The 57,671-nt window shown below is 40.7% G+C and carries 52 protein-coding genes and 1 tRNA gene (2 of these 53 cut by a window edge); 18 read left to right on the top strand and 35 right to left on the bottom strand.

What is annotated here, in order from left to right; all coding sequences use genetic code 11:
- Window positions 1-719, bottom strand: partial view of a RelA/SpoT family protein gene (locus tag LV85_RS17115; protein WP_111321677.1) — the 5' end (the start) only. It extends 1,498 nt beyond the left edge of the window; only the first 719 of its 2,217 coding nucleotides appear in the window; its start codon is at window positions 717-719; the stop codon falls past the left edge of the window.
- A gap of 157 nt (window positions 720-876) precedes the next feature.
- On the opposite strand from LV85_RS17115, the gene LV85_RS17110 reads away from it, so the two are divergent.
- The 4 genes from LV85_RS17110 to clpX all read left to right on the top strand — a co-directional run bounded on the left by LV85_RS17110 (window position 877) and on the right by clpX (window position 4,352).
- Window positions 877-958: transfer RNA gene (locus LV85_RS17110), tRNA-Leu, on the top strand.
- 92 nt (window positions 959-1,050) lie between these two features.
- Window positions 1,051-2,376, top strand: coding sequence for a trigger factor (gene tig / locus LV85_RS17105; protein WP_111321675.1), 1,326 nt, complete (start codon window positions 1,051-1,053; stop codon window positions 2,374-2,376).
- A gap of 75 nt (window positions 2,377-2,451) precedes the next feature.
- Window positions 2,452-3,126 carry a ClpP family protease gene (locus LV85_RS17100; protein ID WP_111321673.1) on the top strand — a complete coding sequence of 225 codons (675 nt, stop codon included), beginning with the start codon at window positions 2,452-2,454 and terminating at the stop codon, window positions 3,124-3,126.
- Window positions 3,126-4,352, top strand: a complete 1,227-nt coding sequence (gene clpX / locus LV85_RS17095; protein WP_111321671.1) for an ATP-dependent Clp protease ATP-binding subunit ClpX — start codon at window positions 3,126-3,128, stop codon at window positions 4,350-4,352. The genes LV85_RS17100 and clpX overlap by 1 nt, the downstream gene beginning before the upstream one ends.
- 727 nt (window positions 4,353-5,079) lie before the next feature.
- Here the strand turns inward: clpX and LV85_RS17090 are convergent.
- The 22 genes from LV85_RS17090 to LV85_RS16980 all read right to left on the bottom strand — a co-directional run bounded on the left by LV85_RS17090 (window position 5,080) and on the right by LV85_RS16980 (window position 34,889).
- Window positions 5,080-5,568: a hypothetical protein gene (locus LV85_RS17090; protein ID WP_146260497.1), complete on the bottom strand. Its 489-nt coding sequence runs from the start codon at window positions 5,566-5,568 to the stop codon at window positions 5,080-5,082.
- A gap of 26 nt (window positions 5,569-5,594) precedes the next feature.
- Window positions 5,595-6,716 carry a lipid-A-disaccharide synthase gene (gene lpxB / locus LV85_RS17085; protein ID WP_111321667.1) on the bottom strand — a complete coding sequence of 374 codons (1,122 nt, stop codon included), beginning with the start codon at window positions 6,714-6,716 and terminating at the stop codon, window positions 5,595-5,597.
- A gap of 124 nt (window positions 6,717-6,840) precedes the next feature.
- The gene (locus LV85_RS17080) at window positions 6,841-7,224 is read right to left on the bottom strand and encodes a four helix bundle protein (RefSeq protein WP_111321665.1); all 384 of its coding nucleotides are present in this window, start codon (window positions 7,222-7,224) and stop codon (window positions 6,841-6,843) included.
- Between the two features lie 95 nt (window positions 7,225-7,319).
- Window positions 7,320-7,739 carry a 6-pyruvoyl trahydropterin synthase family protein gene (locus LV85_RS17075; RefSeq protein ID WP_111321663.1) on the bottom strand — a complete coding sequence of 140 codons (420 nt, stop codon included), beginning with the start codon at window positions 7,737-7,739 and terminating at the stop codon, window positions 7,320-7,322.
- An 877-nt stretch (window positions 7,740-8,616) separates the two neighbouring features.
- Window positions 8,617-9,303, bottom strand: coding sequence for a hypothetical protein (locus tag LV85_RS17065; RefSeq protein WP_146260496.1), 687 nt, complete (start codon window positions 9,301-9,303; stop codon window positions 8,617-8,619).
- A gap of 6 nt (window positions 9,304-9,309) precedes the next feature.
- Window positions 9,310-10,293 (bottom strand): RHS repeat domain-containing protein, encoded by a 984-nt coding sequence (locus LV85_RS17060; protein ID WP_158531201.1) that lies wholly within the window; start codon window positions 10,291-10,293, stop codon window positions 9,310-9,312.
- A 68-nt stretch (window positions 10,294-10,361) separates the two neighbouring features.
- The gene (locus tag LV85_RS17055; protein WP_111321655.1) at window positions 10,362-13,364 is read right to left on the bottom strand and encodes a DUF6443 domain-containing protein; all 3,003 of its coding nucleotides are present in this window, start codon (window positions 13,362-13,364) and stop codon (window positions 10,362-10,364) included.
- Between the two features lie 86 nt (window positions 13,365-13,450).
- Complete coding sequence (locus LV85_RS17050; protein WP_111321653.1) at window positions 13,451-14,824, bottom strand: coiled-coil domain-containing protein; 1,374 nt, start codon at window positions 14,822-14,824, stop codon at window positions 13,451-13,453.
- A 193-nt stretch (window positions 14,825-15,017) separates the two neighbouring features.
- Complete coding sequence (locus LV85_RS22095; protein WP_158531200.1) at window positions 15,018-15,191, bottom strand: hypothetical protein; 174 nt, start codon at window positions 15,189-15,191, stop codon at window positions 15,018-15,020.
- 141 nt (window positions 15,192-15,332) lie between these two features.
- On the bottom strand, window positions 15,333-16,214 hold the full coding sequence (locus LV85_RS17045; protein ID WP_146260495.1) for a hypothetical protein: 882 nt from the start codon (window positions 16,212-16,214) through the stop codon (window positions 15,333-15,335).
- Between the two features lie 99 nt (window positions 16,215-16,313).
- A complete protein-coding gene (locus tag LV85_RS22340) occupies window positions 16,314-19,313 on the bottom strand; it encodes a DUF6443 domain-containing protein (protein WP_111321649.1) in 3,000 nt (999 codons plus the stop codon).
- Window positions 19,314-19,399: 86 nt separating this feature from the next.
- Complete coding sequence (locus LV85_RS17035; protein ID WP_111321647.1) at window positions 19,400-20,773, bottom strand: hypothetical protein; 1,374 nt, start codon at window positions 20,771-20,773, stop codon at window positions 19,400-19,402.
- 233 nt (window positions 20,774-21,006) lie between these two features.
- A complete protein-coding gene (locus LV85_RS17030) occupies window positions 21,007-21,633 on the bottom strand; it encodes a hypothetical protein (RefSeq protein ID WP_146260494.1) in 627 nt (208 codons plus the stop codon).
- 1 nt (window position 21,634) lies between these two features.
- A complete protein-coding gene (locus LV85_RS17025) occupies window positions 21,635-22,534 on the bottom strand; it encodes an RHS repeat domain-containing protein (RefSeq protein WP_158531199.1) in 900 nt (299 codons plus the stop codon).
- A 285-nt stretch (window positions 22,535-22,819) separates the two neighbouring features.
- Window positions 22,820-23,419: a hypothetical protein gene (locus LV85_RS17015; RefSeq protein WP_146260493.1), complete on the bottom strand. Its 600-nt coding sequence runs from the start codon at window positions 23,417-23,419 to the stop codon at window positions 22,820-22,822.
- A gap of 368 nt (window positions 23,420-23,787) precedes the next feature.
- On the bottom strand, window positions 23,788-24,279 hold the full coding sequence (locus tag LV85_RS17010; RefSeq protein ID WP_111321637.1) for a transposase: 492 nt from the start codon (window positions 24,277-24,279) through the stop codon (window positions 23,788-23,790).
- 243 nt (window positions 24,280-24,522) lie between these two features.
- Window positions 24,523-25,368 (bottom strand): DUF1735 domain-containing protein, encoded by an 846-nt coding sequence (locus LV85_RS17005; RefSeq protein ID WP_111321635.1) that lies wholly within the window; start codon window positions 25,366-25,368, stop codon window positions 24,523-24,525.
- Between the two features lie 22 nt (window positions 25,369-25,390).
- A complete protein-coding gene (locus tag LV85_RS17000) occupies window positions 25,391-26,986 on the bottom strand; it encodes a SusD/RagB family nutrient-binding outer membrane lipoprotein (protein WP_111321633.1) in 1,596 nt (531 codons plus the stop codon).
- A gap of 10 nt (window positions 26,987-26,996) precedes the next feature.
- Window positions 26,997-30,101 (bottom strand): SusC/RagA family TonB-linked outer membrane protein, encoded by a 3,105-nt coding sequence (locus tag LV85_RS16995; protein ID WP_111321631.1) that lies wholly within the window; start codon window positions 30,099-30,101, stop codon window positions 26,997-26,999.
- A 484-nt stretch (window positions 30,102-30,585) separates the two neighbouring features.
- The gene (locus LV85_RS16990) at window positions 30,586-32,508 is read right to left on the bottom strand and encodes an OmpA family protein (RefSeq protein ID WP_111321629.1); all 1,923 of its coding nucleotides are present in this window, start codon (window positions 32,506-32,508) and stop codon (window positions 30,586-30,588) included.
- Between the two features lie 4 nt (window positions 32,509-32,512).
- Window positions 32,513-33,139, bottom strand: coding sequence for a 7-carboxy-7-deazaguanine synthase QueE (locus LV85_RS16985; RefSeq protein WP_111321627.1), 627 nt, complete (start codon window positions 33,137-33,139; stop codon window positions 32,513-32,515).
- A 145-nt stretch (window positions 33,140-33,284) separates the two neighbouring features.
- Complete coding sequence (locus LV85_RS16980) at window positions 33,285-34,889, bottom strand: amidohydrolase (RefSeq protein WP_111321625.1); 1,605 nt, start codon at window positions 34,887-34,889, stop codon at window positions 33,285-33,287.
- A 172-nt stretch (window positions 34,890-35,061) separates the two neighbouring features.
- Here LV85_RS16980 and leuS point away from each other — a divergent pair, with 172 nt between their 5' ends.
- From leuS to LV85_RS16935, 9 genes are all read left to right on the top strand, one after another.
- Window positions 35,062-37,836: a leucine--tRNA ligase gene (gene leuS, locus LV85_RS16975; protein ID WP_111321623.1), complete on the top strand. Its 2,775-nt coding sequence runs from the start codon at window positions 35,062-35,064 to the stop codon at window positions 37,834-37,836.
- Window positions 37,837-37,921: 85 nt separating this feature from the next.
- Entirely contained in the window at window positions 37,922-38,212 is a 291-nt protein-coding gene (locus tag LV85_RS16970) for a nucleotidyltransferase family protein (RefSeq protein ID WP_111321621.1), read from the top strand.
- Window positions 38,202-38,543: a HepT-like ribonuclease domain-containing protein gene (locus LV85_RS16965; RefSeq protein ID WP_111321619.1), complete on the top strand. Its 342-nt coding sequence runs from the start codon at window positions 38,202-38,204 to the stop codon at window positions 38,541-38,543. Before LV85_RS16970 ends, LV85_RS16965 begins: the two co-directional genes overlap by 11 nt.
- A gap of 272 nt (window positions 38,544-38,815) precedes the next feature.
- Window positions 38,816-39,169 carry a HEPN domain-containing protein gene (locus LV85_RS22495; protein ID WP_211318430.1) on the top strand — a complete coding sequence of 118 codons (354 nt, stop codon included), beginning with the start codon at window positions 38,816-38,818 and terminating at the stop codon, window positions 39,167-39,169.
- Window positions 39,148-39,453: a nucleotidyltransferase domain-containing protein gene (locus tag LV85_RS16955; RefSeq protein ID WP_111321617.1), complete on the top strand. Its 306-nt coding sequence runs from the start codon at window positions 39,148-39,150 to the stop codon at window positions 39,451-39,453. The genes LV85_RS22495 and LV85_RS16955 overlap by 22 nt, the downstream gene beginning before the upstream one ends.
- 33 nt (window positions 39,454-39,486) lie before the next feature.
- A complete protein-coding gene (locus tag LV85_RS16950) occupies window positions 39,487-40,512 on the top strand; it encodes a glycosyltransferase family 4 protein (RefSeq protein WP_111321615.1) in 1,026 nt (341 codons plus the stop codon).
- 606 nt (window positions 40,513-41,118) lie between these two features.
- Window positions 41,119-42,282 (top strand): dipeptidase, encoded by a 1,164-nt coding sequence (locus LV85_RS16945; protein WP_111321613.1) that lies wholly within the window; start codon window positions 41,119-41,121, stop codon window positions 42,280-42,282.
- Window positions 42,282-43,010, top strand: coding sequence for a VIT1/CCC1 transporter family protein (locus tag LV85_RS16940; RefSeq protein ID WP_111321611.1), 729 nt, complete (start codon window positions 42,282-42,284; stop codon window positions 43,008-43,010). The genes LV85_RS16945 and LV85_RS16940 overlap by 1 nt, the downstream gene beginning before the upstream one ends.
- A 1-nt stretch (window position 43,011) precedes the next feature.
- Window positions 43,012-43,773, top strand: coding sequence for a DUF5995 family protein (locus tag LV85_RS16935; protein WP_111321609.1), 762 nt, complete (start codon window positions 43,012-43,014; stop codon window positions 43,771-43,773).
- Window positions 43,774-43,785: 12 nt separating this feature from the next.
- Here LV85_RS16935 and LV85_RS16930 read toward each other — a convergent pair whose 3' ends face one another.
- The 3 genes from LV85_RS16930 to LV85_RS16920 form a co-directional block, all read right to left on the bottom strand.
- The gene (locus LV85_RS16930) at window positions 43,786-44,202 is read right to left on the bottom strand and encodes a type II toxin-antitoxin system VapC family toxin (RefSeq protein ID WP_111321607.1); all 417 of its coding nucleotides are present in this window, start codon (window positions 44,200-44,202) and stop codon (window positions 43,786-43,788) included.
- The gene (locus tag LV85_RS16925; protein ID WP_111321605.1) at window positions 44,199-44,453 is read right to left on the bottom strand and encodes a DUF6364 family protein; all 255 of its coding nucleotides are present in this window, start codon (window positions 44,451-44,453) and stop codon (window positions 44,199-44,201) included. The genes LV85_RS16930 and LV85_RS16925 overlap by 4 nt, the downstream gene beginning before the upstream one ends.
- A gap of 142 nt (window positions 44,454-44,595) precedes the next feature.
- Entirely contained in the window at window positions 44,596-45,711 is a 1,116-nt protein-coding gene (locus LV85_RS16920) for a DUF4407 domain-containing protein (RefSeq protein WP_111321603.1), read from the bottom strand.
- Between the two features lie 296 nt (window positions 45,712-46,007).
- On the opposite strand from LV85_RS16920, the gene LV85_RS16915 reads away from it, so the two are divergent.
- Window positions 46,008-46,655 (top strand): GDSL-type esterase/lipase family protein, encoded by a 648-nt coding sequence (locus LV85_RS16915; protein WP_111321601.1) that lies wholly within the window; start codon window positions 46,008-46,010, stop codon window positions 46,653-46,655.
- Window positions 46,656-46,666: 11 nt separating this feature from the next.
- Here LV85_RS16915 and LV85_RS16910 read toward each other — a convergent pair whose 3' ends face one another.
- Window positions 46,667-47,251 (bottom strand): outer membrane beta-barrel protein, encoded by a 585-nt coding sequence (locus LV85_RS16910; RefSeq protein WP_111321599.1) that lies wholly within the window; start codon window positions 47,249-47,251, stop codon window positions 46,667-46,669.
- A 213-nt stretch (window positions 47,252-47,464) separates the two neighbouring features.
- Here LV85_RS16910 and msrA point away from each other — a divergent pair, with 213 nt between their 5' ends.
- Window positions 47,465-48,535: a peptide-methionine (S)-S-oxide reductase MsrA gene (gene msrA, locus LV85_RS16905; protein ID WP_317046458.1), complete on the top strand. Its 1,071-nt coding sequence runs from the start codon at window positions 47,465-47,467 to the stop codon at window positions 48,533-48,535.
- Window positions 48,536-48,663: 128 nt separating this feature from the next.
- On the top strand, window positions 48,664-49,071 hold the full coding sequence (locus LV85_RS16900) for a hypothetical protein (RefSeq protein WP_111321597.1): 408 nt from the start codon (window positions 48,664-48,666) through the stop codon (window positions 49,069-49,071).
- Here LV85_RS16900 and LV85_RS16895 read toward each other — a convergent pair whose 3' ends face one another.
- Window positions 49,072-49,503: a Dabb family protein gene (locus tag LV85_RS16895; RefSeq protein WP_111321595.1), complete on the bottom strand. Its 432-nt coding sequence runs from the start codon at window positions 49,501-49,503 to the stop codon at window positions 49,072-49,074.
- A gap of 160 nt (window positions 49,504-49,663) precedes the next feature.
- On the opposite strand from LV85_RS16895, the gene LV85_RS16890 reads away from it, so the two are divergent.
- Together LV85_RS16890 and LV85_RS16885 are read left to right on the top strand one after the other, a co-directional pair.
- Window positions 49,664-50,842 (top strand): hypothetical protein, encoded by a 1,179-nt coding sequence (locus tag LV85_RS16890; protein ID WP_111321593.1) that lies wholly within the window; start codon window positions 49,664-49,666, stop codon window positions 50,840-50,842.
- 2 nt (window positions 50,843-50,844) lie between these two features.
- Window positions 50,845-51,843 carry a 2-hydroxyacid dehydrogenase gene (locus LV85_RS16885; protein WP_111321591.1) on the top strand — a complete coding sequence of 333 codons (999 nt, stop codon included), beginning with the start codon at window positions 50,845-50,847 and terminating at the stop codon, window positions 51,841-51,843.
- Window positions 51,844-51,937: 94 nt separating this feature from the next.
- Here the strand turns inward: LV85_RS16885 and LV85_RS16880 are convergent, their stop codons facing one another.
- From LV85_RS16880 to LV85_RS16850, 7 genes are all read right to left on the bottom strand, one after another.
- Window positions 51,938-52,132 carry a cold-shock protein gene (locus LV85_RS16880; RefSeq protein ID WP_086501652.1) on the bottom strand — a complete coding sequence of 65 codons (195 nt, stop codon included), beginning with the start codon at window positions 52,130-52,132 and terminating at the stop codon, window positions 51,938-51,940.
- 2 nt (window positions 52,133-52,134) lie between these two features.
- Window positions 52,135-52,416 carry a cold-shock protein gene (locus tag LV85_RS16875; protein ID WP_111321589.1) on the bottom strand — a complete coding sequence of 94 codons (282 nt, stop codon included), beginning with the start codon at window positions 52,414-52,416 and terminating at the stop codon, window positions 52,135-52,137.
- Between the two features lie 10 nt (window positions 52,417-52,426).
- Entirely contained in the window at window positions 52,427-53,629 is a 1,203-nt protein-coding gene (locus tag LV85_RS16870; RefSeq protein WP_111321587.1) for a DEAD/DEAH box helicase, read from the bottom strand.
- A gap of 7 nt (window positions 53,630-53,636) precedes the next feature.
- Window positions 53,637-54,629: a fatty acid desaturase family protein gene (locus LV85_RS16865; protein WP_111321585.1), complete on the bottom strand. Its 993-nt coding sequence runs from the start codon at window positions 54,627-54,629 to the stop codon at window positions 53,637-53,639.
- 519 nt (window positions 54,630-55,148) lie between these two features.
- On the bottom strand, window positions 55,149-56,495 hold the full coding sequence (locus tag LV85_RS16860) for a hypothetical protein (protein WP_111321583.1): 1,347 nt from the start codon (window positions 56,493-56,495) through the stop codon (window positions 55,149-55,151).
- Window positions 56,492-57,538: a c-type cytochrome gene (locus LV85_RS16855; RefSeq protein ID WP_111321581.1), complete on the bottom strand. Its 1,047-nt coding sequence runs from the start codon at window positions 57,536-57,538 to the stop codon at window positions 56,492-56,494. Before LV85_RS16855 ends, LV85_RS16860 begins: the two co-directional genes overlap by 4 nt.
- A gap of 108 nt (window positions 57,539-57,646) precedes the next feature.
- Window positions 57,647-57,671: the 3' portion of an acyl-[acyl-carrier-protein] thioesterase gene (locus tag LV85_RS16850; protein ID WP_111321579.1), read on the bottom strand. 692 nt of this gene lie beyond the right edge of the window; 25 of the gene's 717 nt are visible here — the last part of the coding sequence; its start codon lies off the right edge, out of view — the gene reads right to left on this strand; its stop codon occupies window positions 57,647-57,649.

Here is a 57,671-nt window from a genome sequence, read left to right as displayed (position 1 = left end):
GTTCTCTTAAGCTCTTCTTCTATCGGTAAGATAAAACTCCGGATAAATTTATTTCGGTATGATTTTGATTCATTGATTTTGAAAACAATCTCCTTATAAGTAGCAGTATCTGTGTATTTCAGATATAGATCCTCCAGCTCAGATTTGATCGCATACAGACCGAGTCTATGTGCCAAGGGAGCATAGAGATACATGGTCTCCGAAGCGATTTTGAGTTGCTTATGTCGTGGCATACTAGCCAGTGTCCTCATATTATTGAGACGATCGGCCAGCTTGATCAGAATCACCCGCACATCATCGGAGAGGGTAAGAAGCATTTTACGGAAATTCTCTGCCTGCTGCGAACTACCGTATTCGAAGACGCCAGCAATCTTGGTCAAGCCATCTATGATGGTCATCACCTTATAACCAAAGTCCCGTTCAATATCCTCCAGCTCCCATTCCGTATCCTCCACCACATCGTGAAGCAAAGCCGCCACGATCGAGGTGGTTCCTAGACCGATTTCTTCTACACAGATTAAGGCCACTTCCAGGGGATGGTAGATATAGGGCTCACCAGACTTACGGCGCATGTCCTTATGTGCTTCAAGAGACACATTGAATGCCTTTTTTATAAATTTCGCATCTCCATCTTTAAGGATTGGTTTTGCGTGTCTCAATAGCCTGCGATAGCGTTTGAGGATTTCTTTTCTTTCTACTTCTATGTCCACTTCAATCATACAGGAGGAATTTAATACAAAAATGGTGGTCTAAGTCCATCTTGCACCAAATGTTAAATATTTTTTTTCTTATGCTATTGCATTTTATTTATTAGTACCTACATTTGCATCCACAATTGGGATTAGAAACATATTTCTAGCCCGAATTGTACGTATTGCGGATGTGGCGAAATTGGTAGACGCACTAGACTTAGGATCTAGCGCCGCGAGGCATGGGGGTTCGAGTCCCTCTATCCGCACTAAATACCGAACCCTCAATCACTCAACTGTCTTCAACAACAGGGAAGGGATTGGGGGTTTTTAGTTAATCTTCATTCTAAAATTTTGAGCTTTGGAAATCACACAAGACAAGCATTCAGCAAATCAAGCTTTAATTAAAATTAAATTAAACGAAGCAGATTACCAACCTAAGGTTGACGCAAAGCTTAAGGACTTTGCCAAAAAATCTAACATCAAAGGATTTAGACCTGGAAAGGCCCCTATTTCTATGGTGAAGAGCATGTATGGCACTTCTGTATTGGTGGAAGAAATCAATACGATCCTAAGTGAATCCCTGAATACTTATTTGAAAGAGCAAACTTTCAAAATCTTGGGCGATCCGCTTCCACAGGATCAGAATGGCTCGATAGACTGGAAAACTCAAAAGGATTTCGAATTTGATTACAAAATCGGTTTCGTAGAGTCAGTAGATCTTACGCTTGATTCTAAAATCAAAGCAACCAAATACACTATTAAGGTAGATGATAAGTTGATCAATGAAACTCTTGACAACTTGAAGTCTCAATATGGTAACAGCACCAATCCTGAAGTGAGCGAAGAAGGCGATCATATCTATGGTGATTTGAAAGCTACTGAAGGCGAATTTGAGAAAACTGTTTCTTTGGATCTATCTAAAATCACTAAGAAACTTGCAGGAAAATTCATCGGCCTAAGCAAAGAAGCTGTCGTAGAATTTGAGGCGAAGGATGTGAAGAAAGGACAGTGGGAAGAAGCTTTCGGACTAAGCGAGGAAGAGTCTAAAAACATCGAAGGAGCTTTGACTTTGACTGTACAAAACATCAATAGAACTGAGATTGCCGAAATGAACCAAGAGTTCTTCGACAAAATCTTCGGTCCTGATATCGTGAAGTCTGAAGAAGAATTCATCACTAAAGTAAGAGAGACACTTCAGGCTAATTATGACAAGGAATCCAAAGTATTCACTGAGGAGGAATTGAAGAAGGTATTGACTGAAGCTGCCAAGGTAGATCTTCCAGAGGCATTCTTGAAGGAGTGGCTTTTGATCGCCAACGAAGGCAAGGTATCTGAAGCAGACGTAGAAAAAGAATTTCCAATATACGCAAAGCAATTAATCTGGTCTTTGCTCTCTAACGAGATAGCTACCAAGAATGAAATCAAAGCTGAGCACGAAGAAGTGATCGAGAAAACCAAACAAATGGTTCGTGAGCAATTCGCCGCTTCTGGGCTTGGAGCTCAGATGGAAGACAGCATGGACATGTTCGTAGACAACTACCTGAAAGGTGAAGACGGTCAGAACTATATGAATATGCTTACTTCAATTCAGAATGAAAAAGTACTTGCTTTTGCATTGGACAAAATCAGTTTGAAAGAAAAGGATCTTACGATTGACGAGTTCAAGGAACTTTTAGATAAGTAATTCGCTTAAATCATCATAAAAAAGTCCTTATTTAAGGGCTTTTTTTATTTTTGCATACCACAACAAACTCGAAAGATGATTAACAAAGAAGAATTCCGCAAGTACGCCATTCACAATCAAGGCGTAAGTGGTACTGCTTTTGACCAGTACACTCAGCACATTGAAAACATGACTCGCTCTGTAATTGAGGAGCGTCCTCAGAATTTCAGAGAGATTGACGTATTCTCTAGATTGATCATGGACCGTATCATTTTCCTGGGAACAGGTGTAGATGATCACATAGCAAACATCATTGTTGCACAGCTACTTTTCCTAGAATCTGTAGACTCTAAGAAAGATGTGTTACTTTATGTCAATAGCCCTGGAGGATCGGTGACGGCCGGACTAGGTATATATGACACCATGCAGTTTATCAATCCTGATGTAGCAACTATCTGTACAGGAATCGCGGCTTCTATGGGAGCAGTGCTACTAGCAGGTGGCGCAGCAGGCAAAAGATCTGCGCTCAAGCATTCCAGAGTGATGATTCACCAGCCATCTGGCGGAATGCAAGGAAAATCCACAGATATGGAGATTTCCTTGAAGCTTATCCTATCTATGCGTGAGGAATTGTATGATATCTTAGCACAGCATACTGGCAAAACCCCAGAAGAGATAGAGAAAGATTCCGAAAGAGATTATTGGCTTAAGGCAGAAGAAGCGAAAGCTTACGGCCTTATCGATGAAGTACTAGTTAAAAAACCAAAATAATGGCTCAAGTTACCTGCTCCTTTTGCGGTAGAAATAAGAAAGATGTAGATCTAATGGTGTCGGGTATCTCTGCGCACATTTGTAATTTCTGCATTGATCAAGCTCATTTGATCCTTGGTGAGGAAGATAAAACCAAGAAGCCAGATGGAGCTAAACCAAAAATAAAACTCAAGAAACCTAAGGAACTGACTGGCTACTTAGATCAATATGTGATTGGTCAGGAAGATGCCAAGAAGGTTTTGACGGTGGCTGTTTACAATCATTACAAGCGTCTTTTCCAAAAGGATGAAAATGATGAAGTGAAGATTGAAAAATCTAACATCATCATGGTGGGGGATACCGGGACGGGTAAAACATATCTTGCCAAAACACTGGCTAAGACCCTGGAGGTCCCTTTCTGTATCGCTGATGCAACTGTATTGACAGAAGCTGGCTATGTAGGTGAAGACGTGGAAAGTATCTTGACTAGATTACTTCAGGCGGCGGATTATAATGTAGAAGCTGCTGAACGTGGTATTGTCTATATAGATGAGTTGGACAAAATCGCAAGAAAGTCCGACAACCCTTCTATCACTAGAGATGTGAGTGGAGAAGGTGTGCAGCAAGCCATGCTTAAGCTACTAGAAGGCACTATCGTCAACGTTCCGCCTCAAGGTGGAAGGAAGCATCCAGATCAGAAGATGATCGCTGTAAACACCGAGAACATTCTCTTTATTTGCGGTGGTGCATTTGATGGAATAGCCAGACATATCGGTAAGCGACTGAATACCCAGCCTATGGGATTCAGCAAAGCAGCAGCTGATGATGTAGCTGATCGTGAGAATCTTTTACAATATGTGACTGCTCAGGATTTGAAAGCTTTTGGATTGATTCCAGAATTGATCGGTAGACTACCAGTTCTTACTCACTTGGATCCTCTGCATGCAGATGCCTTGAAAAGAATCCTTACTGAGCCAAAGAATGCTTTGGTGAAGCAATATGCTAAGCTGCTCAATTACGAAGGCGTTAAAGTTACTTTCGAGGAAAGTGGCATTGATTTCATCGTAGAGAAAGCGGTAGAGTTTAACCTTGGCGCCAGAGGTTTGAGATCAATTTGCGAAGCAATCATCACCGATGCGATGTATGATATCCCATCAGATGATTCCATCAAAGAGTTGATTATCGATGCCAAATACGCACATGAAAAATTTGATAAGTCAAAGTTTAAGCGGCTTCAAGTAGCTTAGAAATAATATGAATATCCGCATTGATGCCATTAGTCTTTATTTCTTTGGTGTAGTGGCTGGAAGACCGAAGACGGATGTGCGGTGTAGCCTCAATGCTAGATTTCAACAGCCTAGAATGCATTTATCACTTTACTGGTAGTAGAGCGGATAGATATATAATTTTATCAGAAGCCTCGATTATAATTTTAATCGAGGCTTCTTTAGTTTCGGTTCTACCCTGAATTTAATGGGAAAGTAAGTTGGGCTTTAAACTAAGTTCTCCAGACGAAAGTATAGCTTCTATTTATCATCGATTCATTTTTCTTGGGAGATTTAACATTCCATACACCTTCATCCATTTTATGTAGGCTTTATCTTTGTCACTTTTTGGCCGCCAAAAAGTAACCAAAAAGCCCCGAGCCTCAGTCTTTTCTTTCCGCTGGCAGATTTTTCATTGATTAAAATGAACAGACAGCGGAATTTTGGTCTGGCTTGCGCACCTAAAAATGACTCCCTCCCAAAACCTGGCCCAAGTCTAAAAATGCCCGAGGGGCATTTTCTTTACGACTTGTCCTCTCGTACCTCGGGAGCTAAGTCATTTTCTTGACGGCTTGCAAACCAGCCCAAAACCGAAAATCCAGAAAGGCTCAGCCATCCGGATAATACCCTTCACAAGCCATCATCTTCAACTAGTCAGCAATCAACTCCATTAAAATCGTGGTAGTACCTTTGTTTCTAACAGGCAACATCATTTACCGATTTTTGCTAATTGATAAAAGGCTGGGTCAAGTTGAACTTGCCTTATTGCCATTTCGGGATTTGATTTGGGGATAATTGGAAAGAGCTGAGATTCATTAAAACAAATACGATAGTAATTGCTCATTTTAGAATAAGCTGTAATCTGATCCTCTCTAATAAAAAGTAGGTAGTAGTGAAAATCTGTAGAATTCATTTCATTAAGAATAAACCTGATCTCAGACTTATTCTTCAAATCCAATCGCGCAAATTTACTGTATTGAGAATAATGTTTAATAACTATAACACTATCCCAATCACTTTTTACAAAGACCTTGGACAAGTCTAAATGTGGCTCCTTTACTCCAGCATCAAAATTCAAACCTGACATAATTTCTTCAAACTCAGCATCATATTCAAGTGAAACAGGCTTCACCCTTTCACAAGAAAAAAGTACCACTAAGCAAATGAGAGTTAAGAGAAGCCTAGGTCTATTTTTCATTCTACAGAAAGTGAACCAAAGTGACTTCAATTTTTTATAACAGAGGAGAGTATCAGTCTAGCTGCAGTTTCCGAAGCACTAGCCTCTCCTATCTGCTCTTTGATCAAATCATATCCTTGAAGCATATGACCTCGGTAAACTTGATTTCCCAAAATCTGCTGTAGTTCTGCTTTGAGATTGGAAATCGAAAAATCTTGCTGTATCAGCTCCTTCACTACTTCTTTATCAGCTATCAAATTAACCAAAGAAATGTATGGCACACGGATCAAATGCTTGGCTATCGCATAAGAAATCGAGCTAGTCTTATATACCACTATCTGAGGAACTCTAAACAAAGCAGTTTCTAAGGTCGCTGTCCCAGATGTCACTACTGCAGCAATAGCATGGGAGAGCAGATCATAGGTTTGATCAAAGATCACTCGTATGCCAGCATCAATACCACGTTGATATATATTTGAACCAAGATCTCCAACTCCAGCTATCACAAACTGAGCATTTGGGAATTCCTTCACCAACTCAATCATGCGATCCAGCATAGCATTGATCTCCTGCGCTCTACTTCCTGGCAATAATGCTATAATGGGCTGGTAACTCAGTTCATTCTTCTGGAAAAAAAACTCATGGGGAGTAAATTTTGAAATCTCGTCCAATAATGGGTTTCCCACATAATGAACCTTCATGTCATACTTCTCAAAAAAAGCAGGTTCAAAAGGTAAGATGGAATAAATCTGATCAGTGGTAGCTTTTAGCTTCAAGGCTCGCTTTTGATTCCAAGCCCATACTTTTGGGGGGATATAATAATGTACTGGAATATTGTTTTCTTTGGCGAAGGCAGCGATTTTCATATTAAACCCACCATAATCAACTAGAATGATCGCATCAGGCTTGAATACAAGAATATCATTCTTCATTAGTTTGAGGTATTTCAGCACTTTGCGGAATCCCAGCAGAACTTCCAAAAAACCCATCAAAGCTACTTCCGCATAATCCACGGCTAATTCTACCCCTGCGTCTTTGGAGTAGCTCCCTCCCATACCGCGAATCTTCAAGTTTGGATTCTGCCCCAAAAGAGATCGCACTAGGTTTGATGCGTGTAGATCTCCTGATCGCTCGCCGGAGATGATGTAGAGTTTTTTGGGTAAGATCAATTATTTATATAATAGTCAGAGGTGGAAAGTAAAAGGTGAGAGGTAATTAACTGTAAACGGTAAGTGGTAAGTAGTTAGTGTTTGATGTTAGTTTATTAAAAGCGAGAAGTATTTGGTGGCTTGATTAAGAACTCTTTCTACAAAAAAGATCAGCCTTATTAATCATGGAATTTAGCATATGATTTATAAGCACACATTTCTCAAGCAATAACTTCTCCTGATCAGTACTAATATATCCACAATCATGCGCTACTTCCACCCAATGCTGCGTCTCGAATTGCTCAGCATCACCATCAGTAAGTTTGCTAATGAAGTGTCTAATAAATCGCCGCTTTCCCCAACTTTCAGCTATCTGTCCTCCAATAGATCTTGAGGATCTTCTAACCTGATCAGTCAAGGAATATCGTTCTTCTGGGGGAAATGAAAGCGAGAGTTTGAAAATCATTGAAGCAAGTTCGCGAGACAACTTATATACCTCAAGTTCTTTAAATGAATTTACAAAAGCCATAGAAAAAGTATTTAGAGTCAAACTAATTCATCAAGAAACAATTATTCCTCCCTGCACAAACCTTCTACTTATCACCTACTACCTTTTACCTAAAATCACTCTCCAAAGTACTCCACAAAATTCCTTGGAGTTTCGTAGAGCGTAAGCTTGTGCAGTCCTCCATGAGTAGTGATTTCATTGACAGCTGGCTCTAGGATCTTCCAGAATTCCATGATTAGGTTTTCACAACTTGCCAATTTGCCTTGCATGAAATCTACGTCGACGTTCAGATTTTTATGATCTACTCGCTCTATCACGAGATTTCGAATAATGGTGCTGAGTTTTTTAAGATCTACCACAAAACCAGTTTCCGGATCTGGCAAACCCTTCACCATCACGATCAACTCAAAATTGTGACCATGCCAGTTGACATTGGCACAGGGGCCAAATACCTCCACATTCTTTTCATCCGACCATTTCGGGTTCCAAAGTTTGTGGGCTGCATTGAAGTGTTCTTTTCTACAAACGTAAATCATCTCTAATTAGAATAGGCGGCAAAGTTAACCAGAAGATGCGTAATATGGAATTCATCGCAAATCAATACTCAAAAAAGAACAGATGTTAACGAAAAAAGCCATTCCGAAAATTCGGAATGGCTTTAGATCATTGCCTATAAGGCAATAGCTTTCGATTATTTTTTCACAAAGGTCTCAGTCATGGTACGAGAACCTCGCTTGTGTCCCTCTTAACCAAAAGAATTTACTTACTTTTTGATTATTCCAAAAACTTGAAATAATCCAATGTATAAATCAAAGGTTGGCGTAGAGTCTCCTCAGTAGCTATGAAGTCATATTTGAGGCTGGGTGAAGTTTGCAACTTCACCCTAATATCCTTACCAATTTGAAATTGGCAATTAACCGTAACACCTATCCACATAGACCATGTCAAATTACAAATTTAGAAAGGTATAGTTACAAACACCTAGTCAACGATGTTTTATAAATCCATCCCATTCTACACCCAGTGGGGGTTTTCTTCAGTGACTGGATTTGCTTGAGTTCTTCCAAGTAAGGGATTTGAGGTTTGGTGGGTAGGGCAGAAATAGAATTTGAAATCGAAGGCTTTGGAAGCTTTGAATTCATGCCACTTGGCAAGTTTTGGGCTTTCAAAAAATAGGATGAAAGCATCAAGAAGACTATAATAATGAACTCTTTTCTCATAGCTGATTTGTAAAACCAAATACATTTACACCCTTCATTTAAAAGTTATTTATCTGATAGTTCATATTATTTCTTCACTTTTTGAATTGCAAATTCTACTATATAGAAAGGTGTAGATACAATCTACACCTAGTCCAAACCATGTTTTATCTACACCCAAAGGGGGCTTTTCTTCTGATTGGATTTCAAAAGTTCATTTTAACTCAAAGACTTCTCTGAACTGGGACAGTATATTTTCATCTCTATCTTTTATTGAGATTTTAACCTCTTTAAGCTGGCCACTTTCATACTCATATTTTCTACTCAAAGTAAGGGTATCATACATGAATGAATCGGCTTTAATCATGTTGTCTTCAATATTAAAGGAAAAGGCTTTCAAAAGTTTATCATAAGGAATGCCATATTTAGTAAATAATGAGGGTATAATTCCACCATTAAACTGATACCCCTTCTCTGTCTTTTCAGGGTTCTTTGACAGCAAGAAATTCAAGTTTGCTAAATAATCTCTTGATAAACCGTACTTATCCTTTATTTCATTTAAAAATACAGTTACTTGATTGCAGTCAACATTTAATAATTCATAGCTCTTTACAATTCTATTTTCCACGTCATATACTGGTTGAAAGAATTTGGCACAAAGCTTTCCTTTATCATTTTGATAAGCAACAGAATCAATAATTTGCCAACCATTAAAAGAGTAATTGATCTTATAATCCAAAGTCTGCCCCACAAAAGACAACTTTTGACAAGTGTGATTTTTACTTGGAAAACCCTCTAAAGGTTCAGAAAAACACTTCTTCAAAACAATCACATTACTCTGACAACAAGCAAATTGACTTGCACATATAAAAACCCACAACAATATTAACCTAAGCCCCATCCCCTTTTATTTAATCTTCCAAAATATAGTTCCCCCATATACTGCTGTCGATTGCAGCCTCATCAAACCTTTGTTCTGATAATTGCCAAAATTTGCCGGTGCTGCTTTTTGTTGTGGAGCCTGAAAAGCAGAACCAACATTTGCCTTCCAAGTTTCAAAGTGAGAATCTGAAATATTCCACCCCATTGTATTCATATGTAATTCGAAACTCTGACCATTATGTAAAACGCTTCTATCATTATTACTTGCAGGAAAAATTCCTTGTTCTTGACCATCCCACATTGAAGCTCCAAAACTATAATCAACGCCACCTGTTAGGGCATTAATTACAGCAGCATTAGCAGTTGTTTTAAACTTACTATTATTAATTTGAGACGGTGTCATTCCTAAGTACTCATTTGCCTTTTTTGATTTCGCTCCAAAAGCCAAGCTATTTATTTGATGAACTGAAGCAATCGCAAACATTTCTTTTTTCAAATCATCTGTAACAGAATTCATCTTAAAGGCTGAACTTTCTCCATAAACAGTAGATGCTTGTTTCCTAAATTCGGTATGTGTAATACCCAAATCCAATGCACCTTCCGAACTTGTTACTATACCATCCTCATTTTTAGTGACACTGCTAGTTACATAGACTTTGTCATCGTCTTCTCCATCATTTCCTAAATGATTTCCATCACTATCATAGTAATCAGCAAACATTCCTGATGGATCGACAAACTTAAGTGGATTGTTCATTACCCATGAGTAAGGAGAATTTGGATAATACGATTCACTTCCCGGATCGATTTGCAAAGTTCTCCCTACCACCGGATCATAACCTCGGGCATGGAAGTCATAAATATTGAGATTTTGGTCATCCATCATCTCTTTACCTTGATAGAGGTATTTGTTCGCCTTGATACCTTCATACTGATACCCAAGCCCTGTCAGTTCCAAGCCCCAAGGGTCAAAGTGTGTTTCCTGTACGATCACCGGGGTGGTGCTCATCACCATCATATTGTCAAACCTGCCTTCCGGCAGGCAGGCCTGACATCCTCTGAAGTTTCCCCCGATAGCTATCGGGGCACAAAGGTTTTCATACCTGTGCGCCGTGGCGTATATCCGTCTCTGGAAATATACATATTCTCCTCCAACACTTCATGTTGATTGGCTGCATTTCTGGTCAGCACTTTCTTACCTACTTCATATCGGTTGCTGTCCTGATCATACAATGCATACATCAGGTAAGCCTCTGGGGCTTCTCTCTTTTGCAGGTCCTTGGCCAGGATATCGGCTAGGTTTAGTAAGGCGATCGGGTTTGCACCACCTGCCCGCTGGTTGCTCAGTGTTAGCTCGTTCAGGTCGGCCACCAGTCTTTCCGTTCCGCCTACTGTGGCAAAGCTACCCGCATTGGGTTTCTGTTCTTTGTCCTCTAGGTATTTGCCGTGCACCTGCAGTTTCAGGCTGTCTCCCGCATAGATGGGCTGAGCTCTCCCTGGTCCAACCATTCTGCCTCTGTTGGCATTCAGCCAGGCCACTTTGTTCCCGCCCGTCGTGACATTGTGTTCCGGTTCGGTCTGTCTGGATTCGGATACCATCGAAAACTGGATTTCTTCGGCCTGGGAGTTTTGGGTCTCCATCGTCGCCATAAAGGTCTGGCTTTCTGATTCCCGCAGTACTTGACGAATATTGCCCAGATGATCCTTCAGATAGTATTCTCCATAGAGTCCATCTGGCTCTGCGACTAGCCTGCCCACCCCATGGATCAGGTAATCCAGTGCTCCGTCAAGCAGCACGATCTCCCCGATGTAATCCTGCGTCTTGGTCAGCACACCGCTGCTGTTGTACACCTTCTGGGTCAGTTTGTTTCCTACAGCATCGTAGGCAAAACGAAGTTGCGCCCCACTCTCAAAGGTGATCTCCTGGGGCAGATTGAGATGGTTATAGGTGATCAGGGTAATTTCCTTGTCCACGTTGGCCGTCATATTCCCGTTATCATCGTAGCCGTACTCTTCTGAACCTGACTCTACAAAGTCTTTTGCAGTATAACCTGTACTTAGATTGTTGTCCTTTACCTGGGATAGACGGTTGCTGAACCGGCCGTACTCGTACTCCAGATCATCCACCACATTATAAGATCCGCTTGCCCTTTGGTTTCTCCGGATCATCGAGTAGATGTTGCCGTTCGCATCGTAGGTGATCCCGTTCATCGTAAACCAGTTTGACTCACTGCTTGCCGAATAGGTGGCCGCCTTCAGCCTGTTCGCATTGTCATAGGTATAGTTGTAAGTCCTTGTTTTAAAGGTTCCGCCGGAACCTGCCTTCCCACCCCAGCTTATTCTGGAGATATTCCCATTATACCGGGGATTGGTCGCTCCACTCTCCTGGTAATAATTCGTCTGGGTATAGCCATTTGGTAATCCACTGCCAAGCGTCTTCAGCCAACCTCGGATATTATAAGTGTAGGTCTGGTTACCTGAAGCTATTTTTGGAAAGGATTTTACTTCCAATTGCCCTAGGTCATTGTAGGTGTTCTGCACGATCCTTCTGGTCGTCCCGTCCACCGTGTGCTCGATATAGGCCAGCTGGCCAATTACATTGTAGACATACGTCCGTTTGATATCGTCTACTCCCGTATTCGTACTCGAAGTCAGGGTGAGGGTAGGTTGACCTTCAAAATTGTACTTGGTGGAAGTTCGGATTTCCCCTCCCAGTTGGTGTTCGGAAATTGACTGGATTACCTGCCCTTTGTTGTCGTAAAACATCGCCGAAGTATAATACTCCCCAGTCTCCAGGTTTTTAACTTTCATGCCGGTCTGAAGCCCGTGTATCCGGGTGCTCGCCTGTGCATCAAAACCTGTATTTACCTGATAGCTGTAGCCGGTAAGGGCTGCATAGGAATCGTAATAATTCACAGTCAGCAGCTCCCCTTCTTCATTGGGCCAGCCATTTGTAACAGTACCATTAACCAGGGAAGCGTTGTTGGACCCAGCTGTGTTCAGTGCTACCTGAAGGGCATCCAAGTTCTGGCCAGTTTTTGTGACCAGTCCTGTGGAAAGCACCCTGCCCAAAGCATCATATCTGGTATAAAGCCATTTGTTACTTATACGCATAACACTATCCTGAATCCCCACCGGACGGTCCTGTGGATCATAGAGAATATATTCCACTCCTTTACCCGGCACCTTCTTTTTGCTCATCCTGCCCCTGCCGTCATAGGTATATACAAAATACTGCTCATAAGCCAACTCAGTGTCAGAAGACATGGACCAGACATCGTTTACCTCAAACAGGTCAATCGCCAAGGGGGGAAGTACCACCCGCAGCTGCCCCAGGTCATCATACACATAATACGTGCTCAGCCAACCAGAATGCCCATCAGAGACAGGAGTAACACAGCCTTCAGTTTTTTTCAGAATCACACGCCCCAGTTTATCGGTGAACTGCACGGTCTGGATATCGTCCTCGTCCTTGGTAATTTCAACCCAGAGTTCATTGGCAGGATAGGATGAGGAAGTTACCGGGAGCCCGTTGGAATCCAAGGTCCATATTTTCACCTCATCGGCTGATGTGTTGGGTCTCCTCTCAAACTTGACTTCCTTGCCAGAACCAAGATACCAGGCTGAACCCGGGGCGGCCTGCTTATCCACCCGATTCAGCGGAGAGGGCTCGAAATCCATTTGTGTGTAGCCGTAACTGCTCCCATAGATCGTAGAGGTCCTGCCCGCATGGTCTGTAATTGCACTACCTCTGAACCTTCCATCCTGAATACCTCCAGTTTCATAATAAGGTAGGTACTCTTTCTCCTGACGGCCAAAATCATCGTACTCAATCGGTGTGATCAGGTCCTTGCCGCTGATGGTCGATGCTTTGCCCACTGTCTGCTTCGGCCTGCCCAGCCCGTCCAGATAGGTGAAATTCTTGTAGGAGTCGCTGGAAGTTCCCCCTGTGACGGTAGTCACTAATGTAGTGGCAGTACGGGCCTTATAGGTTTTGACAAAGTTCTCCGTAGTCTGGGCAAGCGTTGCTGAGGCTGTAACCAAAAACAGGAATAAAGCAGGGATATAATAATGTCTCATGGTCAAAAAATCAGTTTCCGTTGGCGTAGTTGTATTCGTAATGCTCCACTATGTTGCCGTTTTCGTGTATCAATAATTACTATATTCTAATCCCCAATCTCTTTCAAATAATACTCCACTTGCTCGTCCCCTTTCTTCTTTAATTCTTCCATCGGAATCATTTCCTTGACTTCCTTTTTGAGATTCTTAAAGGAACCGATCTCAAATCCGATCTTGAGCTGAACCCTGCTTTTGTACAGACTTGACTTTTCATTGAAAAATGGGTCTATGGAACCCATCACTACAGAGCGGATTACCTTACCCATCGGGATGGTTCTTCCGATTGCGAAGTTGGAAGCCCAGGCTTTCCCATCAAAATCCCTGTACTCATAGCCAGCTGGATTGGTGATGGTAACCTGATTCCGGTTTACTGTGCCCTGAGCAAACCAATTCCCTTTACTGAATCGTAAGCCGGTAAATACACCGAACCCTTCTCTTCTGAGTTGTTCATCGGCATCAAACTGTTTTTTCCAAGAAACCCCTCCCAAAATGGATAACTGCTGGGAAAAGGAATAGGAAAGCCCATAATCCAACTTCAACCCTTCGCCAAAGGAAGTCAGCGGATCATACCAGCCCATCATGCCAACACGGTGAAAAAAAGGTTGTCCCGATAGTTGGTTTGTTTCGAAGAAGTCTGCCTTTTTCTTATTCAGGTCAGATGAAATAGTCTTGATATTCCCAAGTGAATCAACCTTCAATTTGGAAAATTCCTTTCCCGCCTTTTGAATGTATTCTTCACTGATATGTCCGGCCTTCCCGGTTGCAAGCTCTTTTGCTTTATCAAAGGGAATTTCTGAAGGCAGGCCTTTTTTGGTTAGCTCTGCCAGGGCACCCTTTCCGTAGAAGTCCGGGAGCTGTGCATTTCTGGGATCAACCCCTTCTTTCACCACACCTGTAAGCTGTTCTTCCAGCTTGGGCATGAGCCATTCATTGGTAAGTGCCTTGAGATTTTCATTATTCTGATCTATGAGTGATTCCAGCTCATCAACTTGCCTGATATTCTCCAACCTTGCTTTGGAATCTTTTACCCTATCCAGCGTGTTTTTGGTGGCATTCTTGATTTCTTCTCCTGGAATTTCTTCGCTTTCAATTAGGCTTTCCAGGGTTTTGCTTTCCTGTTCCAGCAGGGCTTTACTTCTTTCTTTTGCCAGTGTAAAGAGGCTGTCACGCTGGGTACTGTCAGCGGTGATTTCCTTCAGGTTTTTGAGTTCTTTCCGAAGCGAATCATAGGATTTCTTCAGTGACTGGATCTGCTTGAGTTCTTCAAGGAACGGGATTTCTGGTTTAGAGGGTAGAGCAGAAAGAGAATTCGAAATCGAAGGCTTAGGAAGCTTTGAACTCAAGTTGCTAGGCAAGTTTTGAGCTTTCAACAAACAGGATGAAAGTATCAAACTAATTACAAAAATGAATTCTTTCCTCATAGCTGATTTGGCAAACCAATTACATTTATACCCTTCATTTAAAAGCCAATTTGAAAGTTATTTATATGATAGTTTATAAATTCTCTTTTCACTTTTTGAAATACAAAATCAACTATATAAATAGGTTTAGATACAATCCACATCTAGTCCCAATATAGTTTATCTAAACGCAGTGGAGTAAACACGACAATCTCTAATTCAAACTAGAGAATATAAACAAACCTATTAGTAGGGCCACAACCCCTAATATTACCTTTCCCATAATTGATAAAACAACATGAACAATTAATAATTTTTTTAATGCAAAAAAGGCAGTAGAACTATCTTTTTCATTTGTTATATTTTCTTCAATTTCTTCTAATTTCAAAGTAAAAAAAATTGATTTTTTTTAAATCGAATATTATGATTTATAGATAATATATAAATATAATATCGATACAAAATCGTTAATAAAATATGAAAAACTATAAAACATATTATAAACTTAAATACTAGCATCATTCTTAATCTAATTAATTTTTTCTCTTCTAATTAAATTTAAATTCGTCGCATCATTAGGTACCAATCCAATTCTATTTATTTCCTCTCTCATCTCCCTATCGGAAGGTATTTGTGATTGTTGGTTATTAATATATTCACTTGCTTTATTAATAAACCCTCCCAATTGTTCCACAGTAACACCAAGGCTTTCCGCTAATCCTCCCATTATTTCATCTGACATATTAGACAGATTTACCGGAGCACCTATAAATTTGGTTACAGAGCCTTCCGCCCAAACCCCTCCTCCTATAGCCCCACCAGGAGAAGCAAAAGGAATTAGGCCACCCAATTGCTTTCCGTCAGCAGTTGAATTTAGCTCAAATGAGCCTCCAAGTAAACCTGTAGGTGTTGATCCTAAAAATCCTCCAACTCCGAAACTCACACCCTCCAGATCTTCTAAGTCACCACTATTAAGATATGTCCCAATTCCCCCTGCTAAACCCATACCCGCTGCAGGGCCTAATGATCCAGACACATATTGAACTGCGTAAATACCATCTTTTTCTCGTCTAGTACCTACCGCTAATCCATAGGAAGCACTTGCAGTTAAACTTAAATTACCTACCACAGGTATAATCCCTCGACCTTCTGCTTGAATTGAAACAGCTTCTAGACCTTCTAATTCGACATGGGAGGTTACTTTATTTTCACTAAACGCATATGGACTATTATGTACAAATTTATCAGCTAATGGATCAACATTAAAGAATCGACCAATTTCTGGTTGATGATTCCTCCATTTAAAAGAGCTCCAGTTTAATTCAAATTCATCAATTGATTCTTGACCTTGAAATTTCCATTTATTCTCCTTGATCCCTCCGTAAACATATCCCAATCCTGTCAGTTCCAAGCCCCAGGGATCGTAGTGTGTTTCCTGTACGATCACAGAACTCACACTCATCACCATCATATTGTCAAACCAGACATCCTCTGAAGTTTCCCCCGATAGCTATCGGGGCACAAAGGTTTTCATACCTGTGCGCCGTGGCGTATATCCGTCCCTGGAAATATACATCTCCTCCTCCAATACCTCATGTTGGTTGGCCGCATTTTTGGTCAGCACTCTCTTGCCCACCTCGTACCTATTGCTGTCCTGATCATATAGTGCATACATCAGATAGGCCTCAGGTGTTGTCTTCTTCAGCAGATCCTTGGCCAGGATATCAGCAAGGTTCAGTAAAGCTATCGGGTTGGCCCCGCCAGCGCGCTGGTTGCTTAATGCCAGTTCGTTCAGGTCTGCCACCAGTCTTTCCTTGCCTCCTGCTGCCATAAAGCTTGCGGCGTTTGCTTTCTGGTTTTTGTCTTCCAGGTATTTGCCGTGTACCTGAAGCTTTAGACTGTCTCCCGCATAGATTTCCTGGGTACGTCCCGGACCTACCATTCTGCCTCTGTTGGCATTCAGCCAGGCCACTTTGTTCCCTCCCGTCGTGACATTGTGCTCCGGCTCGGTCTGTCTGGATTCTATCATCATGGAGAACTGTTGTTCCTCAGCCTGTGCATTTTGGGTTTCCATCGTCGCCATAAAGGTCTGGCTTTCTGATTCCCGCAGTACTTGACGAATATTGCCCAGATGATCCTTCAGATAGTATTCTCCATAGAGTCCATCTGGCTCTGCGACTAGCCTACCCTCTTCATGGATCAGGTAATCCAGTGCTCCGTCCAGCAGCACGATCTCCCCGATATAGTCCTGTGTCTTGGTCAGGGTTCCGCTGCTGTTGTACACCTTCTGGGTCAGTTTGTTGCCTACAGCATCATAGGCGAACTCTAGTTTTGCCCCAGTTGTAAAAGTGATTTCCTGTGGGAGATTGAGATGATTATAGGTAATCTGGCTGATCTGCTTATCCGAATTACTGGTCATATTACCATTTCCATCATACAGGTATACGGTACTGTCCCGATCCTTAAAGTCACTGGCTGTATAAGTCAATGCGGCATTATTGTCCTTCACCTGCGAGAGTCGGTTGCCATATCCCTGGTATATATACTCCAGATCATCCACCACATTATAGGCTCCACTTGCCCTTTGGTTTCTCCGGATCATCGAGTAGATGTTGCCGTTCGCATCGTAGGTGATCCCGTTCATCGTAAACCAGTTTGACTCACTGCTTGCCGAATAGTTGGCCGCCTTCAGCCTGTTCGCATGGTCATAGGTATAGTTGTACGTCCTGGTTTTAAAGGTCCCGGATGTCCCTGCCTTTCCACCCCAACTTATTCTGGAGATATTTCCGTTATATCGGGGAGCCGTGGCTCCGCTTTCCTGATAGTAATTGGTCTGGGTATAACCATCGGGCAGCGAGCTTCCAAGCGTCTTCAACCAGCCTCTGATGTTGTAGGTATAAGTCTGGTTGCCCGAAGTTATTTTTGGAAAGGATTTTACTTCCAATTGCCCTAGGTCATTGTAGGTGTTCTGCACGATCCTTCTGGTCATACCATTTACCGTATGGTCAATATAATCCAATTGCCCGATCACATTATAATTGTAAGCCCGCATGATATCTTCCACTCCCGCATTCGTACTCGAAGTCAGGCTGAGGGTAGGTTGACCTTCAAAATTGTACTTGGTGGAAGTTCGGATTTCCCCTCCCAGTTGGTGTTCGGATATTGACTGGATTACCTGCCCTTTGTTGTCGTAATACAATACTGTTTTGTAAAATGCCCCTGTTTCCAGGTTTTTAACTTTCATCCCAGTCTGAAGCCCGTGTACTCGGGTGCTCGCCTGTGCATCAAAACCTGTATTTGGCTGATAGCTGTAGCCTGTAAGGGCTGCATAGGAGTCGTAATAATTCACCGTCAGTAAGTCCCCTTCTTCATTGGGCCAGCCATTTGTAACTGTTCCATTGACCATTGAGGCATTGTTGGACCCGGCTGTGTTCAGCGCGCTCTGAAGTGTGGGAAAATTCTGACTTTTACTGACTAGGCCCGTGGAAAGCACCCTGCCCAAGGCATCATATCTGGTATACAACCATTTGTTACTGGTGCGCATAATACTATCCTGCATGCCTACCGGACGATCCTGGGCATCATAGAGAATATATTCCACTCCCTTTCCGGGAACCTTCTTTTCAATCATCCTTCCCCTACTGTCATAGGTATAAAGAAAATACTGCTCAAAGGCCAGGTCAGAATCCGCCGATATGGACCAGGCATCGTTTACCTCAAACAGGTCAATCGCCAAGGGGGGAAGTACCACCCGCAGCTGCCCCAGGTCATCATATACATAATATGTACTCAGCCATCCCGAGTGACCGTCAGTAACCGGCGTTACGCAGCCCTCTGTTTTTTTCAGGATTACCCGACCAAGCTTATCGGTAAATTGGACTGTCTGGATATCATCCTCGTCCTTGGTAATTTCAACCCAAAGTTCATTGGAGGGATAGGATGAGGAAGTTACCGGGAGCCCGTTGGAATCCAAGGTCCATATTTTCACCTCATCGGCTGATGTGTTGGGTCTCCTCTCAAACTTGATTTCTTTGCCTGTCCCCAAGTGCCAGGAACTTCCAGGCGCTGCTTGTTTGTCCACACGGTTCAGTGGCGAAGGTTCAAAAAGAGTTTGGGAATAGCCGTAACTGCTCCCATAGATCGCAGAGGTCCTTCCTGTATGGTCTGTAATTGCACTACCTCTGAACCTTCCATCCTGAATACCTCCAGTTTCATAATAAGGTAGGTACTCTTTCTTCTGACGGCCATAATCATCGTACTCAATCGGTGTGATCAGGTCCTTGCCGCTGATGGTCGATGCTTTGCCCACTGTCTGCTTCGGCCTTCCCAGCCCGTCCAGATAGGTGAAATTCTTGTAGGAGTGGCTGGAAGTTCCTCCTGTTACCGAAGTGATGGAAGAAGTGGCTGTCCTAGCTTTATACGTTTTTACAAAGTTCTCCGTGGTCTGCGCAAGCGTTACTGAGGCGGTAACCAAAAACAGGAATAAAGCAGGGATATAATAATGTCTCATGGTCAAAAAATCAGTTTCCGTTGGCGTAGTTGTATTCGTAATGCTCCACTATGTTGCCGTTTTCGTGTATCAATAATTACTATATTCTAATCCCCAATCTCTTTCAAATAATACTCCACTTGCTCGTCCCCTTTCTTCTTTAATTCTTCCATCGGAATCATTTCCTTGACTTCCTTTTTGAGATTCTTAAAGGAACCGATCTCAAATCCGATCTTGAGCTGAACCCTGCTTTTGTACAGACTTGACTTTTCATTGAAAAATGGGTCTATGGAACCCATCACTACAGAGCGGATTACTTTACCCATGGGGATGGTTCTTCCCACGGCGAAACTAGAAGCCCAAGCATTTCCTTCAAAATCCCTTGATTCATAGCCTGCAGGATTGGTGATGGTCACCTGATTGCGGTTTACTGTACCTTGAGCAAACCAATTCCCCTTACTGAAGCGTAGTCCAGTAAATACACCGAACCCTTCTCTTCTCAGTTTTTCGGAATCGTCAAACTGCTTTTTCCACGTAACTCCTCCCATCAGGGACAACTGCTGGGAGAAGGAATAAAATAGTCCTGCGTCCAATAAAAGCCCTTCGCCGAAGGAAGTCAGCGGATCATACCATAGATTCACTCCAATTCGGTGAAAAAAATGCTCTGCTTTGAGTTGGTTGGTTTCAAAAAAGGCTTCCTTTTTCTTATTCAACTCAGAAGGAATAGTCTTTATATTTCCCAAGGAATCAACTTTCAACTTGGAAAAATCCTTTCCTGCCTTTTGAATGTAATCTTCGCTGATATGTCCCGCTTTCTCGCTTGCAAGTTCCTTGGCCTGATTAAAAGGCACTTCTGAAGGCAATCCATTTTTAGTCAGTTCTGCCAGCGCATCTTTGCCGTAGAAGTCTGGGAGTTCGGCGCTACTTGGATCAAGCCCATCTTTCACGACACCTGAGATTTGGGCCTCCAGTTTTGGCATGAGCCATTCATTGGTTAGCGCCTTGAGATTTTCGTTATTCTGATCTATGAGTGATTCCAGCTCATCAACTTGCCTGATATCCTCCAACCTTGCTTTGGAATCATTCACCCGATCCAGTGTATTTTTTGCAGCATTCTTGACTTCTTCTCCTGGGATATCTTCAGAATCAATAAGGCTTTCAAGAGTTTTACTTTCCTTTTCCAGCACTGCCTTGCTTCTTTCTTTTGCAAGGGTAAAGAGGCTATCACGCTGGGTACTGTCAGCGGTGATCTCTTTCAGCTCTACGAGTTCCTTCCTAAGCGAATCATAAGATTTCTTCAGTGACTGGATCTGTCTGAGTTCTTCCAGGTAGGGGATTTGAGGTTTGGAGGTTAGAGCAGAAATTGAATTTGAAATCGAAGGCTTAGGAAGATTTGAATTCAAGCTACTTGGCAGGTTTTGAGCTTTCAAAAAATAAGATGAGAGCATTAAACTAATTACAAAAATGAACACTTTTTTCATAGCAGATTTGTCAAAACAAATACATTTAGACCTTTCATTTAAAAGTTATTTATCTGATTGTTTATATCCTCTTTTCACTTTTTGAATTACAAATACTACTATATAAAAAGGTGTAGATACTCCCGACAATTGTCGCGGACTACACCTAGTCCAAACCATGTTTTATCTACATCCAGAGGGGGGGGGGGGAAGTAAAAGAGGCTGTGTTACTTACACTAAGAATTTTTTTCCTTTCACCATATATCGGCCCAATAAATAACTATTCCTAGTCTTGAATTAATTGCGACTCCCTTAGAATAGCCATGTTTCCATCCCTCTGGGGTAAATCTTCCATTTGGAAGCTTGGTAGAATCCATAAATAATCCACTTTTTGCATCAATAACATACAAAATATAACCTTCCAACCCTGTCAATCCGCTATCAGTGCCTCCCCAACCTTCTTCAAAAAAATTAGGTACAGGAAAATTACCCTTACTGCAAAGATTAAAACTGAAGTCTTTTTCAGTTTTAGTCCTTGAATTTTTATCAAATCTAAACCAGTTTTGACTATTCAAATGTTTATCAATTGATAATATACAAGTATCTTCTGAAACATAAGTGGCTTTGGCTTTCTTCTCCAATTCCAACGTAAGTCTTGATATTTCTTCCTTTCCCTCATAAAACTTCAACCATACATGAGGATGAGAATGAGTTATATCTTGGGAAACAATCAATTTTGAATACGATAATGGAACTTTTTCAGGAAAAAAATTTACAAAACTCTCATTAAAATAGTCGATTTCTTTTGGAAACATCAAATCAACTTTCCTTTCGCAGCTTAATAGCATTAAAGAGAATAAAAGAATACCTGTATTTCTCATACTATTTTCTTTTTTTCATTAACGGAAGCAATATTTCAGTATAGAAATTAACTCCCAGATTTTCCCAATCTAAACTTTCTTTCGAAAATATATTACTTCCTAATTTTCTTCGCATACTATATGGAATAATCTGAGTATAATTGGTTCTTACCATCTTCATCATGAATGATTTAGTTTCCTCAGTGCTTTTGATAAATTTCCCAAAATCATCCAATTTTGAATATGTCACTCTACTATCTAAAATTTTCTTGTTGCCACCATACATGACTTCGGCTTTTGGGATCCCAACAGACTCTTGATAAGTTATATCAAGTTCTGAAACTTGCTGCTTTAAAGCTTTATGATACCCATTATCAAGCATAAATTGATTACTAGCTTCTTCAGTCATTAAAGTTAAAGAATTAAGGTCACCACTTATTTGATTTTCCTCAGAATCAAACATATCATCAGCTCCAAAATTCTCCCAACTATCATTACTTGCTCCACCACCTAAATTATAAATGAAATTGGCAATTTCATTCCCATACTCTTCTTGAAGACTTGTGAATTTAAAATCAGATTGTCCTTGAATATTTATTAAGACACCATTATAGTTACTTACAAACCAATCCATACCATCAGGATCAATATTTAAAACAGGATTATCTCCAGTCCAACTATAAGGTGACCATTTTAAATAATTTTCTCCATGCGGATCCAATTGCCAGGTACGTCCAATAACAGGATCATATCCACGGGCTTCAAAATCATAAATATTGAGGTTTTGGTCATCCATTATCTCTTTGCCCTGATAGAGATACTTGTTCACCTTGATCCCTCCATACTGATATCCCAGTCCAGTAAGTTCCAATCCCCAAGGGTCATAATGGGTCTCCTGTACGATCACCGGAGTGGTGCTCATCACCATCATATTGTCAAACCTGCCTTCCGGCAGGCAGGCCTGACATCCTCTGAAGTTTCCCCCGATAGCTATCGGGGCACAAAGGTCTCCATATATCCGTCCTTGGAAATATACATCTCCTCTTCCAGAACTTCATGCTGGTTTGCCGCATTTTTGGAAAGGACGCAACCCGCAGCCTGGCTCCTCGCAAAAACAGTCCACCGGACTGTTTCTTCACGCTCGGCCCTCAACTTCGTATCTGGTGATTTGCTGATATAGAAATATATAATCAATAGGCTACCTTCATTAAGGTATGATTGAATAATTAAATTGAGAAAAATCTATGGATCGAAATTGATCTCCATTTGGAGTCCAAAAGTCATCAACCACCTCAAAACTAGAATAGGGCAATGCAACTTTACCTGAATAACCTGTTCTTTCTCTACCTACTTTATGATAATTTGAGATACAGAAGGAGCCTTTAACAACTGTACCATAAATTGACACTGTTTTTGATTGTCCATTACTCCATTTGATTTTAATTGTTTGAAGTTTCTCCCTATGGCTCCTTACAATATTCTCGAAATAAACTAAGGAATTCAAATAACCATCCTCAAAGCTGTAATCCGTTTTATCAAAATCCAAAAAAGGGTCGATAGCCTGTCCAGAGCAACAATCAATCAAATTATCACTTGAAAAGTCGGACATAAACAATTTGGCCAAATCTATATTTTTAGTCTCCAAAGATTCAGTTGACACTATCCAATAATACTCTTTTGTTTCATGTTGGGAAACCTTGAAATCTTCCTCAAAACAAAGTATTAAAAAAGTATTATTTACCTTTTGTGCAATCACATTAGTGGTACAAAAGATCATTACCAACAAAATTGAAACTCTATTTTTCATCCTTATTGTATGATATATTCAACGCTTTGCGTGCTTCAGGCAATATTATTGGAGATGGTGGACTATTCAGCAATCCTCCACTTTTGTAACCATTATATGGAAGACCTAAAGTATGCAAAATCTCATGCGAAGTAGTTCCTTTTGGTCTTCCATAGTTCAATCGTACAGCATTGCCTATAGTTGTACCGTGACTTCCTCCTGAACCATCACGAGTTATAACTGCCGCTGGTGCCGAAAGCTTCGTCGTAGTTCCAAACGTGGTTTTTGTCCCCCCGTCTGGGTGTAGTCAAATCATCGTCGGGACTGGGTGAAGATTGCAACTTCACCCTAATATCCAAACCAATTTGCAATTGGCTTAGAAACCTTTATCAATATAGGTAGTCTTCGGCATTTTCGACAATTCCTGCCCTAACTGGATTCTCATGAATATACTTCATCCTACTTTCAATCATTCCAGGCCGATACAATTCTATCGCATGATTATCGTGGGTCCAAAACTGCAGGGAACCTGATCGCTTGTTGAATTTCGCATGATCCTCAAAAATCACATTCAGCCATTCTCGTCTGCTTTCCTGAGGATTCTCCAGGATCATTTTCAACAACTTCTTACTTATGAACTTCTTAAAATCCCGGACCCAGTCCGACAGTTTGCCAGCTTTGTGCTGTACTACCATATCGATAGGATTGCTCATAATTATATACCCATATAAATACAAGCGTTTCTCATTCCGGCAATAAGTAAGATTTTCCAGAACATAGTCTCGATAAACTTTCCTGCTAAATACATCTGCCCAACCCACAACTTGAAAAGTAAGAAAATATGGCATTTCTTGATCTCTTATCTGGTAGGCCTCTCCCATAAAATGATGTTTTCCAAAAGTAGCAAATTACAAATTTGTATTGATAGTAAGGTGTAGTTACAAACTCACACCTAGTCAACGCCTTTGTATAAATCAATCCCATTCTACTCCCAGTGGGGGGGATGCGGAATATGGAATTCATCGCAAATCAATACTCAAAAAAGAACAGATGTTAACGAAAAAAGCCATCCCGAAAAATCGGAATGGCTTTAGATCATTGCCTATAAGACAATAGCTTTTCGCTTATTTTTTAACATAAGTCTCAGTCATGGTACGAGAACCAACATCATACTTTACATGTATAGTTTTCGTAGCAGGATCCCAGTAGTTTTCAGGATAGTTTGTTGCATTTCCTAGACCTGAAACAGAGATAACACTTGCGTAATTATTCACTGGATCAATCTCAATGATAGTCTGGTTAGAATAAACACCAATCAAATTGGAAGTAGTTCTGAACTCTCCAATAGTTGACATATGAACTGTGTTAGTTCCAGAACCTAGAGAACCAGAATAGGTATGGTCATAATCACCAGCCCACTGATTGTTAGGAATAACTGCATAAATCATGTGAGAGAAGTTTCCACTTACTACTCCGCTAGATGCAGAAGAGATCTTCAATGGAAGTGCGTAGTTAGCATCAAAACCGAAATTTTCTGGTATAACATCCACATTAATAACAACCCTCTTTTCACCTTTTGGAATAGTAACAGTTACAGAATTACCACCACCTGGTAGGGAATAGCTATCTGAATCTAACATTACGTATTCATCACCACCAGAAAGACCTTGATCTTCATTATAGGCTGGCAAATCAGATGGAGAAACCTCTACAGTAACTTCAATATCTTCTGGAGCATCATAAGCTCCTGAATACTGAACAATCACTTCGATAACATCCGATGGAACAGATTCAAAAGTAAGCTTATTCAAAGGATAAATACTTCCTACCGATACTAATGGAGCCTGCTCTACTAGCTCAATAATGCCAGTAGTTTTGTCCGGATCGAACAAGGGATCCTCGTCCAAACAAGACGTCAGTGTTAGCGCTGCAACACCGAATAGTCCAATTCTATTTAATATATTTTTCATATCTATTTCTATTAATTAAGGATTATTGGGCTTGCCAGAAAATCAAGCTTGAAAACTGATCAATTCCAGTAGGAACGTTTTCAGGGTTCAATTGAAATTCAGAAGAAGCATATAGGTATCTAATTGGCAACTTATCAGCTCTTGGAGAAGAAGATAATATAGACGCAAAGCTCAATTTAGGATCTGCAGAACCATTTACAATCTTAGGATATCCAGTTCTTCTGAAATCAGCCCAAGACTCATGTCCATTGACAAAGTTCAAAGCAACATATTTTTGAGTAATAATCGCTTCCAACTTTTCCTCAGTAGAGCTAGCTAGTGAATAATTCACCAAGTAATTGCTTGGATTCTCTTCCATATAAAGCTCATAACCATCATTAAGATCATAATCATCTCCATTATTAGCAATAATAGCACCTGTCATATCTTCATGCAAATATCTGAAAGAAGCGTAAATCCCATTTTCGAATGCATCCTGATCATCACCAGAAAGGTAACCCATCAAGTAAGCCTCTGCTTGTAGCAAGTAAGACTCAGAAGCAAGTAAGATTGGGAAATCTGCAGTTCTTCCTTTAAGAAGACCATTTGTAGCAGTTGCACTAGCTCCACTACCTGATCCTACAAACCAAGCTGTCTGACTAGCAAGTGCTGCTGGATTGTCTACCAAGTTTCCTAGCTGACCAACTGGAGTATTACTGTTAAAGCTACGGTAAGTAGCAGCACCTCTTCCAGTATCTAGGATTTTGGTTCCATCATAGAAACCATAGGTAAAGATACTTGGGATAGCAGATCTACCTGATCCAGAAAGGGAACCAGCAGCGTTAGAGTGATATCTTTGCCATAATGGATTTTGTTTTCCATCAGTTGCGATATAACCAGGATTAACTGTTGCATCTACTGACAAGAAGCCTACAGAAGTATTCATTGCAGCAAACTGAGTTGCAGCAAAAGAACTAGTCTCGGAAGATGATGCCATTTTCAAAAGCATTCTAAGCTTTAAGGTATTAGCAAATTGAGCCCATCTAGTGATGTTACCGCCAAACATTACGTCAGCAGAACCAAGACCATTAGCACCTGTAGCAGTAGTAAAGATATCGATAGCAGCAGTCAATTGCTCTACCAAGTCCTGATATACTACAGTTTGGCTATCGTAGGCAGGAGTTACATTCTCTGCTCCTTTAAGGCCTTCGCTGTAAGGAACATCTCCGAACACGTCAACTAACATAGCATAATCAAATGCCTTCATTGTTTTAGCTACAGCATTGAAGTAAGCTAAGCTAGGATCTTCAGCAGTAGTCTCTTCGATGTATTGATAGTTGATCAAATCATCATAAGTAGAAGCCCAAAGTCCATTGTAAGATGTTGTGGTCATGTTATAAGTAACAGTCGCACCCCATCCGCCATATCCACCAGCATTGACAGTGTAGCCATTGATCCACATAGCACTAGCATGGTAAGACAATAGCAAGTTACCAGTATTTGTCAAGGCATTTGGCAATACCAATTCGGGCGTAGCTGATGTCGCCGAATTTGGGTTCACATTATCTCCTAGAAATGACTCACAAGATGTGAGGGAGATAAAAGAAGCGAGTATAAATATTCTTAATATATTTTTCATTTCAATCTAATTAAAATGTTAATGAGATAGAACCACCGAAGAATCTTGTTGGAGGTGTATTCGATAAGGTTACAATACCTACCGCATTTCCATCAGAGAAGTTGAAATCAGGATCCGTGTAAATATTTGATTTCGGCGTGAAGATCAACAAGTTTCTTCCTTGAGCTGTAATAGTAGCACCTTGGATAAAACCAATTCTAGACATTAGGCTAGCTGGGAAGTCATAAGAAATAGCAACTTCTCTCAATTTCCAGTAATCACCATCAATTAGGTAATTTTCAGCAACGTTTCTTCTAAATGATCCATCCGTAAAGAATCCTGCACCACCGTCAGTTACTGTTATGTTAGTGTTCTCAATATAGCTACCTGGGTTTTCAGGATCTTCATAAGAAGAGTTTGGAACAACAAAACGCTCTCTGTTGAAATAAGCTGTAGTAATACCTGATCCAGAGAAGTCGAATGATCCACCTCCACTGTAATAAATGCTATATCCACCTCTATATTCTGCAAGAGCATATAGTCTAAAGCCTTTGTACAAGAACTCAGCATTCACACCTAGTCTATGCTTAGGAACAGTGTTACCAAGAGTTACTTGCTCTTCAGCGACACTTGGATAACCAGACTGAGCATCTACGATGATTCTTCCTTGGTCATCTCTCTTATAAACAGAACCAATCAACAATGGATAAGTTTCTCCCTCTACTGCATATACTTGCGCATTGCCACCAGAGGAAATTGCTAATCTATTCAAGTCATCAGCGATCTCTACTACATAGTTATCATTGAATGTGTAGTTAGCACCTACATTGATTTGGAAGTTGTTTCTAGAGAATGCTGTAACATTCAACATAGTCTCCAAACCTTTGTTTGCTACGATACCAGTATTCTGCAAGTAAGATGAGAAACCTGTAGAAGAAGATACTCCAGTAGCAATTGTTTGATTTTCAGTTTCTGATTTGTAGTAAGTGAACGCACCGTTGATTTTACCGTCAAACAAGATGAAATCTGTACCAAATTCGAAAGATGTTGTAATCTCTGGCTCAAGATCAGCTGCAACTAGACGGTTGTCCAAAGAATAACCTGAAAGGCCACCGTAAGGGAATCCCGCTGAAGGACTGAAAGTTGGATCTAACTGGTATGGACCTAAGTTAACTTGACCTACCTGAGATATACCACCTCTTAGCTTCAATTGAGAGAAGAAGTTTCCTTTCAATGTTGGGAAAGCTTCAGATGCTACAAAAGAAACGTTTGCAGCAGGATAGAAGAAAGATCTGTTCTCTTTAGAAAGAGTAGAAACCCAGTCATTTCTTCCTGTCAATTCTACGAACAAGTAATCTTTGTAGGCCATTTTGAACTGTCCAAATACACCGACTTGGCTAGACTCATAATTACCTTCACTTGCTCCAGCTTCACCTACTCTGTTTGATACGTTATAAAGGCCTGGTATTACAAGACCGTTTGCACTTACGTTTACGTTCTTGGATTGATTTTTTCTCAATTGATTACCAAGCAATAAGTTGAAGAACAAGTTATCACCAACTGGTTTTTTCAAATTAACCAAGAAATCGGAGATAAGCTGATTGCTATAGCCAGATCCGTCTGATACTCCACCAGCGATGTCAGTCTTTGCAGCTGAAATCTCCTTAGTGTAATCAGTAAAGGTAAATTTACCAGTAGTGTTCTTATTAGCATAACTTCTATTGGAAATACCTACACGGTAAGTGAAGTCCATCCAAGTAAGTGGCTTGTATTTCAATTCTACGTTACCTACGATGTAATCATTTCCTGACTTCTGACGACTATTGTCAGCTTGGAAATAAGGGTTATCATAATACTCATTATAGTATCCATTTGGATTAGCAAATGGATCATTTTTCCAGTCTTTATAGCTGGTCAATGGGATATGAGCTGGTGTTTGAAGAATTTGATCGTACATACTACCAGTAGCAGTAGTGATGTCATATCTGTTCTGAACATAGTTTGTAGACACGTTCAAGGCTAACTTATCACCGAATTTTCTTGTACTATTGAATCTTACAGATGCTCTAGTATAGTTATCACCTGGCGTAGTACCGTCATTATTCAGATATTGAGCAGAGAAGAAGTTCGTAGAATTCTCATCACCACCAGAGACAGAAAGGTCAGTCTGGTTAGTTAAACCTGTTTCCCAAAAACCATTTTTAGAACCAGTATTAGAATAAGGTACAGTCTGAATAGAACCATCTTCCAATGGCTTACCTATCTCTACCATAGATCCGTCGAACCTTGGTCCGTACTGCTGATTCTCATAAGGTACATATACGTGAGGGTAACCACCTGCATAACCTGATCCAAATTGATCTTGAATTTCTGGGTAGAAACTCACTTTCTCAAGATTTACTGTGTGACCTACTGTCACTCTAGCAACACCTGATTTACCTTTTTTAGTTACGATGATCAAGGCACCATTGGATGCAGCAGAACCATAAAGAGCGGCAGCGTTAGCACCATTCAATACAGTGATCTCTTGAATATCCTGTGGGTTAAGGTTACCTAAAATAGTATTAGGAACAATTACGTTATCCACTACGATCAAGGCTTCGTTGTCACCAGTCAAAGAACGGCTACCTCTCAATATAACACGTACATTAGGGTTTACACCCGAACCTGTTGTATTGATCTGTAGACCGGCTACTTTACCAGTCAAACCTGCCGCTACGTTAGCTGCACGTCCTTGAGCTACATCACGAGTCTCAATACTTGTAGCATTGTAACCCATTTCCACTCTTCTAGATTCGATACCCGCCGCACCTGTGATCACGACTTCACTCAAACTCTGTACATCTGGTTGTAATACAACGTCGATTACAGATTGTTGTCCAATTTGGATCTCTTGTGTATTAGTTCCAATGAAACTAAACACTAACACTGACCCTTCAGTAGGGATTGTCAATGAGTACTTGCCATCAATGTCTGTGGCAGCACCTACGCTAGTACCTTTGACTAATACAGTTGCGCCTGGGATAGGCTCACCATCTTCGCCAGAAGTTACTATTCCGGTTACTTTACGCCCCTGTGCAAATGCCACAGCACTTACTAGGAAAAGCGAAAGCCCTAGGAGTAAAATTTTCTTCATAAGTAATATGATTTGGTTTATATTATGCCCAATGATATTCTTATTGATTCAATATCGCAAAACAGCGGGTTATAAATTTACCTATCAGAGCTAGACCATAGGTGAACAAAAATCTATCTATCTACACATTTACAAAATTAAAATTGGGAGCCTTCTAAAATCATCCCGATTTTCAAACCTTTTATTTTGTTAATCCAATGTTAACAAAAGTTAATTTTTTCTTAAAAAGGCTTATATGGGGTTAATGTGAGCTGAAAGGCTCGAACAAAAACTTAAATTTCTAAATATGCCTTATTAACAAAATTTAAATTATTCAATGGCAAAAAACTAATGCTATTATTGCAAATAATGGACCTTCAAGAGAATTAAAATCTGAATTGGAAAAAAAGAAGAACAGCTAAAACTAATTGAATAAAAAAAAGACGTTATTAGTAGTTGTTGTTTGATGAAAACTTATTAATAATGAGATAGCAATTATTACTTTCTATAAAACCTTTATAGTTATCCTTCGGTTTAAGGCTTGATTTTGAGCATTACTGTTGGGGACCATAGGCTCATTATCCCCCTTGCCTTCCACCATCACTCTGCCCTCATGAAAGCCATTGCTCATCAGATATTCCTGGACGCTTTTTGCCCGCTGCAAACTCAGATTCTGATTATAACTTGCTCCCCCCACATTATCCGTATGGCCTGTGACCAAAATGTTAACATTTGGGTTTTCATTCAAAAATTTTACTAGCCTCCTGAGCGACGAAATCGACTCGGATTTCAAGTCATATTGATCAAATTCAAAAAACACATTTTCAAAAACAAATTCTTCACCTGCAGCGACTGGAACCAATTCCACCTTCAAATCCTTAACGTTCTTGATTTTATCTCTTTCCACATTGTAGATCTTGGGAAGAAAACCTTTTTTCTCCACGTATAAACCTGAGATAGCCTGGTCTGGATACAACATAGTGAACTCACCGGTTTTCCCATCTGCTTTGAACTTGTAAAGCGTGCTATCATTGGTCAATGACACCAGCGATAAGGTAGCATCTATAGGCTCCCCCGTTTTGGAATTGAGTACTTTACCTTCTGTTACAGTTAAGTTTTCACCTAATGATATTTCATTCGGAAATTTAAATCTATATAATAAGGAGCGATCATTTTCTTTTTCAGAAGTAGTCAATTCTGTAAAATAAGCATAGTCTTTTTGAGCAGTTATAAATAATGCTACTTGATCCAATTGATCATTTATAGGAAAGCCAAGATTTTCAGGTTTCGTAAATTCACCATCCACCACTTTGGATAATTGGATATCCATCCCCCCAAAACCTGGATGGCCATTGGAGGAGAAAAACAGGATTTCATTATTGAAAAACATAAAGGGTGAAATCTCATCTTTAGGCGTATTCACTATATCTCCTAGGTTTTTTGCCTCCGACCATGTAGCATCATTTTGCATGATACTGTACCATATATCATTTCCTCCAAAACCTCCTTTCCTATTGGAAGAAAAGAATAATATTCTCCCATCAGCAGAAAGTGAGGGTTGGGAATCCCAGGACCTTGAATTAACATTTTTCCCCATATTACGTGGACGCTGCCACATCCCATTTACTTTATAGGCAATATATAAGTCACAACTACCCTCTGAATCTGGCGCATCACAAGAGGTATAAATCAAAATATTGCCATCAGCGGTGACGGAGCAGGTACCTTCATTATAAGGGGAATTTATCGTCTGGGCGATGCTCTGAGGCTTGGACCAGTTTCCTTCAGGAGACACAAATGCCATGAAGATATCTTCCTTGTCATTATTGCCAGTACCATCTCGCTTGGTAAAAAGTATCTGCTCCCCATCTGCAGTCAATACAGGGAAATACTGAAGCTGGAACTCATTGAGCGGTTCTGGTAATTTTTCCTTCTCAATAGGCTTGAAGTTCCCCAATTGAGTATCCAAAAACTCCATCTGATCCTTCATCTCCTGATAATAGCGAGATTGCCTAAAGGAGGTGTCAAACAAAGGTTCGGTGGCTGCAAATTCATCAAAGGCCTCTTGAAACTTCCCTTCCTTTAAATATAGATTAATAAATACCCACCCAATATCTGCACGGTGTTGCTTAGTCGAATTCTTTCCTCCCAGTCTTGACTTACCAGCAATAGCCGTTTTTTCAGCATCTTCCAATTTACCTTGAGTGATTTGAAGCTGGGCTAGTTTGATGTAGGCTTCCAAAAATGACCCTTCTCGCTTAATTGCCTCCTGATATTTTGCAATTGCCGCATCATATTGCCGAGAGAGTGTCAGCTCTTCTCCTTCCTGATACATTTTAATTGCCTTGCCATCAATGACAGAATAGCTCTGCGCATTGGCAAAAGAAATGGTGAAAAGAAGAAGAATTCCTACTAATACAGGGCGCATGGACTTAAGGTATGTCCATAAATTTATGAGTTTGAAGCGAAATTTTCCATTTTGGGTGATTTTTTGCAAAATCAATGATCACTGGTGTGAACTTCTCCGCCTTGCTCCACTCGGGCTGGAGACGTAGTTCGCAACTAGAATCTACCAAGGCAGCATGCTCTTCTGCGAAGGCAAAATCACTCTGGTGAAATACAACTACTTTCAGTTCGTCCGCCTCCTTATATATAGAGGGATGCGGTTTCTTGAATTTCTTGGGAGAAAAACATACCCAATCAAAGTCACCTGAATAGGGATGAGCTCCTGAAGTTTCGATATTAGTCGTGAATCCTTTTGCTTTCAAAAGTGCCGTCAAAGGCCCCAAATCATACATCAAAGGTTCGCCACCTGTGATCACAACCAATCTGCCCGGATAAGCTAGGGCGTCCTCCACTAGCTGCTCTATCGGAAGAACTGGCCACTTGCCAGCCTCCCAAGATTCCTTGACATCACACCAGACACAACCCACATCACAGCCACCTAGCCGGATAAAATAAGCAGGATGTCCTGTAAATCTCCCTTCTCCTTGTATTGTGTAAAAAGCTTCCATCAACGGAAGCTCCAATCCCTTCGCTACTAACTCCTTCGTATCCATATTCATCTGAATTTTTGATAAAGCGGGCAATTGAACCGCTGGGTGAATGATGGCGCAAAGGTAAGGGTTTGAATTGGAAAATTGTAGGATTGGAAAATTGGAAGATTTGCTGTCTCAATTTTTCAATCTTACAATATTGAAATCATCAATCCTTTCTAATCGTAGGATACTTCACCCCTAGCTGCTCCAGATAGGTATCAAACTTAGTCTCATCGTAGTAAAATTTTTCCAGCTGAGGTCGGAATTGATCCTGTGTCTTTTTATTCAAATATATAGGAGCTTCATCCTCTGCTCCCAGCATAGGCTTATACTGAGTCTCCTTGCTTTGCACATTATTGAAATAATCCCAGGCCTCATCCACCAAGTCCGGCTGAAGTAGAAAATCTAAAATTGTCATCGCTTCTGCTTTTGCGCCAGCAGTCACTCCCTTATGCGCGATCGGAGTCGCCATCGCTATGGCATTTGCCCAGTGATGCCCTGGAAGCCCTGGGATATTGGATGGGAACCTCAAGGTCACCGTAGGAACTACCCAAGAAACATCTCCAATATCATCCGAACCGCCAGATCTAGGCTCAGTCACAGGAAGTCCAAGCGTATCCAATTTGGTAGGCAAACCGTCAACTTTTTCAGACCCTACTTCCTGCTGAACGGCCTTCGCTAAGTCCTGATCTGCATCTGACCATGTCGGCAAACCCACTTTCAAGATATTAGCATACATTTTCTCTGCAATAGTCTTATTGAAATGCCGAGGCCAAGCAGTACCCAAAATTTTCGAAGTCACTTCAGTATCCGTCATCAGAGCCGCTCCCTCTGCCATTTTATTTGCCATATCGTACATCTCCATGATTCCCTCGTATTTCACATCACGGAAGTAATACCAGATTGAAGCTTTCGAAGGAACTACATTTGGCTGATCTCCCCCATCCGTGAAAATCGAATGTGAGCGCTTCAAAGGATCTAAATGCTCTCGTCTATAATTCCATCCCACATTCATCAATTCTGCTGCATCCAAGGCACTTTTCCCTCTCCAAGGAGCTCCAGCCGCATGAGCCGCTTCTCCCGAAAAGGTGTATTCCACTGAGATCAATCCAGTACCAGAGGCCTGCCCATAGCTCACAGCTAAGTTATTTGCTACATGAGTAAAAATACAGATGTCCACCTCGTCAAATAGCCCATCTCGCGTGTACCAAGCTTTTGCTGCTACCAACTCCTCGGCTATCCCTGGCCAAAGAATCAGCGTCCCTCCAATATTCTCTCGCTCCATGATTTTCTTCACTGCCAGAGCCGCCGTAATATTTAGCGGAATCCCAGCATTATGCCCTTCCCCATGACCTGGTGCTCCCTCCACTATCGGTTTGTGATAAGCTACTCCAGGATACTGAGAGGCTTTTGGGATATCATCCAAATCAGAGCCTAGGGCGATAGTGGGTCCCTCCCCATTTTTCCATGTTGCAATCCAGGCAGTGGGAATCCCTGAAATACCCATTTCGATTTCAAAACCATTTTCCTCCAAAATCCCAGTGAGGTACTTGGAAGATTCCACTTCTTGAAATCCCAGCTCTGCAAAGCTAAATATCTTATCGACCATTACTTGACTCATTTTAGCCTCTCCTTCGACCAACTGAGCTACCTCCTGCTTGAGCGCATCTATTTGCTTTTGGGACATTTTCTTCTGTGCAAAAGAAAAATTGGAAAGTAGAAATGACATCATCAAAATGCCCAGACCTCTTTTTGAAAAATTCAGAATCATAAGTTTAGTGGTTAGTTAAGCATGAAAATAACAAAATCTAGGAAAGGATTTACTGAAACTTGGCTTGAATAATAATTATGATCTGCTTAGCAATTATGAATTTGCATTCTAAAGCCCATCATTTTTCCTATTTTTGCAGGCTATTAGCTAAAAAATAAGAAATAATTCAATCATGGCGGAATATACTTTTAAGGAAATTGAGAAAAAATGGCAGGCTTACTGGGAGAAGAATCAAACTTTCCTTGCCAAGGTAAATCCTGACAAACCAAAATTTTATTCCCTTGACATGTTCCCTTATCCATCCGGAGCGGGACTTCATGTCGGCCACCCGCTGGGATATATCGCCTCAGATATTGTTTCTAGATTCAAAAAGCTAAAAGGCTTCAACGTGCTGCACCCGATGGGCTACGACAGTTTTGGTCTTCCTGCTGAGCAGTACGCTATCCAAACGGGGCAGCATCCAGCGATCACTACGGAGCAAAACATCAGGCGTTACACTGAGCAACTGAAGAATATTGGTTTTGCTTTTGATTGGAGCAAAGAAGTGAGAACTTCCAATCCAGATTATTACAAGTGGACGCAGTGGATCTTTATGCAGCTTTTCAACAGCTACTACGATCAAGATGCTGACAAAGCGCTTTCGATTGATTCCTTGATTGAGCGATTTGAGAAAGAAGGGAACTCTACAGTAAAAGCTGTTTGCGATGAAGATACTGAGAAATTCAGCGCTGCCGAATGGAATGCCTTTTCTGAAAAAGAAAAACAGGAAACAGTCCTTAAATATAGATTGACTTTTCTAGCCGAAACTACCGTCAACTGGTGCGCGGCATTGGGGACAGTTCTTTCTAACGACGAAGTCAAAGAAGGATTCTCTGAGCGTGGCGGACATCCTGTAGAGCGCAAGAAAATGATGCAGTGGTCGATGAGAATCACTGCTTATGCAGACCGCTTATTACAAGGTTTAGATAAATTGGATTGGTCTGAACCTATCAAAGAAATGCAGCGAAACTGGATCGGTAAATCCATAGGAGCTGATGTAGTATTTCAAGTAAAAGACTCCACAGAGACCATCAAAGTATTTACCACCCGAGTGGACACTATATATGGTGTAACTTATTTGGCTTTGGCACCAGAGTCTGAGCTAGCAGCAGCTTTGATCACTGAAGATCAGCGAGCAAAAGCTGAAGCATACATCGAAGTTGCCAAAAACCGCTCGGAGCGCGAGCGTATGAGTGATGTCAAAACCATCTCTGGCGCTTTCACTGGTTCCTATGCGATCAACCCATTCAACGGAGAAGAAATCCAAGTTTGGGTGGCTGATTATGTTTTGGCTGGATACGGTACTGGCGCAGTGATGGCAGTACCTGCTCATGATGAGCGAGATTACAACTTCGCAAAGCACTTCGATCTGGAGATCAGACAGGTGATCGAAGGCTCAATGGAAGAAGGTTCTTTCCCTGGAAAAGGCGGTTTGATCATCAATTCAGGCTTCATTTCCAATTTGTACATGAAAGATGCTATGAAAAAAGCCATTGAGTTTTTGGAAGAAAAAGGCATCGGAAAAGGCAAAATCCAATATAGAATGCGTGACGCTATTTTCACACGTCAGCGCTATTGGGGTGAGCCGTTACCTGTATATTTCAAAGAGGGATTACCTTATTTGATTGAAGAAAAGGACTTGCCTTTGGTATTGCCAGCCGTAGACAAATACCTGCCGACTGAAGATGGTGAGCCTCCACTTGCTCGCGCAAAAGACTGGAACTATAAGACTTCGGACGGAGAATTCCCTCTAGAAAGAAGTACCATGCCAGGCTGGGCAGGATCAAGCTGGTATTTCTTCAGATACACAGATCCGAAAAACGAAACCGAGTTTGCGGACAAAGCAAAAACGGATTACTGGGGTGCTGTAGATTTATACATCGGAGGTTCTGAGCATGCGACAGGCCACTTACTTTACTCTAGATTCTGGACCAAATTCTTGTATGATCTTGGAGTAGTGAGCATCGATGAGCCATTCCAGAAAATGATCAACCAAGGCATGATCCAAGGAAGATCGAACTTTGTCTACAGAGTAAAAGGCACCAATCAGTTTGTAAGCCATGGCTTGAAAGACCAGTATGATTCCTTTGCGATGCATGTGGACGTAAATATCGTTTATAACGATCAGTTGAATCTGGAGAAATTCAAAGCTTGGAGACCTGATTTGGCGGACGCAGAATTCATTTTGGAGGACGGCAAATACATCTGTGGATCGGAGGTGGAGAAAATGTCGAAGCGTTATTATAATGTTGTGAATCCAGATGATATTGTAGAAAGGTATGGCGCAGATACATTGAGACTGTATGAGATGTTCCTAGGTCCTTTGGAGCAATTCAAACCTTGGAACACCAATGGAATCGACGGTGTATATAAGTTTTTAAGAAAGCTTTGGAACCTCTACCATACCAGTTCTGGCGAATTCCAGGTTTCGGATGCTGAGCCAAGCAAGGAAGAATACAAAGCACTACATAAGGCTTTGAAGAAGATGGAAGAGGACATGGAGCATTACACCTTCAATACCTCTGTCTCCAGCTTTATGATCTGTGTAAACGAGCTGACAGCCTTGAAAACCAACAAACGTGCGATTTTAGAACCGTTAGCATTATTGGTATCTCCATATGCACCGCATATAGCGGAGGAACTTTGGAGTTTGCTTGGTCACCAAGGATCAATTACAGAATCCTCATTCCCTGTTTTTGACGAAAGTCATTTGAAGGAAAGTGCCTTTGAATACCCAGTGATGATCAATGGCAAAATGAGAGCTAAAATCAATTTAGACCTTTCTCTGACCAAAGAGCAAATACAAGAAGCTGCTCTGGCAGATGAAACTGTCATGAAATGGCTCGAAGGAAAAGCTCCTAAGAAGATCATTGTTGTACCAGGTAAGATTGTAAACTTGGTAGTCTAAAGAAATCTCAAAAGGATAATCAAAGCTCAATCTACGACAGGTTGAGCTTTTTTCGTGTTATCTTGATTCAGCGTATATTTGGAACATGAACCTTATCCATAATAATGTAGAAGCTATTTATTCTCTTTGTGAAAAACACAAAGTAGAAAAGCTTTATGCATTTGGCTCAGTCCTCACTAATTCATTTGATGAAGAGAGTGATGTGGATTTTGACAAATTGAATATTGAGGATTTTGCTACTAATTATTTCGAATTCAAATTTGCATTAGAAGATCTTTTTAACCGTGAAGTCGATCTCATAGAACGTGAAGCTATTCACAATCCTTATTTCAAAGAAGAACTGGAAGAGTCAAAACTGTTAATTTATGGATCGTAAGATTAAAAGTTTTCTTTTCGACATAGTCACCTGTATTGATGAAATTCACGATTTTTTTGATGGTCAAGAAATAGATCTGGATTCTCTATTAGGTGATAAAAAAACAGTTCGTGCCGTTGAAAGAAATTTAGAAATAATCGGCGAAGCGACTAGGCGAATACTAAGTTCATCTCCTGAGATTTCTATTTCAAATACTAAAGAAATAATTGGAGCTAGAAATATTATAGCTCATGAGTACGGAACTATCTCCTATGAAATCGTAATTAAGATCATCAAGAAACATCCGCCTGTTTTGAAAAAAGAAGCACAATTACTTCTTGAAGATCAATGATCATCTACACCTACCCCGTTCGTACAGCTTTTACCGATCGCGACTTAAAGATGATCAGCCCAGAAATGGCTCGAAGGAAAAGTTCCTAAGAAAATCATTGTTGTGCCAGGTAAGATCGTAGACTTGGTAGTCTAAGATAATCAAAGCTCAATCTGCGATAGGTTGAGCTTTTTTGATTTATTACGAAAAATGATATTATAATCGTTTTTCTTTATCTTGAGAAATGGAGGAGAGGCTGGAAAATATCCCAAACATTATAAAATACTGGAAAGATTCTTCTGAGAAAGATTATCATACCCTGCAAAATCTCATTAAATCCAAGAGATTATAGTTGGAGCTTATTTATAGGTCATTTAGTTCTCGAGAAGTTATTGAAGGCTCATTATGTAAGATCAAATGCAAAACATCCGATTTTTATACATGATTTACTTCGATTAACTACTAAAACAAATCTAAGCGTCACAGAAGAATTTAAAGATTGGCTAGATGAAATAACTACCTTCAACTTGAACGTGCGTTATGCTAATTATAAAAAAGATTTTCATCAACTTTGTACAAAGGAGTTCTCGGAAACGTGGGGTAAACGAATAGAAGAGCTTAGAAAATGGCTGATCAGCGAATTATAACTATACTTAACAAATACATCGAAAGCATCCCTCAAGCATTCGGACTAAGAAGTGCCTTCCTTTTTGGATCCTATGCGAAAGGATCTCAAAAGGAAGAGAGTGACCTAGATATTGCATTGGTCCTTGACCACATGGATGATTTTTTTGAAACTCAAATGAAGCTTAGAAAACTACGTAGATCCATAGATCTCAGAATAGAGCCCCACCCTATTAAGACGAAAGATTTTAATGCCAAAAACCCATTTGCTTTGGAAATAAAAGCCACAGGAATCAATTTGATCTAAATTCTTACTTTTATTTTCCTCTGCTTTTTATCAATGATCATCTACACCTACCCCGTTCGTACAGCTTTTACCGATCGCGACTTAAAGATGATCAGCCCAGAAATGGCTATTAAGGGAATTGAATTCACACAGAGCCCTATAAAACTCCCTTTCTACTTTATCTTACAGTTCTTTCAACTGCTATGGAATCTATCCAAAACTAGCCAATACCTCTGCTTTTTTGGGGGCTATCATTCTGTACTTCCTGTCTATTTTGGAAAATTTTTTAATAAAAAATGCATCATCCAAGCCGGTGGCACAGATTGCATGAATATGCCAGAAATCGATTATGGCAATTTTCGGAAAAAATGGCTTCGAAAAGCAACCGTTTACAGCTTCAAAAACTGCAGTAAGATTCTCCCCGTGGCAGAAGCACTAGTAAAACAGGAATATAGGTATGATCCATCTATCTCTCCCAAGCAAGGTCTACTAAATTTAATCCCTGACTTAACCACTCCTATTCAGGTTGTCCCAAATGGATTTGACACTGATTTTTGGCAAGACCAGGGATTAGCCAGAAAACCAAAATCGCTTATTTCAGTAGCAACAGGAACTTCGAAACATTCCAGAGCTATAGTAAAAGGTTATGATTTGATAGAGCAGCTAGCCTCGCTGCACCCCGATTTGAACATTACCTTGGTGGGAGACGAAAACTATTTTTCACCCTACTCCAACATCAGAGCTATTGGCAAACAATCAAGAGAAGACTTGCTAAAACTTTACAACTCACACCAAGTTTACCTACAGCTTTCGACTTCAGAGGGTTTCCCAAATGCCCTAGGGGAAGCGATGGCTTGTGGCTGCATAGCTATCGGTTCTGCGGTAGGCGCAATCCCAGAAATCATCGGTGAAGATGGCCTAATCCTAAAAACCAAAAACTATCATCAGCTAGAATCTATACTGCTTCCTATTTTGAAAAATGATCAGGCTGATACCCAGAAAAAAAACAGGGAAAGGATCGTAACCAATTTCAGTTACGCTAAAAGAAAGACGCGTCTAATGACAGAATTATCAAGTTAGGTAGGGATCAATCACAGCTTAGGTCGAAAAAACAGAAGGAAACCCAAGTTTAAAGTGCTCACAATCACTATAATCACACAAAAATCTACCGTAAACCAGGATTTTCGTTGTAATACTGAAAAGAGCTATTTCGAAATTTTAGTTAGGCATTTTGAAAATATACCAAATTTTAGCACTAACTGGATGAAAGCAGATTTATTAACGCTTGTTAACCGGTTTTCAAGAAGTTGACACAATTTTGATCTAAATCAAAGATTTTTTTAACCACATTTCCACATCTCAACAAAACCTATAAAATCATACGCATAAAAAAAGGGAGCTTTTTGGAAAAAGCTCCCTGGAGTGGGTCTATTGTCAATCATCTAAAACCAAATATACTTTTGTAATCCTTGCTGTGTATTTGTTTTTTTGATCTTGATACTTCTTTAAACATAGTGAAAATGTTTTAAACCGCCCAAAAACAAATAATTATTTTTCAGCAAACAACTATCGCGAAGCAATCAATACACGGAAACTTCTAATGTAATCCCTGCCTATCATTGCCACAAAGCATATTTTCAGTTGACAGCTATTTTTTCAGTATCTTCAAAAGTGTAATCAATTACTATGAAGAAATTATTTATTGTTATGGGAGTGGTCGCGCTGATTTATTTTGCCGCTACGCTGATTGTACCACCTTACATTGAATCTCAAAGAAACCCAGTCAAATCGCCCCCTCCCTATGCGGTATCAGCAGAAGCCCAAGCGATGTACGATCGACTGGACTTCATTGCAGATTTGCACTGCGATGCATTGCTTTGGGGAAGGAATCTGACCAAAAGGGGAACAGGTGGACAGGTAGATTTCCCGCGAATGCGAGAAGCTAATGTCGCTTTGGAAATGTTTACCATCGTATCAAAGTCTCCGGCTGGACAGAATATGAAAAGCAACACGACAGATGCTTTTGACAACATTACTCCACTCACCATTGTCAAGGGCGAATCTCCAGCCAACTGGTTTAGCCTGATCAACCGCACGCTTTCTCAATCCCAAAAACTCGCTGACTTTATTGAAGAGGAAGAAGGAAAAGCAATTTTTGTGAGAAACAAAGCAGACTTCGCACGATTAACCGAAGCCAGAAAAAGTGACAAATCTATTATAGGTGGAATGCTGGGAATCGAAGGTGCTCATGCGCTAGAGGGTGATATCGCCAACTTGGACAGAGTATATGAAGCCGGAGTCAGGATGATAGGGCTAACACATTTTTTCGACAATGAACTTGGCGGCTCAGCCCATGGTCAAAGCCAAGACGGATTAACCGAGTTCGGCAGAGAAGTGGTAAGAAAAATGAATAAACTTGGGATTTTCGTGGACCTAGCACACTGCTCCCCCGCCATAGTAGACGATGTATTGGAGATGACTACCATGCCTGTGATCGTTTCTCACACCGGCGTGATAGGAGTTCTAGACTCTCAGCGAAACCTCAGTGATCTGCATATTCAGAAAATAGCCGAAAATGGCGGAATCATAGGAATCGCCTTCTTCGATGAAGCTGTGGGAGTTCCTGAGCTACCAAACATCATTGCGTCTATTATGCATATTCGTGATTTGGTAGGCATTGAGTACGTCGCGCTTGGTTCTGATTATGATGGCGCAGTTGCTGTTCCTTTTGATATTACAGGCTTCCCACTTTTGGTAGAAGGAATGATGAATGCAGATTTTAGCGAAGCTGAGATCAAAGCCGTAATGGGAGAAAACGTGAAAAACTTCATGCTCAAAAACCTGAACTAATGAACGAAGCTCACATCCATCAAGAGAGTAAATACTTCCAAAAACTGCAAGAATATCTTCGCGAGTTTGTGTACGGAGGAATTGATGGAGCAGTGACCACCTTTGCTGTGGTCGCCGGTGGGTTCGGAGCTGATCTGGATTCAGGCATCATTATCATTTTGGGATTCGCCAATCTACTTGCTGATGGATTCTCCATGTCTGTGGGAGCATATCTATCCGCCAAAAGCGATAATGAGAACTATAAAAAACACGAATCAATCGAATACTGGGAAGTAGAAAATCTTCCTGATAAGGAGCGAGAAGAGATCACTGAGATCTATAGGGCAAAGGGATTTCAGGGAGACTTATTAGAAAAAGTTGTGGATCAAATCACTTCCAATAAAGACCTCTGGGTAGCTGAGATGATGAAAGACGAACTCAACCTCATGGAAGAAACAAAAAGTCCGTTTAAGATCGGAGTAGCAACTTTTGTGTCTTTTCTTATAGTTGGATTTATCCCATTGCTAGTTTATCTATGGACATTTTTCTATCCATCCACTATTAATATTTTCTTCTGGACAAGTGTACTTACAGGATTAGCATTTGTAGTAATCGGAGCTTTAAAGTCTATAGTAAATCAAACATCAGCAATTAAAAGTATTGCAGAAACTGTCGCTCTAGGTCTTCTGGCTGCAATTGTCGCCTATTATGTAGGTGACATTCTTGAAAACTTTTTTATAAAAAAATGATATGCAAACCATAGATGAAGTACTGGTCCGGATGGATCAAATCGTAGCCGAATGCAAAGCCAAGCAATCGCGAATTGGCTATTTCGCCATCCTCTATCGACAAGTGACTCGCAGAATTCGAGATGGTATCCTTGTTCGGGAGTTCGAAGACAATGAGCGGATGGAAAAGCTTGATGTGCTTTTTGCTGGTAGATTCATTCATGCCTATGACTTATGGAAGACTGGTCAAAACCCTACTAATAGCTGGCTGCTAGCATTTGAAGCGAGCAAAGGCACTAAGCACCTGGTTCTTCAGCATTTGTTTTTAGGAATTAATGCACATATCAATTTGGACCTAGGAATTTCTGCTGCTGATACCATGGGAACCGAGCCTATTGATGGCATTCAAAATGATTTTAATAACATCAATGCGGTGCTGGGAGAGCTAGTCGATGGTGTCAAATCAAATATTTCTGCAGTCTCGCCGATTTTCGGCTGGTTAATTCCATTAGCAAAAGGACGTGATGAAATGCTGCTCAATTTCTCAATTCAGCTTGCCCGAGATGGAGCATGGAAATATGCCGGAGAGTATTATGCCTGCCCAGATAGGAATGTTTCAATTCAGGAACGTGATTCAAAAATCGCTAAGCTGGCAAACAAGCTGATCAACCCTGGTAAATTCTTGTTATTTATGGTGAAAATGGTAGGTTTTGCTGAATGGAAATCTGTCAGCCGCACCATGGATCAACTGGATATGGTGGTGAAAAAAGCACAAACTATTTAGTACAACAGAAGTCTAAAAGATGTACTCCTCCAAAAATTTCTCACATCCCATCATAGGAATTTGAGAGTAATAAAAACCATCTGAATCTTCGGTCACGATCAGTTCACAATCACTCCCCAATGCCGAATAATATTCCAAGCCATCTTCAAAATCCTGTACTTGTCGATTAGACAAGGCTTGATTACTGACAGCTTGATCCACGGTAGTCATAGAAATCTTTTTAGACAGCATCTCTATCTTCAATTTGGCTATCTCGGCACCAGATTTCTTTTCCGAAAAATAGAAGGCTATCGCGAGGCAAATCGGAGAAGTATAAAGTTGCACTTCCCTTCTATCTGCCAAACTTAGTACCCTTGAAGAAATGGGGAATAAAGGATATTCTTTGTTGAGCACCGAGATGATCACATTAGCATCAAGGAAGACTTTCATTTCTTAGAAGAAAAGAATTCATCTTTCAAGTCCTTTCTATTCGGAGTCCTTCGATATTCGATTCGCCCTTTAGCCACAAAATCCACCCAATCTGATACTGGCAAATTTTCTAGGGATTTGTAGTTTTTTGAGGTGATCTGAGTGTATAGATATTCTGTCAACCTAGAAAGACTGATGTTGTTTTCTTCAGCAAAAGACTTTGCCCGATCGATTACATCTTTGTCGAAAGACAGAGTGACTTTGGTATCCATAGCACAAAATTTAAACTACGTAAAGATATTATTTTCTATACGTAAAGCAAATTTCTCGGAATATTATAGTTTTCGCAAGACGCTACAAATCAGCCTTCAAACACATAAAAATCGATAAAGTATCTATCAATTTAGCATCTAGCTAAAGCTTAAATTCAGATTCAATTCTAGAAATCTCCGATTCAGTTTGAGCCTTGTTTGTTCGATTGGTTTTTTCCTTCTGTAGATCCGTAGCGTAGAAATGAGTATCGTGGAAATATCCAACTCTAGCTTCTGATTCTCCCTTGGCAAAAGTCCATTTCTCACCTTTGAACAGCCGAACCTTGTCTTCATGAAGTTCCAAATACTCATCATAAGGCCCACGTGGTGAAATCAACTTCACAAAAATCGGAGCAGTCTCAATCGCTACAAAAAGTAACATGATGAAGATATTTGCCATCGCCATTGCGGAACTTTCCTTAGTCAATGCATCCAAAGCTTCCATCCTTGCGGCTAATCCATCGAAGCCTTCAATGCCTGGTTGCTGCTTTTCAAATTCAGCCTGACGTAAGGCGATAAACTCACGAATCTGAGCTTCAAGCGTATCAATTCGTACTTGACTTCTAAGTCTCAGCTCATCGAGAGTCACTTGAGCTGCATCGAGTTGCTCTTCCTTTTTCTTAGCATTTGTTCCCAGTCCGACTATACCACTGGTACTCGCCGTTTTTTCTCCAAATCGTTCTGCATCATATTCAGTTTGGAGTTGATTTCTATAGCTTTCAAAGGCCGCCACTTCAGCTTGGACTGTATCAATTTTGGCTTCTAACTCTTGAATCTCGGGAAAACCCTTTGCCAGGTTCAATTTAGAATCAGTGATAAACTGAGTTCTTTTTTCATCAATCTTACGATCAATTTCCCGCTCAAACATCTTCAATTCTAGCGGCTTTGAGATCACCAAAGCAAGCAATACTGCCAGCACCAATCTAGGAATGGCGAGCTTCCACTCAGCCCAAGCCTTTTCTTTCTTTCTCATGCTTGAAACGATGAACCTATCCAAATTGAAGATCATCAAACCCCAAAGTAATCCAAACAAGATAGCTGGCCAAATGGATTGAAAAACCGTAAACAGAGCATAACCTGCGGCCAAAGCAGCTAGGACTCCAGTGAAAAAGACCGTAGCTCCAATACCTACATATTTATTTGATTCAGTGGGTGATCTCTTAAGTAGGGAGAGATTAGCGCCGCTGCAAAACCAGAAAAAGCGAGTAATATTATTCATAAACAGTAATTGGTTGACTCAAATACACAACGCTAAAACTTCACCAAAAACACAGTATTTCTAAGTACAGAAGAGAATTGTGACGAAAGCTTGGAAAAACCCTCATTACGTCCAATTAGAGGGCATTTGCTGTGATGAAAAAATCCCTAGCCAATTCAGAGGTCAAAAGTAGATTTTGTACGACCTGTACGAAAATGCTCGTTAGCTGCACGATTTTGATCAGGTTCCATGCTATCAATCAATAATTTGAAATCTCAGATTCAAGGAATTACTATTTGCTTGACTATATTTAATCTATGAAGAAATTAATATCAGCTTTCGTTTTAATCTTTCTGATCCAATTCAGCTTTGCTCAGGAACTGCCATTTCAGGAGGAGGTAAATAATAGAGCAAAAGAAATCGACGCCGCAGGCTGGGAAAAAGGAAGCGCTGTATTTACGGGGAGTTCTAGTGTAAGAATGTGGAAAAATCTTCAAGAGCAATTCCCTAATACACCCATTATCAACTCCGCCTTTGGGGGATCTCAAGCCGATCAATTGTTGATGCATTTGGATAAAACAGTATTAAGATTCGAACCAGCAAAGGTCTTCATCTACGAAGGTGATAACGATATAAATGCCGGACAAGAAGTCTCCCTTATCATGAAGAACCTAGATGAACTTACTTCGAAAATCCACGCGAAGTATCCAAACGCAATCGTGAACTTAATCGCTGCAAAACCAAGTCCATCTCGCTGGGAAAAGAAAACATCTTATGAGGCACTCAATGATTTAATTCGCCAATATGCCACGACTCATGATCAGGTGAATTTTGTAAATGTGTGGGATATCATGCTAGATGATACCGGAAAGCCTAGAGCTGATATTTTCATAGGAGACAATCTCCACATGAACGAAAAAGGTTATGAACTTTGGAAAGAGATTTTCACTCCCTTTATGAAGTAAAACGCCCCAATTTAAAACTGATAACTCAGTCCCAAAACCACTTGCTCTGAGCGAAAATCATCCTTTCGCTTGAGCACCTGATCCAGATTCAATTTCTGATCATTCATCACACGCTCATAGCGCAGGTCTAAGCCCACTGGCCCAAAGTTTATACCTAGGCCAAACTGGTAACCAAAAAGCACATCCTTGTTCGAAGGACTGTCAAAAAAATCATCGTAGTTGTCATCCAAAATGTAATGAAAAGAAGGTCCGCCCACTATGCTGAAAATCTTAAAAAGATGTAGTCCCACCATTACTGGCGCATCTAGGCGATTGGTCTTGATAGCCCCCAGCCCCGTATCAAACTTGCTGTGTGTATACACTAACTCCGGACGTAGGAATATATCATAGGAAGCCAATTTGTAAAAAGCGCCTATCTGATAACCAGCCGAACTTCCTGGATCTTTCCAAATGGAACCTGCATCCTTAAAATATTTCCCCGATGTATTGTAGCTCAAGCCCCCTTTCAGTCCAAATCCCGAACCTTTATGTTGTGCATTTGCTTGTAGAGCTACAAGAAAACAAAGTAGAAAAAGGAAAGTTATTGGACTTTTCATGGGATTCAGACATGTTAGAGTTCTGCTGAAATGTAATGCATAAGACAAACCAAGCAGAGATTCATCTCGTATTTCATCATAATAGAACTTCAAAAATCATAAGGTCTCAAAACAGAATTACCTAAATTGTGTTTGGTAAGAACTGATTCTTATATCAACCAAAACAAAAAAAGAACCAAAAAAATGTTTAGCTCAAATAAACTCATAACGCCCATGTTATCTCTTATCGTAGCACTGATGTTTGCGTGCGGAAATACATCGGTTCAAAGCCAAAACACCTCCGCAGATGCTGAGAAACTTACAGGATTCAGCGGGAAAACTGAAGTAGCCACCTTTGCTGGCGGATGCTTTTGGTGTGTAGAAGCTCCTTTTGAAGGAATAGATGGAGTCATCACAGTTATCTCAGGATATGCTGGAGGCAAGGAGAAAAACCCTACCTATGGAGAAGTGTCTAGCGGAAAGACCTCACATCGAGAATCTGTACAAATCACCTTCGATCCTGAAGTGATCAGTTACTCAGAATTAGTGGATATATTCTGGCAGACCTTTGACCCTACAGATGTAGGAGGCTCATTCTACGACCGGGGATCTCAGTACGAATCTGCTATCTTCTTTCATGACTCGGAGCAAAAGAAAGTTGCTGAAGCATCTAAGAAGCTACTCGATAAATCTGGTAAATTCGAAAAGCCCATTGCTACACCATTAATCAAGTTCACCAACTTCTATGCAGCGGAAGACTATCATCAGGATTACTATAAAAAGAGCCCAACTGATTATTATGCATACCGAAAAGGCTCAGGGCGAGATAAATTCATTCAAGATCATTGGCCAGAATTATCAGCTAAAAAATACACAGCCCCATCCAAGGATGAGTTAAAAAGCAGCTTAACAAAGCTACAATATGAAGTGACTCAAGAAGATGCTACAGAGCTATCCTTCCAGAATGAATACAATGGAAATCACGAAGATGGCATCTATGTGGATATCGTTTCAGGAGCTCCATTATTTAGTTCCAAAGACAAATACGAGTCAGGTTCAGGTTGGCCAAGTTTCACCAAGCCTATCGATGCCAGAGCATTGGAAAAACCAACCGATGATGACCTAGGAATGCTTAGAGTAGAAGTTAGAAGCAAATATGGCAATAGCCATGTGGGGCATGTATTTTACGATGGACCAGCACCTACTAGTCTGCGGTATTGCATGAACTCTGCAGCAATGAGATTCATCCCTAAAGATGAAATGGAAGCAGCAGGATATGGTGATTATCTATGGCTCGTGAAATAATTTATATAGAAGAGGCTACTTTCGGGTAGCCTTTTTTAATGAAAACAGCGATATAATAGATTTTTTTGAAAATTTTTTCAAGTAAAAATCATCCCGCTTTCTATCTTTAAGTCAAACTTGATCTCGTTATGAAAAAATTCGCTTGGATTGCAGGTATTATTTTAATTGGAGTTTTAGCCGGGATATTTTGGTACAAATTCTATTTCGTGTTTGGCGAAGGTGTAAAGGCTGGAAGCTTGAATTACTTTGTGAAAAAAGGAGTGGTATTCAAAACCTACGAAGGACGTGTCGTTCAAGAGGGATTTCAGAGCCCTACAGCTGGCGGACTACAGAGTAACGAGTTTCGCTTTAGCGTAGTGGATGACGCCTTAGCAGAAGAGCTAGAAAGAGCTTCTGGCAAGTTTGTAGAGCTTCGTTACAAGGAGTATAATGGAATGCTTCCTTGGAGAGGTACCAGCAACTTCGTGGTAACCGAGGTTCTTACAGTAAAAAATGCGGGCAAAACTGACGGATCAGCCCTGCCCTTTGATCAATAATTAAGGACGCGTCCAGTAATCGACTACAGTCACTTTGTCTAAGTGGGGACCTAAAATAGCTCCAAATGCAGCATGAGCAGGATGAGGCAAGTAAGCATCACGCGCAGCATCTGAGTAGAACGTCAATACAAAAGCATGAGTCAACCCCTGATTTAATCCCTCAGGGCTTGAATTCACGCCATATTCGAATGCTTCAATCCCGTCAATTTCATTTTGAAGATTTCTGAAGGCATCCACCACAGTTTGAATATCTTCTGGAGAGGATGTCTCTTTGAAGCTAAAAAATACGTTGTGTCGGAGTACTGAATCAGGTTTTGCAGCCATAGTTTCTTGATGTTTTTCTTCGTTCAATTCGCTTTCTTCGTGATGTTCTGAATTCTCAGAACATGCGATTGCCAAAATCAGCGGTAAGAAGTAAATGAGTTTTTTCATAGGTTATAGATTTTATGCCAATCTAGGGAGATTAAACAAATAATTCTAAAGCTCAGGCATATTGTAAAGCCCAACAGCAAATATCTGGCAGATCATAGGCTTTTCTAAATATTAAAATTATATTTAACGAAACTTTAGTAGGTCTACGAAATTAATATAAATGAAAAACCCAATCCATTATTCCGCCATCTTTTGCTTCATCATCCTCTCCATTGCAAGCAGCTGTTCTACTAAGAATTCTGATTCATCAGCTCAACAAGGAGAGACCTATGACTTGGTCAAGGTAGATTCCTTCCAAGTAGACAATTTCACACGCATAAATATACTTGACTATAGCTCAGAGGAAAATATCTACCTAGGCTATTCCTTAAATGAAGATGATATTTTAGAAATATCAGAAGATGGAGCAATCCTAAACAGAGCTCATAGAAAAGGTGATGGCCCTGATCATTACGGAACCTGGAACCCCATTGGTTTAGGCTTTGGACCAAATGGGCAAAGGATAGTAGAGTTACCTTTTCAAGTAATCAGCTACAACAAGAATTACGAAATAGAACAATCTCACAGAATCATGTCTCCCCTTCCTATTCGTGCCAACACTCCGCTAGGGAGACCACCTTACTACCAAAAACAGGATACAACATTTCTTTTGGTAGGTCCAAGCAACTACCTCACTGCTGGACACCTGATTCACAATCAGGAAGGAAAAGATACGCTACAGAATTTCTACCAATTGAACATGCAAACTTCTGCGGTAAAAACAGTAATTCCTTATGAGGAGAATTCCATCTACAATTCTACAGAAAACATATATCTTGAGTTAATGGGAAAATCATTTTTTATCGACCATGAAAGCAATGAATTGGTTCTGGTTCAGGATTTGGAAAGTGAAATACTAGTTTATAACCTATCAGATCTCTCTCTTAGCAGATCCATTCCGATATCACATTCTGAATTTATTAGGTATTCGCCGGTACCCATTGGAACCCCCTTCTCAGATGAAAATGCGCTAACATTAAGTAGGCTTGGCGCTAGAAATCAAAAGCTTTTTAATCTTGGAAACTATACCTATGTACTGCAATATTTTACTGGAATAACCCAAGCGGAGTATGACAGTAGAAATTCGGAAGAGGATCCTTATGTTGGGCGATTTGATGAGTCAGAGCAGCGCATACTAATCTTCAAAGAGGGAAAACAAGCCTCAACTGAACTTTCAGGTATAGATGGGAGCTTGGTACTTTCCCTTCCAGACAATAAATTCCTAGTACAAGAGCGCGAAAATTCGGAGATTGAGGAGGAGGTTACACGCTTTTCCATCTACCAACTACAAATTAATTAAACATGAGAGTTGCTTTTTTCAGCACCAAGTCCTACGATAAAGAAAGTTTTAACCATCATTTACCGGATTTCAACCACGAGCTCACCTATTTCGAACCGAAACTAGACATCAACACCGTAGCTCTTGCAAAGGGCTTTGATGCAGTCTGCTCATTTGTCAATGATCACTTAGAGGAAAAAATCCTAAATAAGCTCTCTGAGATGAATGTGAAAAATATAGCTTTAAGATGTGCGGGCTATAACCAGGTAGATTTGAAAAAAGCAGCTGAATTAGGATTCAAAATCTGTCGAGTCCCTGCTTATAGCCCAGAGGCAGTGGCTGAGCATGCACTAGCGCTATTGATGTCCCTGAGTCGCAAAACTCACAAAGCCTACAATCGTGTACGAGAAAACAATTATTCTATTGATGGCCTTACTGGGTTCAACATCCATGGGAAAACTGCAGGAGTAATAGGCACTGGAGCTATTGGTAGAGCTTTCTGCAAAATCATGAATGGAATGGGCTGCAAAGTCCTTGCTTATGACATCTACGAAAGCGATGAACTGAAGGACCTAGGCGTTACTTATCTACCTTTAAATGAGCTGTTAGCCGAAAGTGACATTATCTCCCTCCATTGCCCCTTAACATCTGACACTTTTCATTTAGTCAATAAGGATAGTTTAGCCCAAATGAAAGATGGAGTGACAGTAATCAATACGAGCCGAGGAGCACTGATCGAAACCAAAGCAGTAATCAAGGCATTAAAAAATCGAAAAGTGGGAAACCTAGGAATAGATGTGTATGAGCAAGAGGAGGATCTATTCTTTCAGAACAGATCAGAAGAAATCCTTCAGGATGAGCAAATTTCCAGATTGATGGGATTCCCTAATGTCCTGATCACAGGACATCAAGCCTTTTTGACCAATGAAGCATTGGCTCATATCGCTTCGACTACTTTAGAAAACCTAGACGAGCTAGAAGCAGGCAAAGAATTGACCAACGAGGTACTGTGGCAGGAATAGTCGCCAAACTCGCTTAAACACAAAAATGCCTGCAAATCATAGATCTGCAGGCATCAAACTTTGTATTTCTTAATTGGGCAAAACCCGATTGGAATTACTTAGCTACTTTCACGTTCACAGCGTTAACGCCTTTTTTACCTTGAACTACGTCATAAGTAACGTGATCGTTCTCACGGATTTCGTGTACTAGACCTGAGTGGTGTACAAATACATCTTCACTGTTGTCTGCTGGTGTAATAAAACCAAAACCTTTGGTTGTGTTAAAGAATTTTACTGTTCCTTCATTCATGATTACTCGTTTTTAAATTTGGTGTTTCTATTAAATTTTTGTTGTGTATTCTGCGGTCTAGGAGCATTTTGCGGCCTAGGAGCATTTTCTTTTTTCGGTGGTTCTGGTTCTGGCGGAGTGTCTGAGATGTTACCAAACTCATCCACGTACGCAATCATATCATCCAGATCTCCACTTTTCGGCTGATCCTTACGAGCAGCCATCTTTTCTTGCTTTTCTCTCTTTTTTCTCTTTTTAAGTTCTGCTTTTTGCTTTTTAATGAATGTGTTTTGGTTTTTTGACATTTCGGCGATTTTAGTTGGCAAATGTTATGGCCCTACCGGTTTTTCCGGCCCGACCTGTCCGGCCTATTCTGTGGATATAACTATCCATAGACATGGGAAGCTGGTAATTGATCACATGGGTCACATCAGCTACGTCTATACCTCTGGCGGCTACATCTGTCGCTACCAGCACTCGTGTCAGTCCGCTTTTGAACTCATCTATCGTTCTATTTCGGAAGTTTTGCGATTTATTTCCATGAATCAACCCAGACTTGATACCAGACTGATTTAATTGCTTGCTTAACTTATCTGCGAGTCTTTTGGTTTCAGTGAAAATAATCACCTTCTCTAAATCATGGCCTCTGAATAAATCAGCAAGTATATCAAATTTATTCTTGCCTTCCGGCACGTGAATAACTTCTTGATCTACGTTCTCACTGGTAGTTCCTCCAGTATTTACTTTGATCACTACCGGATTATTTAACAATCCGTCAATGAGCGCTTTTTGACTTGGTTCCAATGTCGCAGAGAAAAGCATCGTTTGATTTCTCTTCGTCATCAAATTTACGAGTTTTTTTACATCATGTACAAAACCCATATCCAACATTCTATCAAATTCATCCAACACGAGCGTATTTACTCTGTTGAGATGCAATAATTTGCGATTTACAAGATCCAATAATCTACCCGGCGTACCCACTATTACATGGAGCTTTCTACTGAGGGCCTTAAAGTCAGAATTGATATTCGTGCCACCGATAAAGGTGTTAGAATACAAGTTCATCCCTTTGCTTAGACTTTTGAATTCCTCCTCGATCTGTAACGCCAACTCACGAGTCGGTGTGACGATCAAAGCAGTGAAATTCTGAGGATCTAGCTTAGCATGTTCAATAATTGGTATCAAAAAAGCGCCAGTTTTACCCGAACCTGTATTTGATATTCCAAGTATATCTCTTCTCTCCATCAGTGCAGGTATAGCCTGCTCCTGGATATTGGTCATGCTTTCATAACCCTTGGCTTCTATATTTCTCAACAAAGAAGCATTCAGATTAACGCTTGAGAAAGGTGTTTCAGAGCGAAATCCTTCCTGACCACTAGGCTGAGCCTTTTTGATCAACAGGTTAGGATCTAACTTGGATACCTTTTTCTTATTTTGACCTGGCCTTCCTGTAGGACGAGAGTTTCGTCTTTGATTAGCAGGCGGTCTTGTATTTGAATTTCTATTAGTACTCATATTAAAATTAGGCTTTGACTGGCTCCATCTCAGGTTCGTTACCGAGAACATAGAGCATTTTGAAATGGTCCAACACAGCCATTAAAAAATGTGGTTTTGAATAATAAGGCACATTGAATTCCTCCGCTGTGGCCTTTACAATAGGTGCTATATCCTTATAATGCACATGGCAAATATCAGGAAATAAATGATGCTCAACTTGATAATTTAAGCCTCCAACAAACCAAAAGAGAACTTTTGAATTGGGAGCAAAATTGCAAGTAGTAGCCAATTGGTGAAGTATCCGCTCGCCTTCTACTACACCAGTGGTGTCAGCTTTAGGAAAATCAACTACCTCAACGATATGTGCGATCTGGAATACCATTGTGATGATAAAGCCAGTCACAAAATGCATCATAATAAACGCTAGAATGATCATTCCTGCAGAAAACGGCGAGAAAATAATCGGTAATCCTAGTACGATAGAGAAGTAAGCAAGCTTAAGGAAAATCAATTTAACGATTCCTTTTTTGTATGCTTTCTCCCCGCCTTTTACAAGGCCTTTGTTATAATATCTCGTGAATCTGATAAAGTCTTTCGCAGTCACCCAAGAAAGGGTAGAAAGAGAATAAAACACCCAAGCGTAGAGATGCTGATACTTATGTAGACCGTTTTTCTCGGCATTCGGAGAGAATCTCAAAAAGAACGGGGCATTGATATCATCATCATGCTCGTGAATATTGGTATAACTATGGTGAAGCACATTGTGTTGCATGTGCCAAACCATAGAACTTGCTCCCACCATATCAAGGGTGTAGCCGATCCACGTGTTTACTTTTTTGCTTTTGGAATAAGAGCCATGAATAGCATCATGCATCACTCCCATTCCTACGCCAGCCATTCCAAAAGCTGATAATAGGTAACAGCCGAATAACTGTAAAGTCGTTGATGCAACCCCCGTGATCACCAGAGAGATAGGAACGATATACAGGGATACCAAGATGATGGTTTTAATAACCATCCCTACGTTTCCGTACTTCGATTTGTTTGTGGACTTGAAATGTCCGTAAACACGCTTTCTTAATGTTTGGGAGAATTCAGATAATTCTGATTCTGAGAACCTTACTGTCTTAATGGCACTTTGATTAAATTATAAATACTAATGTTTCCCGTGGGATTTTCTCTGCAGGTTTTAATTCCAAGAATGGACTTGACCATATCTTGTGAATTAAAAAAGTAGAAAGATGAAGAATTAAAACCTTTGCGAGGGGAAACTCTTGAATTTGCTACTTAAGCAGGTTGATGTTCAACGCATACTTTATTTCAAGTAAAAAGGTTGTCCGCGGACAGCGCCTTTATGACGACAAAGGTGAGGAGAAGATTTCGCATATCCTAATAAGCTACAACTCCAACCCATTTTAATCTCTCCAATTGCCAGAATCCTTACTATTAATTCATCATAATACGCTGATAAGCTCATATTGAAGGAGTTGCCCGCACATCTGAGAATTCATTTTAAAATAAGAAACTGAAGAAATATTTATCTCCACCTCCAATTGACAATCCCATTTACATGAATCATTTCTATCTTATTGTAAATCTGCCCTGGACTTAAGAATGGATTTCCCAGCGCTTCTTTGTTCATAATGAGCAGTTGAAAATCCAAAGAAGGGACTGCTTTCGGTAAATACTTCACTCCTACATTAATTTGTCTATAGGAAGGCATATTGTATTTATTTTCCGAAGGAGCATTCAGCGGAGGAAGCCAATGGAATCCCATATGAGCAAAAGCCCTGAAATTGGTATGTGGAATGGTGTATTCTGCAAAAGCTGTCAATGCATTCAAAGAGCTATAACCTTCATTTCGCTCTCTAGGGATAAAGGTGTACCAAGCGTCCTTCCCCCACTCTCTAGGACTGAGCCAAATACCCTTACCGCCAGTAGTAGTGTAATTCAAGTTAAGATTCCATGCTGATTTCCTAAAGCCTATGCGAGTGGAAAGAGCCCAGTTTCTATCTTCAGGATTTTTAAATTGAAAGATGGGATTCTGATTCCCACCATCTCCCAGTCCAGACTGAAAACCTGCCTGTACACCCCAAAGCCAGCTGATCCCCGACTCCTCATTCCTCCATTTTTTCTCGCCTTTTACCCAAAGAGTATTGGAAATATTCTGAACCAAAGTATTCGATACATATAAACTCAGGTCTTCCCAATCTTTCTCCAGTTCTGCAATTCCTATCCAGTCACTAGCGGTATTTCCGGCATATTGCGAGGCTTCTCCGTCAGGGTTCCTCCCCACAGGAAAAACCCCAATACTCTCTCCTACAGAAAGCCATTTACTAGTTCCACGCACACTCATCCCACCTATTCCCCAAGCTGAGAATTTCCATTTATCCTTGGTAGAAAACCAAATATTCCCTCCTTCGATTCCTGTCGGCGAAAGCCTGCCATCTTGTGCATTGATCCAATCAGTTTCGATCCCCATGCGCCCAATGGACAGCCCCCAATTGCTTTTCGAATAGCTAAGCGATAGGTTTTCCAACTTGCCAAAAAAACGATCTTCTTGATTCAACAAATCAAACAATCCGACTTCATACCTATTTTCACCTCCACTCTCGGGGTCTGGTGCTGTCAAATCGCTGCTCCACAGATTTCCAAAAATGCGATATCCCAACTGAAGCTGAAGATTTTTAGCATAGCTGATTTTCGTCCCAAGACTCAAGCTGCTCCCCAAAGCAAAATCGTCTTTGAAATCATCTGGATAGCTCGTACTCATCCAAAACATCCTGAAATGAACATCTGGCGCTACTTGAAGTTTTTTCTCAGCCTGCTGCGCAAAAGATAGAAATGGGATAAAAATGAGAAGTCCTACAAAGTATTTCCTCATTTCTTGGCGGCTGCTTTAATAGGCTGATAAGGACCGAACTTGTGTTGCTCCTCCGAGAACTCATCTGAATACGGACCAAAGGGATGATCCATGGGCTTCTTGGAAATATCTGGCCAGTCATTAGGGAAGTCACGGGCTGGGCGATCTAGACTATTCACGTAGGCCGCCACATCCCAAGCTTCTTCATCAGTAAGTATTGGGTTTTCATATGTCGCACCAAAGGGCATATTAGCTCGCACATAGCCCGCAAATCTGGACATGCGAAACAGTCCAGCTCCTTGATTATAGCTATGCTCGCCCCAAAGCGGCGGATAGGTATAACCAGTGCTATCAGCTTTCATGACTCCCTGGCCATCGACCATATGGCATGTTACACATTGCCTTTCATAAATCGTTTTTCCCTTAATATAATCAGCAGCTCTGTCGAGCAAAGGCAGCTCATAGAGCCCTGCTCCTTTTGGCTTTTCTCCTTGAGCCACGTCTTGGCCAAGCCAATTCATATAAGCCACCATGGCGATCATTTCCTTGCTATCATTTGCCAAGACCTCGCCATTCAAACTCCGCTGAAAGCAACCATTGATCCTCAATCGAATATCTTCTGAATTCCCTGATCTTCCACGTACCTTAGGATAGGTGCTTTTGGCCGCAGAATAATTATTCCCTAGAGGCACAGTACCAGCTTGCAAGTGGCAATTCTGACAATTCAAACCATTCGAAATCTTTTTAACTTTTCCGTTGGGACCTAGGTATTCGGAGGTATTAGCTATCAGCTCACGCCCATATTTAATCTCATCCGCATTTGGCTCTTTCTCCACGCTAGCCCAATCTGGAGCCTGCCACATTCCCGCTGGGTCCATCAAGGCTTTAGATATTGGCATATCTGGCTTGGCAGGCAGCTCAGCCAGCGGTTCATGTTGTGGTCTTTCTCCCGAAAAATCAAGATACAAGGTGAGTCCAACTATGCCCACCAAGACACAGATCGCCAAAAGCAGTCCTGTGACAAGTGGCAAAAGCTCTACTAATGGTTTTGGTCTCTGATTCATAATTGCAAGATCAAGCTACAAAAATGAGCGTAATCCTCCACGAAAGATGTGACGAAGGTCACCTTGACTGTTTGAAAAATTTATGAAAGGATGATTACGACGGTAATTTTATTTGGCTTCCGCCATAAAAACC

The sequence above is a fragment of the Algoriphagus chordae genome, from assembly GCF_003254055.1.
GTDB classification, from domain to species: Bacteria; Bacteroidota; Bacteroidia; order Cytophagales; family Cyclobacteriaceae; genus Algoriphagus; species Algoriphagus chordae.
Note: the sequence above shows the minus strand (reverse complement) of the source record. Positions and strands in the feature narration are given on the sequence as shown.

Bases quoted from the DNA above. Each gene is read 5' to 3' on its own strand.
- clpX (WP_111321671.1), top strand. From the start codon at position 3,126: ATGGCTCAAGTTACCTGCTCCTTTTGCGGTAGAAATAAGAAAGATGTA.
- LV85_RS17035 (WP_111321647.1), bottom strand. From the start codon at position 20,773: ATGAAAAAAGTGTTCATTTTTGTAATTAGTTTAATGCTCTCATCTTAT.
- LV85_RS16890 (WP_111321593.1), top strand. From the start codon at position 49,664: ATGAAAAACCCAATCCATTATTCCGCCATCTTTTGCTTCATCATCCTC.
- LV85_RS16895 (WP_111321595.1), bottom strand. From the start codon at position 49,503: ATGAAAAAACTCATTTACTTCTTACCGCTGATTTTGGCAATCGCATGT.
- LV85_RS17010 (WP_111321637.1), bottom strand. From the start codon at position 24,279: ATGGGAGAGGCCTACCAGATAAGAGATCAAGAAATGCCATATTTTCTT.
- LV85_RS17015 (WP_146260493.1), bottom strand. From the start codon at position 23,419: ATGAAAAATAGAGTTTCAATTTTGTTGGTAATGATCTTTTGTACCACT.
- LV85_RS17065 (WP_146260496.1), bottom strand. From the start codon at position 9,303: ATGGGGCTTAGGTTAATATTGTTGTGGGTTTTTATATGTGCAAGTCAA.
- LV85_RS16930 (WP_111321607.1), bottom strand. From the start codon at position 44,202: ATGAAAGTCTTCCTTGATGCTAATGTGATCATCTCGGTGCTCAACAAA.
- LV85_RS16950 (WP_111321615.1), top strand. From the start codon at position 39,487: ATGATCATCTACACCTACCCCGTTCGTACAGCTTTTACCGATCGCGAC.
- LV85_RS16865 (WP_111321585.1), bottom strand. From the start codon at position 54,629: ATGGTTATTAAAACCATCATCTTGGTATCCCTGTATATCGTTCCTATC.
- LV85_RS17025 (WP_158531199.1), bottom strand. From the start codon at position 22,534: ATGAGCACCACTCCGGTGATCGTACAGGAGACCCATTATGACCCTTGG.
- LV85_RS16980 (WP_111321625.1), bottom strand. From the start codon at position 34,889: ATGATTCTGAATTTTTCAAAAAGAGGTCTGGGCATTTTGATGATGTCA.
- LV85_RS16875 (WP_111321589.1), bottom strand. From the start codon at position 52,416: ATGTCAAAAAACCAAAACACATTCATTAAAAAGCAAAAAGCAGAACTT.
- LV85_RS16880 (WP_086501652.1), bottom strand. From the start codon at position 52,132: ATGAATGAAGGAACAGTAAAATTCTTTAACACAACCAAAGGTTTTGGT.
- LV85_RS17080 (WP_111321665.1), bottom strand. From the start codon at position 7,224: ATGGCTTTTGTAAATTCATTTAAAGAACTTGAGGTATATAAGTTGTCT.
- LV85_RS17100 (WP_111321673.1), top strand. From the start codon at position 2,452: ATGATTAACAAAGAAGAATTCCGCAAGTACGCCATTCACAATCAAGGC.
- LV85_RS16985 (WP_111321627.1), bottom strand. From the start codon at position 33,139: ATGGATACGAAGGAGTTAGTAGCGAAGGGATTGGAGCTTCCGTTGATG.
- LV85_RS16935 (WP_111321609.1), top strand. From the start codon at position 43,012: ATGCAAACCATAGATGAAGTACTGGTCCGGATGGATCAAATCGTAGCC.
- LV85_RS22340 (WP_111321649.1), bottom strand. From the start codon at position 19,313: ATGAGACATTATTATATCCCTGCTTTATTCCTGTTTTTGGTTACCGCC.
- LV85_RS17000 (WP_111321633.1), bottom strand. From the start codon at position 26,986: ATGAAAAATATATTAAGAATATTTATACTCGCTTCTTTTATCTCCCTC.
- LV85_RS16940 (WP_111321611.1), top strand. From the start codon at position 42,282: ATGAACGAAGCTCACATCCATCAAGAGAGTAAATACTTCCAAAAACTG.
- LV85_RS16870 (WP_111321587.1), bottom strand. From the start codon at position 53,629: ATGAGTACTAATAGAAATTCAAATACAAGACCGCCTGCTAATCAAAGA.
- LV85_RS16900 (WP_111321597.1), top strand. From the start codon at position 48,664: ATGAAAAAATTCGCTTGGATTGCAGGTATTATTTTAATTGGAGTTTTA.
- LV85_RS16885 (WP_111321591.1), top strand. From the start codon at position 50,845: ATGAGAGTTGCTTTTTTCAGCACCAAGTCCTACGATAAAGAAAGTTTT.
- LV85_RS16925 (WP_111321605.1), bottom strand. From the start codon at position 44,453: ATGGATACCAAAGTCACTCTGTCTTTCGACAAAGATGTAATCGATCGG.
- LV85_RS17055 (WP_111321655.1), bottom strand. From the start codon at position 13,364: ATGAGACATTATTATATCCCTGCTTTATTCCTGTTTTTGGTTACAGCC.
- LV85_RS16920 (WP_111321603.1), bottom strand. From the start codon at position 45,711: ATGAATAATATTACTCGCTTTTTCTGGTTTTGCAGCGGCGCTAATCTC.
- LV85_RS16965 (WP_111321619.1), top strand. From the start codon at position 38,202: ATGGATCGTAAGATTAAAAGTTTTCTTTTCGACATAGTCACCTGTATT.
- LV85_RS16855 (WP_111321581.1), bottom strand. From the start codon at position 57,538: ATGAATCAGAGACCAAAACCATTAGTAGAGCTTTTGCCACTTGTCACA.
- LV85_RS16995 (WP_111321631.1), bottom strand. From the start codon at position 30,101: ATGAAGAAAATTTTACTCCTAGGGCTTTCGCTTTTCCTAGTAAGTGCT.
- LV85_RS17005 (WP_111321635.1), bottom strand. From the start codon at position 25,368: ATGAAAAATATATTAAATAGAATTGGACTATTCGGTGTTGCAGCGCTA.
- LV85_RS17075 (WP_111321663.1), bottom strand. From the start codon at position 7,739: ATGATTTACGTTTGTAGAAAAGAACACTTCAATGCAGCCCACAAACTT.
- LV85_RS16915 (WP_111321601.1), top strand. From the start codon at position 46,008: ATGAAGAAATTAATATCAGCTTTCGTTTTAATCTTTCTGATCCAATTC.
- LV85_RS17030 (WP_146260494.1), bottom strand. From the start codon at position 21,633: ATGAGAAATACAGGTATTCTTTTATTCTCTTTAATGCTATTAAGCTGC.
- LV85_RS16910 (WP_111321599.1), bottom strand. From the start codon at position 47,251: ATGAAAAGTCCAATAACTTTCCTTTTTCTACTTTGTTTTCTTGTAGCT.
- LV85_RS16990 (WP_111321629.1), bottom strand. From the start codon at position 32,508: ATGCGCCCTGTATTAGTAGGAATTCTTCTTCTTTTCACCATTTCTTTT.
- LV85_RS17060 (WP_158531201.1), bottom strand. From the start codon at position 10,293: ATGAGCACCACCCCGGTGATCGTACAGGAAACACACTTTGACCCTTGG.
- msrA (WP_317046458.1), top strand. From the start codon at position 47,465: ATGTTATCTCTTATCGTAGCACTGATGTTTGCGTGCGGAAATACATCG.
- LV85_RS17050 (WP_111321653.1), bottom strand. From the start codon at position 14,824: ATGAGGAAAGAATTCATTTTTGTAATTAGTTTGATACTTTCATCCTGT.
- LV85_RS16955 (WP_111321617.1), top strand. From the start codon at position 39,148: ATGGCTGATCAGCGAATTATAACTATACTTAACAAATACATCGAAAGC.
- LV85_RS16945 (WP_111321613.1), top strand. From the start codon at position 41,119: ATGAAGAAATTATTTATTGTTATGGGAGTGGTCGCGCTGATTTATTTT.
- LV85_RS16860 (WP_111321583.1), bottom strand. From the start codon at position 56,495: ATGAGGAAATACTTTGTAGGACTTCTCATTTTTATCCCATTTCTATCT.
- leuS (WP_111321623.1), top strand. From the start codon at position 35,062: ATGGCGGAATATACTTTTAAGGAAATTGAGAAAAAATGGCAGGCTTAC.
- LV85_RS17090 (WP_146260497.1), bottom strand. From the start codon at position 5,568: ATGAAAAATAGACCTAGGCTTCTCTTAACTCTCATTTGCTTAGTGGTA.
- LV85_RS16970 (WP_111321621.1), top strand. From the start codon at position 37,922: ATGAACCTTATCCATAATAATGTAGAAGCTATTTATTCTCTTTGTGAA.